49 protein-coding genes and 1 riboswitch (2 of these 50 running past the window's edge) are annotated in these 57,291 nt (G+C 69.6%); of the genes, 22 read left to right on the plus strand and 27 right to left on the minus strand.

The window, feature by feature from the left end:
* Together K8640_RS23310 and K8640_RS23315 are read left to right on the plus strand one after the other, a co-directional pair.
* Window positions 1–585 carry the end of a sigma 54-interacting transcriptional regulator gene (locus K8640_RS23310; RefSeq protein WP_223749046.1) on the plus strand. It extends 813 nt beyond the left edge of the window, so only the last 585 of its 1,398 coding nucleotides appear in the window; the start codon falls outside the window, past its left edge; the stop codon is at window positions 583–585.
* A 158-nt stretch (window positions 586–743) separates the two neighbouring features.
* Window positions 744–1,679: a DUF4382 domain-containing protein gene (locus K8640_RS23315; RefSeq protein ID WP_223749047.1), complete on the plus strand. Its 936-nt coding sequence runs from the start codon at window positions 744–746 to the stop codon at window positions 1,677–1,679.
* Window positions 1,680–1,920: 241 nt separating this feature from the next.
* Here K8640_RS23315 and K8640_RS23320 read toward each other — a convergent pair whose 3' ends face one another.
* The 3 genes from K8640_RS23320 to K8640_RS23330 all read right to left on the minus strand — a co-directional run bounded on the left by K8640_RS23320 (window position 1,921) and on the right by K8640_RS23330 (window position 3,849).
* Entirely contained in the window at window positions 1,921–2,874 is a 954-nt protein-coding gene (locus tag K8640_RS23320) for a hypothetical protein (RefSeq protein ID WP_223749048.1), read from the minus strand.
* An 11-nt stretch (window positions 2,875–2,885) separates the two neighbouring features.
* A complete protein-coding gene (locus K8640_RS23325) occupies window positions 2,886–3,566 on the minus strand; it encodes a hypothetical protein (RefSeq protein WP_223749140.1) in 681 nt (226 codons plus the stop codon).
* A 124-nt stretch (window positions 3,567–3,690) separates the two neighbouring features.
* Window positions 3,691–3,849: a hypothetical protein gene (locus K8640_RS23330; RefSeq protein ID WP_223749049.1), complete on the minus strand. Its 159-nt coding sequence runs from the start codon at window positions 3,847–3,849 to the stop codon at window positions 3,691–3,693.
* Window positions 3,850–4,250: 401 nt separating this feature from the next.
* Here K8640_RS23330 and K8640_RS23335 point away from each other — a divergent pair, with 401 nt between their 5' ends.
* On the plus strand, window positions 4,251–4,601 hold the full coding sequence (locus K8640_RS23335; protein WP_223749050.1) for a hypothetical protein: 351 nt from the start codon (window positions 4,251–4,253) through the stop codon (window positions 4,599–4,601).
* 72 nt (window positions 4,602–4,673) lie between these two features.
* The gene (locus K8640_RS23340; protein ID WP_223749051.1) at window positions 4,674–6,209 is read left to right on the plus strand and encodes an ankyrin repeat domain-containing protein; all 1,536 of its coding nucleotides are present in this window, start codon (window positions 4,674–4,676) and stop codon (window positions 6,207–6,209) included.
* Between the two features lie 16 nt (window positions 6,210–6,225).
* On the opposite strand, the gene K8640_RS23345 is transcribed toward K8640_RS23340, so the two are convergent.
* From K8640_RS23345 to K8640_RS23355, 3 genes are all read right to left on the minus strand, one after another.
* Entirely contained in the window at window positions 6,226–8,025 is a 1,800-nt protein-coding gene (locus tag K8640_RS23345; RefSeq protein ID WP_223749052.1) for a HAMP domain-containing sensor histidine kinase, read from the minus strand.
* Window positions 8,022–8,696: a response regulator transcription factor gene (locus K8640_RS23350; protein ID WP_223749053.1), complete on the minus strand. Its 675-nt coding sequence runs from the start codon at window positions 8,694–8,696 to the stop codon at window positions 8,022–8,024. The genes K8640_RS23345 and K8640_RS23350 overlap by 4 nt, the downstream gene beginning before the upstream one ends.
* A gap of 106 nt (window positions 8,697–8,802) precedes the next feature.
* Window positions 8,803–9,393 (minus strand): RNA polymerase sigma factor, encoded by a 591-nt coding sequence (locus tag K8640_RS23355; protein WP_223749054.1) that lies wholly within the window; start codon window positions 9,391–9,393, stop codon window positions 8,803–8,805.
* A gap of 220 nt (window positions 9,394–9,613) precedes the next feature.
* On the opposite strand from K8640_RS23355, the gene K8640_RS23360 reads away from it, so the two are divergent.
* From K8640_RS23360 to K8640_RS23390, 7 genes are all read left to right on the plus strand, one after another.
* A complete protein-coding gene (locus K8640_RS23360; RefSeq protein WP_223749055.1) occupies window positions 9,614–11,608 on the plus strand; it encodes an alpha-1,4-glucan--maltose-1-phosphate maltosyltransferase in 1,995 nt (664 codons plus the stop codon).
* A 15-nt stretch (window positions 11,609–11,623) separates the two neighbouring features.
* Complete coding sequence (gene treS / locus K8640_RS23365) at window positions 11,624–13,279, plus strand: maltose alpha-D-glucosyltransferase (protein WP_141331174.1); 1,656 nt, start codon at window positions 11,624–11,626, stop codon at window positions 13,277–13,279.
* A complete protein-coding gene (locus K8640_RS23370; RefSeq protein ID WP_223749056.1) occupies window positions 13,276–14,610 on the plus strand; it encodes a phosphotransferase in 1,335 nt (444 codons plus the stop codon). The genes treS and K8640_RS23370 overlap by 4 nt, the downstream gene beginning before the upstream one ends.
* Window positions 14,607–16,811, plus strand: a complete 2,205-nt coding sequence (gene glgB, locus K8640_RS23375; RefSeq protein WP_223749057.1) for a 1,4-alpha-glucan branching protein GlgB — start codon at window positions 14,607–14,609, stop codon at window positions 16,809–16,811. Before K8640_RS23370 ends, glgB begins: the two co-directional genes overlap by 4 nt.
* Window positions 16,812–17,414: 603 nt before the next feature.
* Entirely contained in the window at window positions 17,415–18,029 is a 615-nt protein-coding gene (locus K8640_RS23380) for an NAD(P)H-dependent oxidoreductase (protein ID WP_223749058.1), read from the plus strand.
* Between the two features lie 136 nt (window positions 18,030–18,165).
* A complete protein-coding gene (locus tag K8640_RS23385; RefSeq protein WP_223749059.1) occupies window positions 18,166–19,518 on the plus strand; it encodes a hypothetical protein in 1,353 nt (450 codons plus the stop codon).
* Window positions 19,518–19,868: a DUF2019 domain-containing protein gene (locus tag K8640_RS23390; protein WP_223749060.1), complete on the plus strand. Its 351-nt coding sequence runs from the start codon at window positions 19,518–19,520 to the stop codon at window positions 19,866–19,868. Before K8640_RS23385 ends, K8640_RS23390 begins: the two co-directional genes overlap by 1 nt.
* Before the next feature lie 91 nt (window positions 19,869–19,959).
* Here K8640_RS23390 and K8640_RS23395 read toward each other — a convergent pair whose 3' ends face one another.
* Window positions 19,960–21,156, minus strand: a complete 1,197-nt coding sequence (locus K8640_RS23395) for a lanthionine synthetase C family protein (protein ID WP_223749061.1) — start codon at window positions 21,154–21,156, stop codon at window positions 19,960–19,962.
* Between the two features lie 190 nt (window positions 21,157–21,346).
* Complete coding sequence (locus K8640_RS23400) at window positions 21,347–21,553, minus strand: hypothetical protein (protein ID WP_223749062.1); 207 nt, start codon at window positions 21,551–21,553, stop codon at window positions 21,347–21,349.
* Between the two features lie 225 nt (window positions 21,554–21,778).
* On the opposite strand from K8640_RS23400, the gene K8640_RS23405 reads away from it, so the two are divergent.
* The 4 genes from K8640_RS23405 to K8640_RS23420 are packed head-to-tail and all read left to right on the plus strand — an operon-like array spanning window position 21,779 to window position 29,579.
* Complete coding sequence (locus K8640_RS23405; RefSeq protein ID WP_223749063.1) at window positions 21,779–25,015, plus strand: lantibiotic dehydratase; 3,237 nt, start codon at window positions 21,779–21,781, stop codon at window positions 25,013–25,015.
* Entirely contained in the window at window positions 25,012–25,968 is a 957-nt protein-coding gene (locus K8640_RS23410; RefSeq protein ID WP_223749064.1) for an efflux RND transporter periplasmic adaptor subunit, read from the plus strand. Before K8640_RS23405 ends, K8640_RS23410 begins: the two co-directional genes overlap by 4 nt.
* A complete protein-coding gene (locus K8640_RS23415; RefSeq protein WP_223749065.1) occupies window positions 25,961–28,180 on the plus strand; it encodes a peptidase domain-containing ABC transporter in 2,220 nt (739 codons plus the stop codon). Before K8640_RS23410 ends, K8640_RS23415 begins: the two co-directional genes overlap by 8 nt.
* A 4-nt stretch (window positions 28,181–28,184) precedes the next feature.
* Entirely contained in the window at window positions 28,185–29,579 is a 1,395-nt protein-coding gene (locus K8640_RS23420) for an MBL fold metallo-hydrolase (protein ID WP_223749066.1), read from the plus strand.
* 9 nt (window positions 29,580–29,588) lie between these two features.
* Here K8640_RS23420 and K8640_RS23425 read toward each other — a convergent pair whose 3' ends face one another.
* The 3 genes from K8640_RS23425 to K8640_RS23435 form a co-directional block, all read right to left on the minus strand.
* A complete protein-coding gene (locus tag K8640_RS23425) occupies window positions 29,589–30,473 on the minus strand; it encodes an efflux RND transporter periplasmic adaptor subunit (protein ID WP_223749067.1) in 885 nt (294 codons plus the stop codon).
* A gap of 76 nt (window positions 30,474–30,549) precedes the next feature.
* Window positions 30,550–32,049 carry a methyl-accepting chemotaxis protein gene (locus tag K8640_RS23430; protein ID WP_223749068.1) on the minus strand — a complete coding sequence of 500 codons (1,500 nt, stop codon included), beginning with the start codon at window positions 32,047–32,049 and terminating at the stop codon, window positions 30,550–30,552.
* Window positions 32,046–32,705: a RedB protein gene (locus K8640_RS23435; RefSeq protein WP_223749069.1), complete on the minus strand. Its 660-nt coding sequence runs from the start codon at window positions 32,703–32,705 to the stop codon at window positions 32,046–32,048. The genes K8640_RS23430 and K8640_RS23435 overlap by 4 nt, the downstream gene beginning before the upstream one ends.
* A gap of 539 nt (window positions 32,706–33,244) precedes the next feature.
* On the opposite strand from K8640_RS23435, the gene K8640_RS23440 reads away from it, so the two are divergent.
* Window positions 33,245–33,904, plus strand: a complete 660-nt coding sequence (locus K8640_RS23440; protein WP_223749070.1) for a YopT-type cysteine protease domain-containing protein — start codon at window positions 33,245–33,247, stop codon at window positions 33,902–33,904.
* Window positions 33,905–34,088: 184 nt separating this feature from the next.
* Here the strand turns inward: K8640_RS23440 and K8640_RS23445 are convergent, their stop codons facing one another.
* Genes K8640_RS23445 through K8640_RS23455 form a run of 3 tightly spaced genes read right to left on the minus strand, consistent with a single transcriptional unit; the run spans window position 34,089 to window position 36,206 of the window.
* Complete coding sequence (locus K8640_RS23445; protein WP_223749071.1) at window positions 34,089–34,610, minus strand: gamma-glutamylcyclotransferase; 522 nt, start codon at window positions 34,608–34,610, stop codon at window positions 34,089–34,091.
* Window positions 34,611–34,620: 10 nt separating this feature from the next.
* Window positions 34,621–35,211, minus strand: a complete 591-nt coding sequence (locus tag K8640_RS23450; protein ID WP_141332387.1) for a GbsR/MarR family transcriptional regulator — start codon at window positions 35,209–35,211, stop codon at window positions 34,621–34,623.
* Window positions 35,208–36,206 (minus strand): polyprenyl synthetase family protein, encoded by a 999-nt coding sequence (locus K8640_RS23455; protein ID WP_223749072.1) that lies wholly within the window; start codon window positions 36,204–36,206, stop codon window positions 35,208–35,210. Before K8640_RS23455 ends, K8640_RS23450 begins: the two co-directional genes overlap by 4 nt.
* Before the next feature lie 208 nt (window positions 36,207–36,414).
* Between K8640_RS23455 and K8640_RS23460 the strand changes: the two genes are divergently transcribed.
* Window positions 36,415–37,917, plus strand: a complete 1,503-nt coding sequence (locus tag K8640_RS23460) for an MFS transporter (protein ID WP_223749073.1) — start codon at window positions 36,415–36,417, stop codon at window positions 37,915–37,917.
* Between the two features lie 24 nt (window positions 37,918–37,941).
* Here K8640_RS23460 and K8640_RS23465 read toward each other — a convergent pair whose 3' ends face one another.
* The 3 genes from K8640_RS23465 to K8640_RS23475 all read right to left on the minus strand — a co-directional run bounded on the left by K8640_RS23465 (window position 37,942) and on the right by K8640_RS23475 (window position 41,155).
* Window positions 37,942–38,295: a DUF2019 domain-containing protein gene (locus K8640_RS23465; RefSeq protein ID WP_223749074.1), complete on the minus strand. Its 354-nt coding sequence runs from the start codon at window positions 38,293–38,295 to the stop codon at window positions 37,942–37,944.
* 34 nt (window positions 38,296–38,329) lie between these two features.
* Window positions 38,330–39,085: a hypothetical protein gene (locus K8640_RS23470; protein ID WP_223749075.1), complete on the minus strand. Its 756-nt coding sequence runs from the start codon at window positions 39,083–39,085 to the stop codon at window positions 38,330–38,332.
* Window positions 39,086–39,622: 537 nt separating this feature from the next.
* The gene (locus tag K8640_RS23475) at window positions 39,623–41,155 is read right to left on the minus strand and encodes a methyl-accepting chemotaxis protein (RefSeq protein ID WP_223749076.1); all 1,533 of its coding nucleotides are present in this window, start codon (window positions 41,153–41,155) and stop codon (window positions 39,623–39,625) included.
* A 269-nt stretch (window positions 41,156–41,424) separates the two neighbouring features.
* Between K8640_RS23475 and K8640_RS23480 the strand changes: the two genes are divergently transcribed.
* A complete protein-coding gene (locus K8640_RS23480) occupies window positions 41,425–41,688 on the plus strand; it encodes a hypothetical protein (protein WP_141330881.1) in 264 nt (87 codons plus the stop codon).
* A 15-nt stretch (window positions 41,689–41,703) separates the two neighbouring features.
* On the opposite strand, the gene K8640_RS23485 is transcribed toward K8640_RS23480, so the two are convergent.
* The 3 genes from K8640_RS23485 to K8640_RS23495 form a co-directional block, all read right to left on the minus strand.
* Window positions 41,704–42,474: an ATP-binding protein gene (locus K8640_RS23485; RefSeq protein ID WP_223749077.1), complete on the minus strand. Its 771-nt coding sequence runs from the start codon at window positions 42,472–42,474 to the stop codon at window positions 41,704–41,706.
* A 51-nt stretch (window positions 42,475–42,525) separates the two neighbouring features.
* The gene (locus tag K8640_RS23490) at window positions 42,526–42,825 is read right to left on the minus strand and encodes a hypothetical protein (protein WP_223749078.1); all 300 of its coding nucleotides are present in this window, start codon (window positions 42,823–42,825) and stop codon (window positions 42,526–42,528) included.
* Between the two features lie 116 nt (window positions 42,826–42,941).
* Complete coding sequence (locus K8640_RS23495) at window positions 42,942–44,309, minus strand: amidohydrolase (protein ID WP_223749079.1); 1,368 nt, start codon at window positions 44,307–44,309, stop codon at window positions 42,942–42,944.
* A gap of 200 nt (window positions 44,310–44,509) precedes the next feature.
* Here K8640_RS23495 and K8640_RS23500 point away from each other — a divergent pair, with 200 nt between their 5' ends.
* Window positions 44,510–45,571, plus strand: a complete 1,062-nt coding sequence (locus tag K8640_RS23500; RefSeq protein ID WP_223749080.1) for a hypothetical protein — start codon at window positions 44,510–44,512, stop codon at window positions 45,569–45,571.
* 6 nt (window positions 45,572–45,577) lie between these two features.
* On the opposite strand, the gene sugE is transcribed toward K8640_RS23500, so the two are convergent.
* Together sugE and K8640_RS23510 are read right to left on the minus strand one after the other, a co-directional pair.
* Window positions 45,578–45,904 carry a quaternary ammonium compound efflux SMR transporter SugE gene (gene sugE / locus K8640_RS23505; protein ID WP_223749081.1) on the minus strand — a complete coding sequence of 109 codons (327 nt, stop codon included), beginning with the start codon at window positions 45,902–45,904 and terminating at the stop codon, window positions 45,578–45,580.
* Between the two features lie 18 nt (window positions 45,905–45,922).
* Window positions 45,923–45,992: riboswitch (guanidine-III (ykkC-III) riboswitch) on the minus strand.
* A gap of 94 nt (window positions 45,993–46,086) precedes the next feature.
* Window positions 46,087–47,793, minus strand: coding sequence for a SulP family inorganic anion transporter (locus K8640_RS23510; protein WP_370640383.1), 1,707 nt, complete (start codon window positions 47,791–47,793; stop codon window positions 46,087–46,089).
* A 179-nt stretch (window positions 47,794–47,972) separates the two neighbouring features.
* Between K8640_RS23510 and K8640_RS23515 the strand changes: the two genes are divergently transcribed.
* From K8640_RS23515 to K8640_RS23525, 3 genes are all read left to right on the plus strand, one after another.
* A complete protein-coding gene (locus tag K8640_RS23515; RefSeq protein WP_223749082.1) occupies window positions 47,973–48,692 on the plus strand; it encodes an outer membrane beta-barrel protein in 720 nt (239 codons plus the stop codon).
* A 108-nt stretch (window positions 48,693–48,800) separates the two neighbouring features.
* A complete protein-coding gene (locus tag K8640_RS23520; protein ID WP_223749083.1) occupies window positions 48,801–50,624 on the plus strand; it encodes an aspartate:alanine exchanger family transporter in 1,824 nt (607 codons plus the stop codon).
* Between the two features lie 358 nt (window positions 50,625–50,982).
* The gene (locus tag K8640_RS23525; RefSeq protein WP_223749084.1) at window positions 50,983–51,840 is read left to right on the plus strand and encodes an SMI1/KNR4 family protein; all 858 of its coding nucleotides are present in this window, start codon (window positions 50,983–50,985) and stop codon (window positions 51,838–51,840) included.
* 218 nt (window positions 51,841–52,058) lie between these two features.
* Here K8640_RS23525 and K8640_RS23530 read toward each other — a convergent pair whose 3' ends face one another.
* From K8640_RS23530 to aspD, 5 genes are all read right to left on the minus strand, one after another.
* The gene (locus K8640_RS23530; protein ID WP_223749085.1) at window positions 52,059–53,387 is read right to left on the minus strand and encodes a DUF1254 domain-containing protein; all 1,329 of its coding nucleotides are present in this window, start codon (window positions 53,385–53,387) and stop codon (window positions 52,059–52,061) included.
* Window positions 53,388–53,498: 111 nt separating this feature from the next.
* Window positions 53,499–54,389, minus strand: a complete 891-nt coding sequence (locus K8640_RS23535; RefSeq protein ID WP_223749086.1) for a hypothetical protein — start codon at window positions 54,387–54,389, stop codon at window positions 53,499–53,501.
* A gap of 110 nt (window positions 54,390–54,499) precedes the next feature.
* Window positions 54,500–55,639 (minus strand): hypothetical protein, encoded by a 1,140-nt coding sequence (locus K8640_RS23540; RefSeq protein WP_223749087.1) that lies wholly within the window; start codon window positions 55,637–55,639, stop codon window positions 54,500–54,502.
* Window positions 55,640–55,663: 24 nt separating this feature from the next.
* On the minus strand, window positions 55,664–56,830 hold the full coding sequence (locus tag K8640_RS23545) for a type II asparaginase (protein ID WP_223749088.1): 1,167 nt from the start codon (window positions 56,828–56,830) through the stop codon (window positions 55,664–55,666).
* Between the two features lie 36 nt (window positions 56,831–56,866).
* A protein-coding gene (aspD, locus tag K8640_RS23550; RefSeq protein WP_223749089.1) for an aspartate 4-decarboxylase crosses the window boundary here: on the minus strand, window positions 56,867–57,291 show its end. It continues 1,243 nt past the right edge of the window; the window shows 425 of its 1,668 coding nt (coding positions 1,244–1,668); its start codon lies off the right edge, out of view; it ends in the stop codon at window positions 56,867–56,869.

Here is a 57,291-nt window from a genome sequence, read left to right on the forward strand (position 1 = left end):
AACGACTACCGCACCTTCGACGTGCGCGTCGTCGCCGCCACGCACCAGGACCTCGAGGGCGCGGTGAAGCAGGGCCGCTTCCGGGGCGACTTGTTCCACCGCCTCGCGGTGCTGCGCGTCGTGCTGCCGCCCCTGCGCGAGCGCCCCGAGGACATCCCCCTGCTCATCGACACCGTCCTCTCGCGCCTGGGCAAGCCTCCCAGCGCCCTCTCCGAGGTCACGCGCGCCCTGCTGACGCAGTACCCGTGGCCGGGCAACGTGCGCGAGCTGCGCAACGTGGTGGACCGCGTGGTCAGCATGGGCGAGGAGGCGCTCCCGGAGATGCCCGACCTGCCCGAGGCGCCCCCTCGCGCGCCCTCCTCCCAGGACGAGGAGGACGACGAGTCCACGCTGTCGCTGGCGCTCGACCTGCCCTTCAAGGAAGCCAAGGAGCGCCTCATCGAGGGCTTCGAGCGCGACTACCTGCGCAACCTCGTCGAGCGCTGCGAGGGCAACGTGTCCCGCGCGGCGCGTGAAGCGGGCATCGACCGCGTGTACCTGCGCAAGCTCCTGCGCAAGCACGGACTGGACTCGGGCGGGCCCTGAGTCGGACGGCGACACACGCTACCGGACACGCCCACCTCCACGCGGGGTGAGGATGCGGACAGGTCCACCGCCTTTCTCGTGGCCGATGCGTCCGGTGGCGAGTCATTTCCGTCGAAACGGCCTCCACCCCGAGGCCCCTTCGCTGGAGAAAAGCCCTCATGTCGTTCATCGACTCGCTTCGCGCGAGCCTCGTCTCGAGGTTCGCCATGGTGTTGCTGTTGCCACTGCTCGGCTGTGGTGGTGGCGATGATGGAAAGGTCTCCATCCTGCTGACGGACGCGCCGGGTGACGGCATCGAGACGGCGGTGGTCACCATCTCGAGCATCTACCTGCAGGGCGGAGACTCCGAGGGCGGCCGCGTCGTCCTGCGCGACGAGCCCGTGACGGTGAGCCTGCTGGAGCTGGCCAACTCCACCTCGGAGCTCGTGTCCGAGGCCGTGGTGCCCAACGGCGACTACGACCAGCTGCGCTTCGTCATCACCGGCGGCTACCTGGAGGTGCGCAACGAGGACGGCACCACGTCCATCTTCGCCACCTCGGATGACTACGCGGGCCTGCCCGAGGGCGCCGAGGTGTCCGGTCGGCTGCACATGCCCAGCTACGGCTCCTCCGGCCTGAAGGTGAAGTTCACGGAGAAGCTCACCATCGAGGGTGAGCAGAAGATCCTCCTGGTCGACTTCGACGTGGCGCAGAGCTTCGGCAAGGAGGCCGGCAACTCCGGCCGCTGGGTGATGAGCCCCGTCATCAAGTCCGCGGAGCTGACCGCCTCCGCGAGCATCGACGTGGAGGTGACGCTCGGCGCCGGTGTCGTCCTGCCGACACTCGAGGGCCAGGTCCTCACGCTCGCGAACCTCAACGCGGTGCTCATCAACGCCGAGGGCAGCCGCGAGACACTGCCGCTGACGGACGCCAACGCGGACGGCACCTTCGAGGCCACCTTCCGGTTCCTCATCCCCGGCACCTTCCAGGTGCAGGTGGAGGCCCCGGTGGGCGTGAGCCTGGGCACCACGCCGGCCCAGCCGGTGTCCGTGCGGCTCGAGTCCGGACGCGACAGCACCCAGGCCTTCGTCATCACGAGCGCCCAGCTCCCGTAGCCCGCTTCCCCACTCCGCCTCACAGCGCGCGATGTGCGTGCGCCACGGCGAGAGGAAAAATCCACGCAGCTCGTGGCCGACCCCGAGCGCGAGGGGTCTCCTGGATGAGAGGCCGTTTTTTCCCGCGGAACTCTCGGAATCAGGTGGGGTTGGCGCGGGGCCAGCTCCCCAGACGAGGCGTCGGGACAGTCCCCGGCGCCTCGTTTTTTCTTGCGGGCCTGGGCCTCGCGACGGCGACGGCTCAGTAGACGACGAGCGCCTGCGGGGCGTGGTAGCTGACGATGGTCAGCACCGGGATGCGCGGCGCCTCGGCGTCATCGTCGTTGCCGCCCGACGTCAACCGCACCCCGTCGAAGCGCGCCAGGAAGACGTACTCGCGACGCGCCTCGAGGAAGGGGTCCGCGCCGGAGAGCCGCCCCAGCGCCTCCCGGCCCGTCTCGTCCGAGACATTGTCGAAGTGCTTGCGCGTGGTGGACGCGGTGCCGCGCTCGCGGGTGCTGAGGTTCCCACCCAGCCGCCCCGGCCCCGTGAGCTGCGTCTGCCCACCCAGGTCACCGTTCGTCGTCGTGGTGGTGTCGAACGTCTCCCCGTAGCCCACCGGGGCATCCGACTCCACCGAGGCCAGCGTGTGCTCCACCAGCCACACCGTGGGCTTCTCCCCTTCCGAGCGCTGGTCCGCCACGCGCGCGCGCAGCAGCACGTAGCGGCCCTTGTACGTGTCCGGCCGCTCCACCGCGGAGGCGAGGGAGAAGATGGGGATCTTGCGCTCCTGCAGGTACTGGAGCTCACCGGGCACGCTGCCCCCGCGCTGCGCCACCACGCGCGCGATGAGGTTCGCGGCCTCGGGACGCACCTTCAGGTCCTCCGCCCACGCGCCGCCGAGCAGCGCTCGAAGCTGGGTGAAGGGCGTCAGCTCGATGCAGGCCTTGAGGGCGGCCCAGCCCTCGTCGCGGGACTCGGCCTGGACCCGACGCGCGGCGGCCTCGCACAGGGCCGGATTCGGATAGCGCGCGACGAAGCCCTTGGGGTCCGCGGAGGCGCTGGGCGGCGGGGCCTCGCGGGCCTTCTCGACGACGGGCGCGTCCTCGCGGGGCGGCGACTCCGTCCAGGTGACATGGGAGTGCGACGCGCCGCAGCCGGCGGCGAGCGAGCCCAACAGGGCCCAGGTGGGGACAGTCCAGGGATGGTGGCGCATGGCGCAGACTCCTAGAGCGAAGCCGAACCGGAACGAGACGACCCCGCACGCTCGCGCGCGGTGGGCGCCGTGGACGTCGAGGGCAACACGACGGAGCACACGTCCTCGCAGCGCTCGCTCAGGCACGCGAGCGTCGCGGGGCTGGTCTGCTGCTGGGCGACGTCCGCGTAGCAGCGGTCGCCGGCGGCGGGACAGCCTCGGCGCGCGGCGCACTCACAGCAGGGCGCGGCCACGGTGGCCATCAACTGCGCCTCCTGGAGGACCGTGGACAGGCCGCGGTAGCACGTGCGCGCCGTCGCCGCGAAGCGGCCCTTCGAGTCCACGATGGACACGTTGCCCCCCAGCCCGCATTTGTCCACGGCGGCGAGATAGCGCTTCTCGCACATCGCCACGAGCGTCGCGTCGGAGACGCCCTCGCGCGCATTGCCCACCGTCTCCGTGCACAGCGCGCGGGAGATGTCCTTGAGCAGCTTGCGGTTGGCGGCGTCCTGCTCGGGGCTCGGTGTGCCTGGCGTGGCCTCGGACTCGAAGACACACTCCTTGCCCTCGCGAAGCGTGTCGACGGTACAGGCCCACGCCGTCGGGGAATCATCCGAGACGGGCGGCGCCGAGAGTGCTTCCGGTGCCAGCGCCGGAGTCGCGGCGGGAGGAGCCGAACCCAACAAGAACAGGGAGACGATGAGCGCCTTCATGGACACGGCAGGTTAGCCGCCTCGCGGCGCGCCACACAAACCAGGCCCGGTGTCACTGTTCACCCCACACCTGGGCCTCCAGGACGATTCGCCGTGCACTTCCCCACGGCGCGCGCTCCCGGCGTCATGGACGTGGAAGGTCGCCGCGGTCCGAGATGAAGAGGTAGCCGAAGACCACGACGCTGATGACCACGCAGGTCAGCGCGACGACGAGCATCAAGGACAGGCGTCGGCCCACCAGGACGCTCACATAGATTTCGCCGGCCACGAGGAGCAGCAGCATGGCGAGGATGGACAGGGAGCGTCGCCAGGCCTGTCGCGACGTCGGAGGCCACCCTCGCGAGGAGCGCCCCGACGGGCGAGGACCACGTGGGCTGGACGGTTCGGCTGGCATGACGCGGGCCCCCTCGTCTCGACTCGACCAGGTGTCTCGCGCCCCAACCCCTGGGCACGAGACCCGCCCCCTCCGGCGGCGCGGCGTCAGCCAGGGGAACCTGTCTGGAACGTGGAGCACCGCGCGGGGATGCGCAACGGGCCCGCACGTTGCCGGGCGCGAGCCCCGGGCCCACCGCGCGGCCTGCCTCGCGTCATCGAGGCGCTCCCCTGCCCCCATGTCGACGCCCGCGGGACACACGCGCGCACCAGCGCTTGCACCCTCACGGGGCTCGCTGGAATGGTGGGCCGATGCACGCCCCGCCGGTCGAATGGACCCCGTACGAAGCAGGAGCCTCGCTCGGCTGGGCGGGCTCGCAGGGGGGCACCATCGCTCGGGATGAGGAGCTCGCGGGGCAGTTGCGACTCACGTACGAGCGCGATGACAGCCGCTCGTTCCATGCCGTCACCTGCGCCGTGTCGGGCTGGTTGCTCCACCATCGCTTCTTCGACAACGCGGAGGCGGCGAGCGAGGCCTATGACGCGATGAAGCCGGCGCTCGAGGAGCTGCGCACCCGGCTGCGCGAGGGCGGGCCCGGCTCCCCCGAGGAGGCGCGACGAGGAGGCCCCCTGCTCGCGGCCTTCCTCGCGCGCTTCCCCTGAAACCGGTCGGGTCGCGACATTTCCGCCGAGGCGACGTTCAGGAGAACGACCGTCCCCGCCGGAGCCCCCCTCATGTCGCCCAAGAAGAAGTTGTCCCCCCTGGACGCCAGGCTGCTCGCAGCCATCGAAGCCTCGAACGCCAAGGACGTCGCGAAGCAGCTCGCGGCGGGCGCCAACCCGAACACCGTCGACGCCAAGGGCTACCCCGCCCTGCACTCCGCGGCCAGCGAGGGCAGCCTGGAGCTGGTCCGACTGCTGCTCGACGCCGGCGCGGACGTCCACGCCCAGGACTCGGATGGGGCCATCGCGCTCTCGTTCGCCACGGCGCAGTCGGGTGACGAGGGGGTGGCGCTGGTGAGGCTGCTCATCGACAAGGGCTCCAACGTCAACCAGCGCTGGAACGACGAAGCGGGCTCCACGGTGCTCACGGACCTGTTCGGCGAGGACAACGAGGCGCCGTCGGAGGACATCCTCGCGGTGCTCCTGAAGGCGGGGGTGGACGTCAACGCTCCCAACGGGCAGGAGGAGACGCCCTTGATGCTGGCCGCGACGTTCAAGGACCAGCCGAAGCTGACGGAGCTGCTGCTGGAGCACGGCGCCTCGGTGGAGACCGTCAACGACCGCGGGTGGACGGCCCTGATGTGGGCCATCCGCGCCGGGAACGAGGGTGCCGTCGAGCGGCTCATCGCGAAGGGCGCCAACGTCAATCACCTCGCGACGGATGACGAGGGCGACACCGCGCTCACCCTCACCGTCAACGAGGACGAGCTGTTCAGCACTCCGTCGCCGCGAATCGTGAGCGCGCTGCTGCGCGCGGGGGCCAATCCGAACCAGCCCAATGCCCGAGGCTGGACGCCGCTGCACCTGGCGGCCTGCATCGAGGACGTGGAGCCGCTGGAGGCGCTGCTCGCGGCGCGCGCGGACCCGCACCTCGCCAACACCGTGGGCTACTACCCCATCGACTTGGCGACGCGCCGTGGCCACACGAAGGTCATCGAGCGGCTGCTCGCGGCCGGAAGCCCCACGCGGGAACAGGCCGCGCGCAAGCGCATGGACGGCATCTGGAAGCAGATTGGCGACTGGGCCGACAAGCACCACCCGGACCATGCCTCGCGGCTGACGGTCAACCGCCCCGCCACGCCCGAGCGGATCGCCGCGCTGGAGAAGCAGGTCGGCAAGGCGCTGCCCTCGGACTTCCGCGCGTTCCTCCAGAAGTTCGGCGGCGGAACCCCGACGTCCCGAGGTCTGTCCATCTCCGAGTACGACGTGTTGACCACGGAGCAGATCCAGGAGCTGTGGAAGGGCCTGCGGGAGCACGTCGACAATGGCGTCTTCAAGAAGGCCCGGCCCCACGAGCTGTCCAAGGACCAGCGGTTCGTGAAGTGGACGTGGTGGCACCCGGGCTGGGTGCCCTTCGCCTCGGACAGTGGCGGCAACCTGTACTGCGTGGACCTGGAGCCCGAGGAGCACGGCAGCGTCGGGCAGGTGATTCGCTGGGAGATCCACGGCGGTCCGCTTGGCCCGTTCGCCGACTCGATGGAGGACTTCTTCGAGGAGTATCTGCGGAAGCTGGAGAGCGGACGCTACGACGCCAGCGAGCTCGAATGAGCTCGCGGCCCCGGCGTCACCCGCGAGACACCGGGGCATCATCGGCGAGCACCTCGCCGGAGAAGCACACCTCGAGCCCGCCGTACTCCGACGGGCTCAGGGTCAGGGTCCAGCCGTGGGCCTGGGCCACGTCGTGGGCGATGTGCAGCCCGAGCCCCTGCCCCTCCGGCGCGCGCGTGCGGGCCGCGTTGCCACGCGCACCCCGGGCGAGCAGCCGCGCGCGCTCGTCCTCGGGGATGCCGGGCCCGTCGTCGAGGACGCGCAGGTGGAAGCGACCTTCGCGGGTGCTCTCCAGCACCACCGCCACGTGGCCGTCCTCGCGGCCGTGGCGCACGCCATTGCCCACGACGTTGCTCACGGCCTGCTCGATGAGCGTCACGTCGCCGAGCACTCGCACGGGCACGGCGGGAACGCCGCTCTCCAGGGAGATGCGCTGCTGCCGGGCGATGGGCTGGTGACGACCGAGGACCCGGCCCACCACGTCATTGAGGTCCACGGGTACGCGCTGGACGTGGGGCGCGCCGGCCTCCAGCCGCGTCGCCGCGGCGAGGTTGTGGACGAGGGAGGTCAGATAGTGGGCCTCGCTCATCGCGGAGGCCACCTCTGTCGCGGACACGGGCTCGCCGCGCGACGCGCGCTGCTGCATCGCGGACAGGTTGCCCTGCAACACCGTGAGCGGCGTCATCACGTCATGCGTGGTGTTGGCCAGGAAGTCACGCAGGCCCTGCTCACGCGCCTCCTGGTGCGCCATCCGCGCTTGGATCTCCGCGCGAGCCTCCTGGAAGGCGCGCGCCAGGTCGGCGATCTCATCCTGTCCGCGCACGGCCACCGGCTGCGCGTAGCCGCTGCGGGCCGAGGCGCGCACGTCCTCGGTGAGCATGCGGATCCTGCGGACCACCGGGCCCAGCGCGAGCACCACCGAGGCCACGACGGTGGAGACCAGCAGGCTCCAGTCCTTGAGCGGCGGCAGGGAGAGCATCGAGGGAGGCGGCGGCTCCTCCCGGCGCGCGAGGATGAATGCACACGGTCCCCCTTCCCACGGCATGCGCAGCAGCACTTCGAGCATGCGCCGTCCGTCCTGCTCGAAGCGGCGCACCACCGTCCCGTCACTCGCCGCGACCCGCATGTCCTCCGACAACACGGGGGCCCTCGGATTGCGTGAGACGAACTGGGCGTCGTAGGGGAAGTGCTCGACTCGCGCGGGTGCACGCCCGCCATCACCGTCCGCCGGAGGTGGAGGACGCCCGTTGTCGAAGAGAGACGGACCGAGGCCATTCGCCGTGGCAGCACCGGAGCGCCCGCGGCCGGCTGGAGCATCCGCGAAGGCGGGAGGCCCCGCCCCATCGCCGCCACGAGCCCCGCCCTGACGCGGCGGGCGCAGCTCCGCGTCTTCATCCTGCGCGCGCGGTGAGGGTGGTCGGAAAGCCTCATCACCGGGCCCGCCCTGTCGCGGCGGGCGCCCCTCCGCGCCTTCATCCTGCGCGCGCGGTGAGGGTGGTCGGACAGCCTCGGCACCAAGCCCGCCCTGTCGCGGCGGGCGCCGCTCCGCCCCCTCATCAAGCGGACGCGGTGGTGGCGGCCGCCCATCCTCCCCACGCCGAGGCGGCGGCGCTCCTCGCTCCGAGGGACGCGGGCGCCACGTCTCCGGCGACGCCTCGCAGCGCGAGCGCTCCACCTGCACGCGCGCCAGCGTAGCGGCCTCGAGCACCTCCTCCTGCGAGCGCTCCCGCAGGGACTTCTGGAAGTACGCCATCGCCACCACGACCGGCAGCGCCGCCGCCATCGCCGTGAGCGCCAGGCGCAAGCGCAGCTTCACGAACCCTCTCCCTCGACCAGCCGGTACCCCACGCCCCACACCGTCTCCACGCACTGCGCCGGCGCCAGCTTCCTGCGCAGCCGCGACACGTGCACGTCCAGCGTCCGCTCCGTCCCCTCGCGCTCCGGATCCAACACGTGCTCCACCAGCCACTGCCGCGTCACCGCCTCACGAGGCCTGCGCGCCAGCGCCGCCAGCACGTCGAACTCCACCCGCGTCAACTCCACGACGCGCCCCTCCACGCGCACCTCGCGCCCCAGGAAGTCCACGCGCAGCGGCCCCAGCTCCAGCACCGACTCCGGCTTCTGCAACACCGGCCGGCGCAGCCGCGCGCGCACCCGCTCGATGAGCTCCTCCGGCCAGAACGGCTTCGTCAGGTAGTCATCCGCGCCCAGCTTCAGCGCCCGCACCTTGTCCAGCGTGTCGTTGCGCGCGCTCAGGATGAGCACCGGCACCTCCGAGAACCCCCGGAGCGCCTTGAGCATGTCCAGCCCGTACGTCCCCGGCAGCATCAGGTCCAGCACCACCAACCCCACGTCGGGGAGCTCGCCGGGCAGCAGCATCCGCCCCTCCGTCCACCACTCCGCCTCGAACCCAGCGCCCTTCAGGTGCTCGACGATCTGCGCGCCCAGCCGGGCGTCGTCCTCCACCAGCAGGATTCGCTCCCCCATCTCCCGCTCGCCTCCTCTCCCTCCCGGTCACCACGGTGCCGTCACGAATGGATGAATGAAGGCCGACAGTACCCGGAGGTTCTTAAGACTCCCTTAACGTGAGGCCTCAGCCGCCCCGCCCGAGCACGTCGGCGAGCTTCTCCAGCGCCAGCCGCGCCCGCGTCTTCACCGTGCCCAACGGATGCCCGGTGCGCTCGGCGATCTCTCGCTGCGACAGCCCCTCGAAGTAGGCCAGCTCCACCACCTCCCGCTGCTCGGGAGGCAGGGTCCGGATCGCCGCGCGCACCCTCACCCGGTCCTGCCCCATTCCCAACGCGTCGTCCGGGGCCAGCGGCGTGGCGCTCGTCGGAGGCGGATGGTGCACCACGCCCTCCGCCACGCGCGCCGCGGTGCCCAGCGAGCGCAGCCGATCGATGGCGCGCGTGCGAGCGATGGTCGTCACCCACGTCTCCAGCCCCCCGCGCTCCGGGTCGAAGTCGCGCGCGCGCCGCCACACCTCCAGGAACGCCTCCTGGAGCACCTCCTCCGCGTCCGCGCGGGAGGGCAGCAGGCGAAGACACGCCGCGAACGCCCGGGAGGCGCAGCGCGCATACACGTCCCGCATGGCGGAGGCGCTGCCCAGGGCCACCTGCTGGAGCAGGGCCCTGTCGGCCGCCGGGTCGCTCGCCCGCTGAGCAGTGGGTGAAGGAAGCGCCATGCCTTTCCCGGATACCGCAACCCGAGGTGCGGATCCCAGCTTCAAGTATGGGCAGCCGGGCACTCAGCCCCTTCGAGTCCACCGGGTGGGCGTCCTCGCCCCCCATCCCTAACGTTCACGAGCCAACGCGGCCGACGCGCCAGTCGTCCTTCATCAACGCACCCCGCGACACGCCGCCCGGCTTCACCCAACCTCAGACCTATAAGGGCCGCGAGCCGATATGAAAGAGCGAATCGGGAGCGTGTTCATCGAGGGAGTCCAGCCGCAGCTCGACGGAGGCCGTCACGCCGTCAAGCGCATCGCCGGGGACAGCCTCACCGTCCGCGCCGACATCTTCAAGGAGGGCCATGACGTCCTCGTCGCCGTCGTCCGCTGGCGCCAGGTCTCCCCTCAACAGGAGCAGACCGACTGGGGCGAGGTCCCCATGCGCCCCCTCGGCAACGACGCCTGGGAGGCCGAGTTCCCCCTGGCTCGCAATGGCCGCTACGAGTACACGATTGAAGCCTGGCCAGATCTCTTCCGGACGTGGACCTCCGAGCTGAAGCGCAAGGTGGACGCGGGCCGGGACGTGAAGAGCGAGCTCTTGGAGGGGGCCGCGCTGCTGGAGGGCGCCGCCGCGCGCGCGAAGCCGGTGGACGCGGACGACGCGCGGGTGCTCACCGAGGCCGCCGTGCGCCTGCGCCAGCCCGCGAGCCCGGACCTCATCGCGGTGGCGCTCGCGCCGGAGCTGGCCACGGTGGCGTCGACCTACCCGGACCGGACGCTGGCCAGGCGCCACGAGCCGATGCTCCAGGTCTTCGCGGACCGGGAGAAGGCGCGCTTCGGGGCCTGGTACGAGTTCTTCCCGCGCTCGGCGAAGCGCGACGGCCGCACGCACGCGACGTTCCAGGACGCGGAAGGCTGGCTGCCGTACATCCAGAAGCTGGGCTTCGACGTGGTGTACCTGCCGCCCATCCACCCCATCGGCCGCACCGCGCGCAAGGGGAAGAACAACAGCCTCAAGGCGGGCCCGGATGACGTGGGCAGCCCGTGGGCCATCGGCGCCGCGGAGGGCGGCCACAAGGCGGTGCACCCCAGCCTGGGCACGCTCGCGGACTTCCGTCACTTCCTGCAGGCCGCGCAGTCTCACGGCATCGAGGTGGCGCTGGACCTGGCCTACCAGTGCTCACCGGACCACCCGTACGTGAAGGAGCATCCGGAGTGGTTCCAGCGCCGCCCGGACGGCACCATCAAGACGGCGGAGAACCCGCCCAAGCGCTACGAGGACATCGTCAACTTCGACTGGATGGGCCCCGCGCGCGAGTCGCTCTGGGTGGAGCTGGAGTCCGTCGTCCTCCACTGGGTGCAGCAGGGCGTGCGGACCTTCCGCGTGGACAACCCCCACACCAAGCCCATCCAGTTCTGGGAGTGGCTCATCCGCCGCGTGCAGGACCGCCACCCCGACGTGCTCTTCCTGTCGGAGGCCTTCACCCGCCCCAAGGTGATGAAGGCCCTGGGCAAGGTGGGCTTCACCCAGTCGTACACGTACTTCACCTGGCGCAACTTCAAGGGCGAGCTTCAGGACTACCTGGAGGAGATCACCCGCCCGCCCGTGTCCGACTTCTTCCGCGGCAACCTGTGGCCCAACACGCCGGACATCCTGCCGGAGCTTCTGCAGAACGCGGGGCCCGGTGCGTTCCGCCTGCGCGCGGCGCTTGCCGCCACGCTCTCCTCGGTCTACGGGATGTATTGCGGCTTCGAGCTGTGCGAAGGCCGCCCGCTGCCCGGCAAGGAGGAGTATCTGGACTCGGAGAAGTACCAGCTCGTCGCGTGGGACCTGGACCGGCCCGGCAACATCCGGGACTGGATAACGAAGCTCAACTCGGCGCGGCGCACCCAGCCCGCGCTGCACACGTACGACACGCTGCGCTTCTTCGACTCCGACAACGAGCGGGTCCTCTTCTACGGCAAGCGCACGAAGGACGGCACCAGCACGGTGCTGTGCGCGGTGAGCCTGGACCCGTACGCCGCCCAGGAGGCGCTGCTGCGGCTCCCCCTGGACTGGCTGGGCGCGAAGCCCGACGAGACGTATCAGGTGCACGAACTGATGACGGACCAGCGCTCGTTGTGGCAGGGCTCCGACGTCCAGGTGCGCCTGACACCCGAGCAGCCCGCGGCCGTCTGGGCCGTGTACCGCTTCCGTCGCACCGAGCACGCGTTCGACTACTACGAGTGACACCCTGAGAGGCGTATGGAACTGGATCCCCTCTGGTACAAGAAGGCCCTCATCTACGAGCTGCATCTAAGAGCGTTCCACGACTCCAACGGCGACGGCCACGGGGACATCCCGGGCCTCATCGAGAAGCTGCCCTACCTCCAGGACCTGGGGGTCGACTGTCTGTGGATCCTCCCGCACTACCCCTCCCCCCTGCGCGATGACGGCTACGACATCGCGGACTTCTACGGCGTGCATCCGGACTACGGCACGCTCGCGGACTTCCAGCGCATGGTGGACGAGGCGCACAAGCGCGGCATCCGCATCATCACCGAGCTGGTCGTCAACCACACCAGCGACCAGCACCCCTGGTTCCAGGAGGCCCGGAGCGATCCGAAGAGCCCCAAGCGCGACTGGTACGTCTGGAGCGACACCGAGGACAAGTACAAGGGCGCGCGCATCATCTTCACCGACACGGAGCGCTCCAACTGGACGTGGGACCCGGTGGCCAAGCAGTACTTCTGGCACCGCTTCTTCAGCCACCAGCCGGACCTGAACTACGACAACCCCCAGGTGCAGGAAGCCATGCTGGACATCATGCGCTTCTGGCTGAACATGGGCGTGGACGGCTTCCGGTGCGACGCGGTGCCCTACCTCTTCGAGCGCGAGGGCACCAACTGCGAGAACCTCCCGGAGACGCACGCCTTCCTCAAGCGCCTGCGCAAGACGATTGATTCGGAGTACCCGGGGAAGATGCTGCTCGCGGAGGCCAACCAGTGGCCCGCCGACGTGCGCGTCTATTTCGGCGAGGGCGACGAGTTCAACATGGGCTTCCACTTCCCGGTGATGCCGCGCCTGTTCATGGGCGTGCGCCGGGAGGACCGCACCCCCATCGTCGAAATCATGCAGCAGACGCCGGACATCCCGGAGTCGTGTCAGTGGGCCATCTTCCTGCGCAACCACGACGAGCTGACGCTGGAGATGGTGACGGACGAGGACCGGGACTACATGTACCGGGAGTACGCCACCGACCCGCGCATGCGCATCAACCTGGGCATCCGCCGCAGGCTCGCGCCGCTGATGGACAACGGCCGCCGGCGCATCGAGCTGATGCACAGCCTGCTGTTCACCCTGCCCGGCACGCCGGTGATGTACTACGGCGACGAGATCGGCATGGGGGACAACATCTACCTGGGCGACCGCAACGGCGTGCGCACGCCCATGCAGTGGACGGGAGACCGCAACGCGGGCTTCAGCCGGGCGGACTACGCCCGCCTCTACGCGCCCGTCATCGCGGACCCCGTCTACGGCTATCAGTCCATCAACGTCGAATCGCAGGAGCGCGTGAAGTCCAGCCTCCTGCATTGGGTGAAGCGGATGATTCGCATCCGCCAGCGCTACCCGGTGTTCTCGCTGGGGAAGCTGCGGTTCATCTCCCTGGAGAACCGCAAGGTGCTGGCGTTCGTGCGGGAATGGGAGGGCCAGACGGTGCTCGTGGTGTGCAACCTGTCGCGCTTCTCGCAGCCAGCGGTGCTGGACCTGCGCGAGTGGCAGGGCATGGTGCCCGTGGAGTTGATTGGCGACACACCGTTCCCGCGTATCAGTGACCTGCCCTATCAGCTGTCGATGGGGCCCTTCATGTTCCTGTGGTTTCGGCTGGACCAGCCGGTGCCCGGAGGGAGCCGAGCATGACGACCTTGGACCTGACGAAACTGCCCGAACACCTCAAGAGCCAGCGCTGGTTCTCCGGCAAGGCGTGGCCCATCAAGCAGGTCAGCGTGGTGGACCACGCCAACCTGGACGCCACCCCGTGCAACCTGTCGCTCGCCGTGGTGGAGGTCGTCTACGAGCTGGGGCAGCCGGAGCGCTATCTGCTGCCGGTGAAGCCCTCGACGGACGGCATCAAGGACGCGCTCGAGGACGACGGGTGCCTGCGCGCGCTGTTCGACCTCATCCGCGACGGCGCGCAGATTCCCTCCGCCTCCGGCCGCGTGGTGGGCGAGTGGATTGGCGGCCCCGAGGGCCTGCTGGGCCTGCCCTCCCCCCTCCCCGTGCGGCGGCTGCTCGTGGAGCAGAGCAACACGTCGGTGGTGCTCGGTGAGAAGGTCATCGTGAAGGTCATCCGCAAGCTCGAGGCGGGCGTGAATCCCGAGTACGAGGTGGGGCGCTTCCTCGCCACGCGCACCTCGTTCCGCGCCACGCCCGTGCTCCTGGGCGCGCTGCGGCTGGAGGGCGCCGCCGGGGCCACGCTCGCGCTGGTGCACCGGTTCGTGCCCGACTCGGTGGACGGCTGGAAGTACACGCTGGAGCGGATGCGCCAGTCGCGGCCGGTGGGCGACCGGTTCCTGAGCGAGATGGAGGAGCTGGGGGCGCGGCTGGGAGACCTGCACCAGGCCTTCGGCTCGGCGCCGCTGGACGACACGGCGTTCGCGCCGGAGCCGCTGCTCCAGGAGGACCTGCAGCGCTGGAGCGCGTCCATCGTGGGCGAGCTGGGCGTGACGCTGGCGGAGGCCGGTCGGCTGCATGCGGACCTGGAGAAGCGGCGGGAGCGGCTCATCGAGTACGCGAAGCGGCTCGCGCAGGTGACGCCGTCCGGGCAGAAGATCCGCATCCATGGAGATCTGCACCTGGGTCAGGTGCTGCGGGCCAATGACCAGTGGCTCATCTTCGACTTCGAGGGGGAGCCGGCGCGCAGCTTCACGTCCAGGCGGGAGAAGTACAGCCCGTTGCGCGACGTGGCGGGGATGATCCGCTCGTTCGACTACGCGGAGGCCACGGTGGCGCTCGAGGGCGGGACGCCTCGGGGACGGGTGGGCCCCAGCCGCGATGCCTTCCTGTCGGGCTATCGCAAGGCGACCCAGGGAGCGGCCTTCCTGCCCTCGGACGACGCGGCATTCGACACGATGCTGCGCGCGTTCGAGCTGGAGAAGCTCCTGTACGAAGTGAGGTATGAGATGGCGAACCGGCCCGACTGGGTGCGCATCCCCGTCGAGGCCCTCATGCGGATGGAGGAAGGCCAGTGAGGAAGCCCGCGGACAAGGCGCAGGTCGACGCGGAGTTGCAGCGCGTGGTGGAGCTGCGGCACCCGGAGCCCCACTCCGTGCTCGGCATCCATCCGGACGGTGACGGCGTGGTGATTCGCGCCTTCCGTCCGGAGGCCGTGGCCATCCACGTGCTCCCGGAGTTCGGCGGGCGCGTGCCGATGAGCCACCGGCTGGGTGGCGTCTTCGAGGCGCGCGTGAACGGCCGCGACAAGACCTTCGGCTACCTGTTGGAGGTGGAGTACCCCGGCAAGCGTGTCTTCACGCTGAGAGACCCCTACAGCTTCCTGCCCACGCTCGGGGAGATGGACCTGTACTACGCGGGCGAGGGGCGCCACGAGCGGCTCTGGGAGCGGATGGGCGCGCACCTGAGCCACCACAACGGCACGCGGGGCGTGGCCTTCGCGGTGTGGGCGCCCACGGCGGCGGGCGTGTCCGTGGTGGGCGACTTCAACAGCTGGGACGGGCGGCTGCACGCCATGCGGCGCATGGGGGCCTCCGGCATCTGGGAGCTGTTCGTCCCCGAGGTGGGCGAAGGCGCGCGCTACAAGTTCGAGATCCGTCCGGGCCAGGGTGGGCCCCGGGTGTTGAAGTCGGACCCGTTCGCGTTCCGCACGGAGGTGCCCCCGGCGACGGCGTCGGTGGTGCACGACCTGGGGCGGTACGCCTGGGGGGACACGCCGTGGTTGGAGACGCGCGCGAAGCACGAGGACGTCGCGCACCAGCCGTGGAGCGTCTACGAGGTGCACCTGGGGAGCTGGCGCCGCGTGGTCGAGGATGGCGACCGGCCGATGACGTACCGGGAGCTGGCGCCCGCGCTGGCGGAGTACGTGAAGTACATGGGCTTCACCCACGTGGAGCTGTTGCCCGTGTCGGAGCATCCGTACGGCGGCTCGTGGGGGTATCAGGTCAGCGGCTACTACGCGCCCACGGCGCGCTTCGGACATCCGGATGACTTCAGGTTCCTGGTGGACCACCTGCACCAGGAGGGCATCGGCGTCATCGTGGACTGGGTGCCGGGGCACTTCCCCCGGGACGCGCATGCGCTGGGCGAGTTCGACGGCACCGCGCTGTACGAGCACGCGGACCCTCGCAAGGGGGCGCAGCCGGATTGGGGGACGCTGGTCTTCAACTTCGGCCGCAACGAGGTGCGCAACTTCCTCATCGCGAACGCGCTGTTCTGGATCGAGGAGTACCACATCGACGGACTGCGCGTGGACGCGGTGGCGTCGATGCTCTACCTCGACTACAGCCGCAAGCAGGGCGAGTGGATCCCCAACCGTTGGGGTGGCCGGGAGAACGAGGAGGCCATCCAGTTCCTGCGCGAGCTCAACGACACCGTGCGCCGCAAGCACCCGGGCGTGGTGGTCATCGCCGAGGAGTCCACGGCATGGCCCAAGGTCTCCGCGCCGACGAGCGAGGGCGGCCTGGGCTTCCACTTCAAGTGGAACATGGGGTGGATGCACGACACGCTGTCGTACTTCTCGAAGGACCCCATCTACCGGCAGTACCACCACAACCAGCTGACGTTCGGGCTGCTGTATGCGTTCAGCGAGCACTTCATGTTGCCGCTGAGCCATGACGAGGTGGTGCACGGCAAGGGCAGCCTGTACGGGCGCATGCCGGGAGACCCTTGGCAGAAGCGGGCGAACCTGCGCGCGCTGTTCGCGTGGATGTGGGCGCACCCCGGCAAGAAGCTGCTCTTCATGGGCGGAGAGTTCGGCCAGCCGGCGGAGTGGAACCACGACAAGAGCCTGGACTGGCACCTGACGCAGGACCCGGGGCACGGCGGCATCATGCGTCTGGTGGCGACGCTGAACCGCGTGTACCGGGAGCTGCCGGCGCTGCACGACGCGGACAGCGAGCCGGTGGGGTTCCAGTGGCTGCAGCCGGACTCGGCGGCGTCGAACGTGCTGGCGTTCGTGAGGCGATCACGGCAGCCAGGGCGTCATGTGGTGTGCGTGGCGAATCTGTCGCCCGCGGTGCGTGAGAACTACCGCGTGGGCTTCCCGCTGCACACGAGCTACGCGGAGATCGTCAACTCCGACGCGGGCGAGTTCGGCGGCTCCAACGTGGGGAACCTGGGACAGCTCCACACGGAGCCCACGCCCTGGGATGGGCAGCCGGCGTCCGCGCTGATCACCCTGCCCCCGTTGTCCGTGCTGTGGTTCACGCCGGGCTGAGACTTCCGCGGGCGGCGTGAAGTCCGCGCCGCCCATGAGATGTCTGTGTACTCAATGAATCAATCACAGATATCTATATTTGTGTTTGTGATTGATTTGTCGCGGCCGGAAAACCACTGAACATCGGACCATGTAGGTATTGCCCTCTCTCCGGGCGGCCTGGGGCCCTCGAAAACCACTAAACATCAGAGCATGTAGGCATTGCCCTTGAAATGGCGTGATTTTCAGGCCACGCCAGGGCACTGATAAAGCGTGCATGTAGGCCTGGCGATCAGGATCGCAGGTGATCGCGATCGCAGCCGCACGAGAGCCAGGGACAGGGGTGGAAGACCCACCTGCACTGAGACTCAGTGGGTCGGGATCTTGAGTGATTTCAGGCGGATGTCATTCAACACATGAGAATTGCTGAACAAATCGAGCAGCCCCTGTTACCGCAAGAGCCTGCATGTTTGTTCATGTAGGTACGGCAATTCTGATCCGCGAGTGATCGTGCTCCATCCGCCTTCGCGATCCTCGAACTTCGAGTTGAAAACGAACCTACCAAACGTAAGTTACCAAGGGTACGCAGCGGTCCACAGGTGGCCGCCGTCTGGAGCTTCCGCCATGCATGCCCTCATCGTCGTCGCGCATCCTGAAGAGAAGTCGCTCACCCACGGCATCGCCGCCCGGATAGGGGCTGGGGTGGTGGGTGCGGGGCATACGTTCGAGCTCGCGGACCTGTCGGCGGAGGGGTTCGATCCGCGGTTCAGCGAGGCGGACCTGGCGGTGCATCGCAGACAGGAGACGCCGCCGCGAGATGTCCTGGTCGAGCAGGCGCGGATCGATCGCTCGGACACGTTGGTGTTGGTCTATCCGGTGTATTGGTGGTCGATGCCGGCGTTGTTGAAGGGGTGGATCGACCGGGTGTTCTCGAACGGGTGGGCGTTCGACTTCGGGTTGGAGACGGGGTTGGAGAAGAAGCTGCGACACCTGAAGGTGCACCTGGTCGCCATCGCCGGCGCGGACCTGCGGACCTATGCGCGGCACGGGTACTTCGGGGCGATGAAGACGCAGATCGACCACGGCATCTTCGACTACTGCGGAGCGAAGGTCGTCACCTCGGAGCTGCTGGTCGACTCGGAGACCCAGGACCCCAAGGTCCACCTGAAGACCGCGCATGCACTGGGGACGAAGCTCTTCGGCGCCACGGAGCAGGCACGCGGCGCGGATGCCGCCTGAATGAGCGTGGGTCGACAGCGCCCTTCGACCCAGCAACAAGTCCAGTGGGAGACAATTTCATGACTAGCTAGTATTTCACGATCCCTGGCGACGACGCACGCTCTCGAATGGGGAGCCTTCGCCAAGAGGACTTTGGATGCTGCCACGATGGTCGATCCCCCTACTCCTCGTGCTGTTGTCTGCATGCAGCGGCACCACGAGGTCCGTTCGACTCCAGACGGGCCGTGATGCCCCCATCCTCCTGACGCCACGCGGCGCCGGGGCCGCGCCGGTTGAAGTGGATGAGGACGACTTCGTTGACGCCATGAAGAGGCTGTCGCGCGGCGTGCGGCTGCCAAGTCATCCCCAGGAAGCAGCTCGGCGATTGTTCGAGATGGATGCGCGCAGCGGCACGTACCTGTACGAGCCACGTGGGCACCGCGTCATCCCGCTGGGACCAAGCGAGCATCTGGAGAGCGAACAACCCGCCCCAGAAGTCGCGCTGACACGCGCCTACCTGCGCTGGTGCGAACGTACGAACAAACCCAGCGATTGCCTGAGCATCCTGACAGAGAACCCCACCGTCACTGGAGATGGTCGTTACGCCCTTGCCCTGGCGCAGGCCCAGGGGGCCGTGTGGGACGAGATGATGGACGCCTTCGAGGACATGGCCGATCCCCAGGCCGTGATGTCGGCGGTCCTTTGGACATGGACCACGTACTGCATCCTGCTCACGGTTCCCGAGCCCTTCTCGAAGGGTGTGGCCGCGGTGATGACTGCCTCGCTCATTGCCTACGTAGGGCTCGACACGTTCTGGAGTCTCATCGTCGGTTTCAAGCAATTGATGGCGGAGGCGGAGCGAGCGACCACGTTCGACGAACTCCGCGAGGCGGGAATGCGATACGGCCAGGTCATGGGCCGCAACGCGGCGCGCGCGTTCGCCATGCTGGCCATGGCGGCCATCGGAAACACGGCGGCGGGTCTGGGCTCGAAGGTGTCAGGGCTCCCAGCCGCCGCGCAGGCAGCGGTGCAGGCCGAAGCACAGGTGGGAATCCGGCTCGCTGCGGTCGCTGAAGTCAGCGCGGTGGCGGTGAGCGCCGAAACCGTCACCATCGCCCTCGCCCCCGGCGCCGTGGCCATGGCGGTGAGTGGCACTAGCGGAGGCACGGCCACCAAGGTCCAGCCGGCGGGCTACAGGGCCTGGGGGTCGTACAGTGGCTTCAAGAAGGCCATGGGCCCGGCGGGAAAAGACAAGGAGTGGCACCACATCGTCGAGCAGACCCCAGGAAACGTGAATCGCTTCGGGCCCCAGGCGCTTCACAACACCGAGAACGTCATCCCGATGGACAAGCTCCTGCACACGGACGTCAGCGCGTTCTTCTCTTCGATTCGACGCGATATTACGGGCTCGCCATTGACCGTACGGCAATGGTTGAGCACACAGTCGTACGGGGCCCAGCGTGATTTTGGACTGCTGGCCATCGAGAACGTGGCGAAGGGGCTCTGGTGATGGACCTGGAAAAGCTCGTCGAGGAATTCGCGCTGAACGTGGCGGCGCAGAACGAAGCCATCTTCCGGGGGGACGCCAAGACGGGGAACAAGCACGCCAGGAAGTACGGTGCTGCCGTCGATACGTTGCTGTCTCACGGAGATAAAGGGCGCGATGCGCTTCTCGTCCTGCTCAAGCACGAACGAATGGATGTGCGAGTGATGGCTGCTGCCCATTTGCTCCGCTATCGAACGGCCGAGGCCAAAGCGGTCTTGGAAGAGGCCGCCAAGGGAAAGGGGCTTGTCCCCTTCGGAGCGCAGCAGGCCTTGAAGCGATGGGAAGAAGGAACCTGGGCGCTCGACCCGGGGTAGCCACCTACCGTCATGAACGGTGAGGCGAGGGCCCTGTAGCCCCCGCCCCCATGCCCCGAGGTGCGATGCCTCCGACGGCTCTCGTTCAGACTCACGCCGATTCACGAAGCGACATCAGCAGCACCCGATCCCAACTCGGCTCCACGCTCGAAGCCGCCGCGAGCAGCGCGAGCGCGATGCCCGCCGTTCCCTCCAACAGCCCAGGGCGATCCACCCACGAGGGCACACCCCGCGCATCCTGCCCCCAGAAGGCAAAGCCCCCGACTCCCCTCCCCGGCTGCCCGAAGCGCAGCGCATGCTCCAGCCACCGCCGCGCCGTGCTCGCGAAGAGCTCCTCCCCCGTGGCCTGATGAAACCGGTTGTAGATGTGGAGAAGCCCCGCCGCGCCATGGCACAACGGCGCATCCTTCACCCCGGAGTCCTCCAGCGGGCGCCTCGCGGCCTCACGCGCCATGTCCAGCGCCTCGGCCGCCCAGCCAGGCTCCCCCACGGCACGCGCCGCCGTGAACAGCACCAGCGACACGCCCGGATCTCCGTAGCACCACGCGGCGCGAGTGGGTTGCGGCGTCTTGCCAGCAACAACCCCGTGCGGAAATCGTCGCCCCACGAGTGGCAGTCGCTGCGCCATCACCCAGGACCACACACCGTCCAACAATCCCCGGGCCTCTGACTCCGCCACCCCAGCCCTCACGGCCCCCGCCAACACCGCGATGACGCCCGGCACACCATGCGCCACGCCCAGGTCGTGCCCCCCCTCGGGCGACTCGCGCCGCCAGGTCTCTCCCAGTCGAGCGACCACACCCTCCAGGCAACGCCGTGCATCCGCCCGGGGCAAACGTTCCAACGCATACACCCCCAACCCCACCAACCCCGAGAGCAGCTCCACGGGCCCCGTCCAGGGAGCCACGGCCAGCCGCTGGGCCAGCGCCGCGTCCACCTCCTCCAACGCGTCACCGCCCTCCCCCAGGTGCTCCAACGCCCACGCCACCCCGCTCACACCTGAGTGCAGCGACATCCCCATGGGACGTGACGCCACCGCCTCCATCGCGTCATCCAGCAGCCCCCGCGCCAACCCCGCGTGATGCGCGGACGCATCCACCTTGTCCATCCAGGCGAACAGCAGCGCCAGACCCGAGTCCCCAGACGCCAGCGATGCATCCGGAACACGCTGCGGGAGGGACTCCTCGATCGCCCGAGCCAACCCCTGAACGACCTGGAGCACCTCTTCCTGAAGCGCCCCTGCCACCAGGGACCGCCACTTCGCGGAGCAGTCCATGTCTCCGTTCATGTTTCATGTCTCAAGACGTCACGCGCCACAAAACCCATCACAGACAGGCGCGCCGAGTCTGAAACACCCCAGACCTGATACATTCTCGACCCAGCTCGCGCGACAGGGCGCCCAGCCAACCACGGGCTGACCGGGCACCCCAGGCCTTCGACTCCCGCGTCACGGTGTGCACCGCGACACGGAAAGACGACTACGGATCGACCTGACCGGCCACCTCGGGAGAGGTCTCGATCACACCGCACTTGCCCGAGGGGAAGTTGGTGTAGGGGTTGGTGGTGCCGGTGCCACCGACAACGCCATCCAGCATCTGGAGCGCACCCTCGTCCATGGAGCGCAGCGTCTCGCGGTGAAGGGTGAGCTTGCGCTTCGCGACGACCGTCTTCTTCGGCTCGTTCACAAGAACTCCTGATCAGTGAGGGGGATGACGACACGGGTTTCACGTCACGAAACATGACGCGGTGCAGAATCCGTCACGACAACCTTCCGTGGCGGACAGCTTGACTCCTAACTCAAACAATCAAGTCAAGAAAAGGTGGGTCATAAAGAAATGGGCGGATTGACGGATGACGCGCACATCCATTATCCGGAGACTCGCGACACAGTCCGTCACCTTGAGACATCCTTGACCGCCGCCGATGCTCGCTCCCCCTCCGTGCGGAGGGCTCCCTTCCGACACGACGGCTTCCTGGCCATCCGCACGCCCCTGCTTCCGCTGGACGTGCTGGTGGAGTGGGCGCGCGGACTCGAGGCGCCGGGAGCCCGACCCGAGGACCTCGAAGCGGCGCTGGCACGGGATCGCGTGCTGCTGCGCCAACGCCTGCGCGCGCACGTGGAGGATCCGCTGGTGCGCGAGGCGCTGTTCATCGCCTCGCCCTCGTTGATGGACAGCCTGTCGACATGGCTGGAGTCACCCGGGTCCGAAGCGGGCCAGAAGGTGGAGCACACCCTGGTGCGCTACCTGGCGCGCATGGCCGGTCGCGCCACCCCGTTCGGCCTGTTCGCGGGCCACGCCGTGGGCGACCTGGGTGAGACCGCGTCGCTGCGCATCCAGGGGCGCACCGGTGTGCGCCGTCACACGCGGCTGGACATGGACTACGTGAGCGCCCTGGTGTCTCACGTATCGCGGGAGCCGGAGGTTCGACGCGCGCTCCGCTACGTCCCCAACTCCAGCCTGTATCGTGCCGGTGGCCAGCTCCGCTACATGGAGTCCCGGCTGAACGGCCGCGAGCGCTCGTATCACCTGGTCGCGGTGGAGCCCGAACCCCACCTGGAGACCACCTTGGAGAAGGCCCGCGGCGGCGCGCCACTCGCGACGTTGGCCCACGCGCTGGTCTCGACCGAGGGTGTCTCCGAGGAGGAGGCCCTCGAGTATCTGGAGAGCCTGGTGCAGGCGCAGCTGCTGGTGAGCACGTGGGCGCCCGTCGTCACCGGCCCCGAGCCCCTGCCCTCGCTGCTGGAGTCCGCGAGGGACCTCCCCGCGCTGTCGACCGTGTGCGAGCGACTCACGCAGGTCACCACCACGCTGACCGACCTGGACTCGAGGCCTCCGGGCCTGCCGCCGGAGACCTACCGCGAAGTCGCCAGGACGCTCGAGGCATTGCCGGTCCCCGTGGAGCTGTCGCGCCTGTTCCAGGTGGACATGTTCCGCCCCGCGCACGAGGTGCGTCTGCCGCGTCGCGTGTTGGACGAGGTGGTGCGAGGCGTGACGCTGCTCCAGCGCATCTCTCCCGCGGCGGGAGAAGGAACCGCCCTGGGCCGTTTCCGCCAGCGCCTGCTGGAACGCTACGAGGGACGTCCAGTGCCGCTGCTGGAGGCCCTGGATGAAGAGAGCGGCGTCGGCTTCATGACGTCACGAGGTCCGGGCGCGGGCACCGGCCCGCTGCTCGCGGGCTTCTTCTTCCCCGGCAAGGGTGGACAGGAGGGCCCCCGGTGGGAGCCGCGCTGGACACACCTGCTCCACCGGCTGGAGTCCGTACGCCGCTCGGGTGCGGTGGAGCTGGTGCTGGACGAGTCGGACCTCCAGGCCCTGGAAGCCCGCCGCCCCGCGCGGCTGCCGGAGTCCTTCGGCGTGGTGGGCACGGTGCTGGCGGATTCACCGGAGGCCGTGGAGGCGGGGCGCTTCCGCTTCCTGCTGGAGAACGTGCATGGCCCCTCGGGAGCGCTCTACCTGGGGCGCTTCTGCCATGGGGACAGGGAGCTGGAAGCCGCGGTGCGGCGCTACCTGCAGGCCGAGGAGGCCCTGCGACCCGACGCCCTGTTCGCGGAGGTGGTGCACATGCCCGAGGGCCGCGTGGGCAACATCCTCTGCCGCCCCGCGCTGCGAGAGCACGACCTGGTCTTCCTCGGCCGCTCCGGTCTGCCGGAGTCGTCGCAGCTCCCGATGACGGACCTGTGGGTGTCGGTGGAGGGCCACCGCATCGTGCTGCGCTCGGGCCGAGAGGGCCGCGAGGTCGTGCCGCGCTTGACGAACGCGCACAACTTCGGTGCTCGCGGCCTGGGGGCCTACCGCTTCCTGGGCGCGCTGCAATCCCAGGACGTCGACGCGCTCCGATTCGAGTGGGGGCCCTTGTCGGATGCGCCCTTCCTTCCGCGAGTGGCGCACGGACGACTGGTGCTGTCGCCCGCCACGTGGCGCGTGCGCGGCGACACGCTGAAGGCCTGGGGCGCGGCGCGAGGCGTGGCGCGCTTCGAGGCCGTGCAGCGCCATCGCGACGAGGCGCGCCTGCCGCGCTGGGTCTGCTTGAGTGACGCGGACAACCAGCTCCCCGTGGACCTGGACAACGTGCTGAGCGTCGAGTCCCTGGTGCAGGTGGTGAAGGCCCGCCCGTACGCGACGCTGGAAGAGCTGCTGCCCGGCCCCGGAGACGTGTGCATCGAGGGCGAGACCGGACGCTATTCACACGAGGTGGTCATCCCCTTCCTCCGTCACGCGGCGGAGCCCCCTCGGCCCGCCACGAGGAGCACCGTCGAGTCGTCCGGGGTGCGCACCTTCCCGCCCGGCTCGGAGTGGCTGTACGTGAAGCTGTACGGCGGCACCGGCACGCTGGACCGACTGCTGCGCACCACGTTGGGCGAGGCGATCCGCGCGGCGGTGGCCAGCGGCGCGTCGGACCGGTGGTTCTTCATCCGCTATCACGACCCCGAGCCCCACGTGCGGCTGCGCTTCCACGGCGCACCGCGGCGACTGGACACCGAGGTGTGGCCCCTGCTGCGCGACGCCTGTGCGCGGGCGCTCGCCTCGGGTGAAGCGTGGCGGCTGCAAATCGACACCTATGAGCGCGAGGTGGAGCGCTACGGAGGCCCGGCCGGAATGGAGGCTTGCGAGGCGGCATTCCAGGCGGACAGCGAGGCGGTCCTCGCCATGCTGGAGGCATACCCCGGCGACGCGGGCGCGGAGACGCGGTGGCGTCTGGGCGTGAAGGGCCTGGATGCGCTGCTCGAGGACCTGGGGATGGACCTCGACGCGAAGCTGGAGGTGATGCAGCGACTTCGCCGGAGCTTCGGCGCCGAGTTCAAGGTGGAGCGACACTTCGAGGCGCAGCTGAGCACCCGGTTCCGCAAGGAGGCTCGCGCGTTGGAGGCGCTGCTCCAGACGCCCCACGATACGGAGGGCCCCTGGCGGCCAGGGCTGCGCGCCCTCCAGCGCCGGAGCGAAGCGATGCGTCCCGTGGTCGAGCACCTGCGACACGCCCAATCGGAAGGCCGGCTCTCCGGGAAGGTGGAGGCGCTGGCGGAGAGCCTCCTGCACATGCACGTCAACCGGCTGTTGCCCGCGGACCAGCGCGCGCAGGAGCTCATCCTTTATGACTTCCTGACGCGCCTGTATCGTTCGCGCCGGGCACGGACGATGAAGACATGAGCGACGTACAGCCGCCCCCGCAGAAGCTCTTCCGACAAGAGGCGCTGGAGCATCACGCCCGGCCCGAGGCCCGAGGCGCGCTCCTGCGCATCACGCCAGGGTGGACCCACGCCGTCTGGTGGCTGGTGGTCGCGCTCGTCGTGGTGGGCGGCGTGGGCCTCGCGTTGGTGGACATCAACGACTACGCGCGGGGTCCGGTGCTGGTACGCATCAAGGGCATGGAGGAGGTCACCTCCACCGCCGGTGGCCGCGTCAGTCGGGTCCTGGTGCGCCGGGGCGAACAAGTGCGCGCGGGCCAGCCCCTGGTGGAGCTGTACGCGGGGGGCGAGACGGCGGACCGGGAGCGGATGAAGGAGGAGTTCCGCTCGCGTCTCGCCATGTGGCTGCTGGAGCCACTCAATGTCGACTCCAGGCAGGCCCTGACCACGCTCCGGGCCCAGCTCGAGCTGACCGAGGCCCGGATGGGTGAGCGCGTGCTGAAGGCCCCTTGTGATGGACAGGTGGGCGAGGTGCGCGTGCGCGAGCAGCAGTTCCTCACCGCGGGCGAGATCGTCGTGTCGCTGGTGCGCGGCGGCGCGGAGGCCTGGGCCGTGGCCCTGGTGCCCGGACAGTACCGTCCCATGCTGCGCCCCGGACAGCCGCTGCGCATGGAGCTCACCGGCTTTCCGTACGCGTGGCAGTCGCTCCAGGTCGCCTCCGTCAGCGACGAACTGGTGGGCCCCGCCGAGGTGCGCCGCTACCTGGGGCCCGGCGTCGGGGACGCCATCACCGTGGACGACGGCCCCGTGGTGCTGGTGGAGGCCCGGCTGCCCCGGGAGACCTTCGAGTCGGATGGCGAGACCTACGCGTACCACCCCGGCATGGCCGGAGAAGCCTGGGTGAAGGTGCGCGCGCGCAATGGTTGGCTGACGCTGCTGCCGGTGCTGGAGCTGCTCGGGAAGCAACGTGACTGAGCCCACCCCACCCCCCTCGTTCCTCGAGCGCTTCCCCGCGCTGCAGCGGCTGGGCGCGCGCTTCAGCCGGCGCCGCATCCCCGTCGTCACGCAGATGGCGTCCACGGACTGCGGCGCGGCGTGCCTCGCCATGGTGCTGGGCTACTGGGGCCGCCACGTGAAGCTGGATGAGGTGCACGCGGCCGCGGGCCTCTCCATCCGGGGCATCTCCGCCCGCGCCATCCTGGAGGCCGGCCGGCGCTTCGACCTGGTGGGCCGCGCGGCCCAGGTCGACATGGACCAGCTCGACCTGCTGGAGCCGGGCGCGGTGCTGCACTGGGAGTTCCGTCACTTCATCGTCTTCGAGCGCCTGACGCGCGCGGGCGTGGAGGTGGTGGACCCGGCCTTCGGTCGGCGCCGTGTTCCGCTGGAGCAGTTCCGCAAGTCCTTCACCGGCGTGGCGCTGCTCTTCGAGCCCTCGGAGACCTTCGAGACGGCGGCGCCGCGTCGAGGACCCAATCGATACCTGCACCTGCTGCTGGAGGAGCGCCCCGCGTTGCTGCGCGTGGCGGTGATGTCGCTGCTGCTCCAGCTGTTCGCCCTGGCGCTGCCGTCGCTGACGGGCGCGGTGGTGGACCGGGTGGTGCCGGCCGGAGACGTGCCGCTGCTCGCCACGCTGGGCGCGGGGATGGCCGCGCTGGTGGGCTTCCAGTTCCTCTCGTCGCTCGTGCGCGCGCACCTGCTCCTGCAACTGCGCACGCACCTGGATGCGCGGCTGACGCTGGGCTTCCTGGACCACCTGGTGCACCTGCCGTTCTCGTTCTTCCAGCTGCGCTCTGCGGGCGACCTGATGAACCGCCTGAACAGCAACACCACGGTGCGCGAGCTGCTCACCGCGGGCACGCTGTCCGGGCTGTTGGATGGCAGCCTGGTGCTGCTCTACCTGGGGCTCCTGTTCGCCGGCAGCGCGAAGATGGGCGCGCTGGTGACGGTGCTCGCCCTGTTGCAAGGCGCGGTGTTCCTCTTCTCCAGCCGACGTCAGCGCGAGCTGATGGCGCAGAACCTGGAGGTGAGCGCGTCGGCGCAGAACTACGAGGTGGAGCTGTTCACGGGCGTGCAGACGCTGAAGGCGATGGGGCTGGAGGACCGCGCGGTGCAGCACTGGTCCAACCTCTACGTGGACGTGCTCAATGTGTCGCTGGAGCGCGGCCGGGTGTCGGCGCTCACGGACTCGCTGACCGCGACGCTGCGGATGGCGTCGCCGCTGATGGTGATGGGGTTGGGGGCGCTGCTGGTGATGGAGGGGCAGCTCACGCTCGGACAGATGCTGGCGCTCAACGCCCTGGCGGCGGGCTTCCTGCTGCCCGTCTCGAACCTGGTGACGACGGCGTTCCAGCTCCAGCTCGTGGGCAGCTATCTGGCACGCGTGGACGACGTGCTGGAGTCACCCGCCGAGCAGCTCCCGGGAGAGCGTCGCCGCAGCCACGAGGTGGCGGGGCGCATCCAGGTGGAGGGCGTGTCGTTCCGCTACGGGCCGCACTCGCCGCTGGTGGTGCGGGACGTGTCGGTCACCATCGAGCCGGGACAGTTCGTGGCCATCGTCGGCGCGTCGGGCGCGGGCAAGTCCAGCCTCGCGCACCTGCTGCTGGGGTTGTACCTGCCCAGCTCGGGCACCATCCGCTACGACGGCGTGCCCCTCCAGGACCTGGACCTCAAGGAGCTGCGGCGGCAGATGGGAGTGGTGCTGCAGAACCCCTCGCTGTTCCGAGGCGACGTGCGTCGCAACATCGCCTATTCGGACCCGCAGCTGCCAATGGAGACCGTGCAGGAGGCGGCGCGCCGCGCGCAGGTGCATGCCGACATCGTGGCCATGCCCATGGGCTACGAGACGGTACTGAGCGAGATGGGCTCCTCGCTGTCCGGAGGCCAGCGGCAGCGACTGGCGCTGGCGCGCGCGCTGGCGGCCAACCCCTCCATCCTCCTGCTGGACGAGGCGACGAATGCCCTGGATGCCCGGACGGAGCGGGCGGTACAGGACGCGCTGGCCGAGCTGCGCTGCACGCGGGTGGTCATCGCCCATCGGCTGAGCACCGTGCGCGAGGCGGACCTCATCCTGGTGATGAAGAACGGCCAGCTGGTGGAACAGGGAACGCATGCCGCGCTGATGGAGAAGCGCGGAGATTACTTCGAGCTGGTGTCCTCGCAGGACCGTCCCCACCAGGCCGCGGGGTAGCCGCATGCGCTTCGCGCCGGACGTCATCCTGGACCTCACGCCGCTGCCGGACAGGGTGGGCGCAGTGCCGTTCACCGAGCTGTTGGACGGGCTGCTGCGTGAGGGCTTCGACCCCGAGGGCTCGCGGCGGGTGCTGGAAGCGGCGCAAGCGAGACTGGGGCCGGGGCTGCTGCGTCCCCAGGGCGTGGACGACGGTGGCTTCCTGGTGGAGTCATCGGTGCTCTTCCCCGAGCAGGGTGCATGGTGGTGGGTGCTCCAGCAGGGCGAGGAGCGCTGGCGCACGCGGCTGGCCGTGGAGGACGTGCCGGCGGTGGCCGGGTTCCTGCGCGCCACGGCGCTCGCCTCGACCTTGGAGGAGGTGCGCGAGGCGTGGCCCTTCGATGAGGCGGGCTGGCGTGACTCGCTCTTCGCCGCGGGGCCGCACCCCGCGCCCTGGGTGGAGCCCTCCGGTCCGGGCATCTATCGACGCGAGCACGCCAGTGTGCTCATCCGCTCGCGGACGACGTCGGTGCTGGTGGACCCGATTCCGCTCCAGCGGCGGATGAATCACATCGGACTGGCACCGGGAAACCTGGCCCACGGGCCCCCCGACGCGTTGGCCATCACCCATGGGCATGTGGACCACTGGCACGTGCCGTCGATGCTGTCGCACCTGACGGACGCGAGCGTGCCGGTGCTGGTGCCGCGCGTGCCTCGCCCCAACCTGCTGACGATGCAGGACTTCGCCCAGGTGCTGGGCACGTGTGGCCAGCGCGCCCTGGCGCCCCAGTGGGGTGAGACGGTGCACGTGGGGGACATCCGCGTGGACGTGCTGCCCTTCTACGGCGAGCAGCCGTCGCCGGACGGTCCGCCGCTCGCCGAGGGGTTGCGGAGCTGGGGCAACTGCTACCGCTTCACCACCGAGGACTTCAGCTGCCTGTTGCTGGTGGACAGCGGGACGGACCCGGAGGGACGGATGGAGGCGGTGGTCGAGCGCTCGCGCCGGGAGCTGGGGCCGGTCGACGCGGTGCTCTCGTGCCAGCGTGAGTTCCTCTCGCCTTTCTTCGGAGGACTGAGTCACTACTGGGCCGCGCTGCCCTGGACGAGGCTGCGCGAGCTGTACGCGGACCACCTGGCCGGACGGCTGCGCAGTGCCACGGCCGGGCCCGCGGGAGTGGCCGAGGTGTGCGCCGCCGCCGGAGCACGTTGGTTCCTGCCCTACGCGAACGGCTTCGAGGGCGTGGGCCGCGCCATCCAGGACGTCGGCTGGGGACTGGGCGAGCCGTCCGAGGCCGCCTGCGGCGCGGCGGTGCGCGACCACCTGAAGGCCTTGGGCGTCTTCACGAAGGTGTTGGACTGGAGCCCCGGGGACGTGGCGCGCTTCGAGCGCGGCGAGCTGCGGTTGGACGCCGCGCGCTGACGCCCTGGCTCAAGGCGTGGTCACGACACGGCCTCGCGCACGGGGGCCGGGCTGGAGGTACACCTCCGCGACCAGTCCACTGGCCAGCTGGCTGCGCAGCGCCTCGGACACCTGGAGCAAGGCCTCGGCCTTCTGATGGCGCGAGGAGAGGTCCACCTCGGGCGACAACCGGTCAACGACGGCGGTCAGCTCCAGATTCACCGCGGGCAGGCGCACCCGCACGGTGTCACCGGGACGCACGCTTGGAGCCAGCTGCTCCGGGATGGCGAAGCGCAATCGCATCTGTTCGCTCACCAGCCTGAGCACGGGCATGCCCATGCTCACGCGCATGCCCGGTGTGAGGTACTGCTCGGTGACCGTCCCGGTGAAGGGGGCCTTCAACCGGGCCACGTTCACGTCGCGCTCGGCCTGCGCCGCGCGGGCCGTGGTCGAGGCCAGCTGGGCCTGCGCCAGTTGGAGGTCCGCCTCCGCCAGCGCCACGTCGTTCTGCGCCGTCTCCTCGGCCTGAGCGGCGGAGAAGTCCCGGATGCGCTGCTCGCGCGCGAGTCGTTGCTTGGCCTGGGCAACGACCAGCACGGCCCGGTGCACGACGGCCTCCGACGCGCGCATGTTGGCCTGACGCGTGCCCAGCTCCAGCCGGAGGGGCTCCGCGTCCAGCGCGGCGACGACCTCGCCCGCTTGCACGCGCTGCCCCAGGTGGGCCTTGACCTCGCTCAGCTGGCCTTCCACCGCGAACACCAGGTCCAGCACCTGACTGGCCACCACGACGCCCAGCAGCGGACGCGGCGCGGAGAGCACCTGCTCCTTGGGGCCCGGCTCCGATGTCTGCGCCAGGGCACTCGCGCAGGACAGCCACAACAGTCCCGCCAGCGCCCTTCCCTGTCCGAACCTCATCGAATGCCTGGAGCCCATGCCGTTCGCCCAGTGTAGTCCATGCGGCGGGCTTGGGCAGTGGGGCAGGCGTGACGCCTCAGCTCTTGGCCTGATACAGCGCGATGATGTCGTGGATCTGGTCCGTGACGTGCCGCAGCCCGTCCGCGGCCGCGTGCGTGGTCTCCAGGCGGGCCATCGAGGTCCGCATCAGCTCCGTCTGGTCCGACACCGCGTTGAAGATCTGCGCGACGCCCGCGGACTGCTGACTCACCACCGCGGAGATCTGCCGGACCGAGTCCGCGTTGTTCTTCACCAGCGCGGACAACGTCTTCAGCTGCTCGCCGGAGTCACGGATGCTCTCGATGCCTCGACTCATGCGCTCGCCGCCCTGTCGGGTGATCTCCACCACGCCCTGGATGCGCGTGCGCGTCTCCCCGAGCACCACCCTCACCTGCTGCGTCGCCGCCACCGACTGCCCGGCCAGCCCGCGAATCTCCCGCGCCACCACCGAGAACCCCCGCCCGGCTTCGCCCGAGCGGGCCGCCTCGATGGCCGCGTTGATGGCCAGCACATTCGACTGGTCCGCCAGGTCCTGCACCGAGCGGGTGATGCCCGCGATGCGGTCCGTGTGCGCCCCCAGCGACCGGACGCGCTCGGTGAGGTCCTCGGTCTGCTCGCGCAGCGCGGCCAGCCCCTCCACGCTCTTGCCGATGGCGGCCTCCACCGCCTCGCCCATGTCCCCGGCCTCCGCCGTGGTCTCCATCATCCGCGTCGCCTGCTGCGAGGCCACCAGCGACGTCTGGCGGATCTCCTCCGCCGTCACCCGCGTCTCCTCAAGCGCCCCCGCCTGTCGGGCCAGCTCCCGGCGCTGCTCCGCCGTCGCCTGCGTCAGGGTCCGCATGGAGTCCCGCAGCGCATCCGCCGACTCCATCAGCGGCCGCACCACCCGCTCCTCCACCGCGCGCCGCGACAACTCCAGCAGCGCCTCCCGCCGCGCCGCGTCCCGCATCTCCCGCTGCCCCTGCACACAGGACGCGATGAGGAAGAGGTCCTCGAACACCACCCACGCCGTGTGCTCCAGCCAGCGCCAGGACTCCAGCGCGTGGATCCCGAAGAGCGACTCCGGCCAGAACGCTCCGCGCAGGAAGTGGTCCGCCGCCACCACTCCGCTGAACGTCAGCAGCACCCGCCAGTCGCGGTAGATGGCCAGCAGCGCCAGGGAGCCGAAGATGTGGAAGTGGGTCTCGATGCGGCCGCCCATCAGGTGGATGAGCAAGCCGGACATCAACGCCTGTCCCACCGCGATGACATGACGCGTGGAGGCCCGCCCCGACCGCGTCAGCGCCAGGGTGACGGGCAGTGCGCCGAAGAGCAGGCCCAGCCAGACGGCGGCCTCGACATGGAAGTGGACCGAGCTCTCGAGCCCCGCCCAGGCCCTGGGGGAGATGGTCAGCGCCGCGACGATACTGCCCAGCCACTGCAAGACCATCAACGCCGCGAACGTCCGGTCCGTGCGGCGGCTCAATGCCAGACTTTGTTTCGCGTGGAGCTGTTGAGACAGCGTGGCGAGCTCCGCCTCGGAAACCTGGATCCTCATCGTGGCGAAGCCCCCGTGACCTGTGAAGGTGTTCTCAACGCACAGCCGAAGACCGGCGACTCGGAGCGCTCGGCCTCTCCCGATGACACCAACGCGCGCAGGGCCAGTCCCCCAGGACTGTCCCCCTCATGTCCGCGCGCGGAGGTGATGCCACCGCTGAAGCGCTCCGTGCCATCCGGCGCGTAGAGCACCACGTGGCCGGAGGTCACCGCGCCCAGCTCCCGCGCCACCTGCCCGTCCACGTCCGCCAGCACCTCCACGCCCGGCAAGGCCCGCGAGCGCTCCCACAGCTCCGACTGGACGAAGCCCTCGGGCGCCTCGCGGGGCGCCCAGATGTAGACCCGCGTCACCAGCCGCGCCCCCGCGAAGTGCACCAGCTTCCCCAGCTCCGTCAGCGTCGCGCGCGAGCACGCGCACTGCGGGTGGAGGAAGACGAGCAGCGCCCAGTCGCCTGGGCCACGCGCGAGCCCCAGCGACTCCGGCAGCCTCGCGGGCGGCAGGGAACGCTCACCCGCGGCGTTCGCGTAGCGCCACAGCAGGCCCATTCCCGCGATACAGGCCACGAGCCACGCGCCCACCAGACATGCCAGGACACCCGGCCGCCCCACACGATGTCTCAACCCGACCTGGGTGGAGTCCCGGGCTGATACAGCCACGGCGGGGGGTGGGTCATCCTGGACGGCCATTCTTGGCCATGCTGGAGAAATCCCGTGGATGTGGCAACCGTATTTCAGAGGAAGCAGGCATTGAGCCGCAAGGCCTGCGCATTCTCATTAATACATGTAAATCTGTATCAACCCGCCAGTGTCGTCGCCCGCCGCGACGCCTCGCTCGGCCATCGCGGGACACCGACACCCGCGCACATCCAGGGCCGCCCTACTTCACGCGTGGTATGGGGACGCAGCCGCGTCTGGACGAAACGCACGCCTCGGAGCCGCCCTGGGTTCGCCTTCGGGTCCCCGTACTGGCCACGCGCTTGCAGCCATTCACTGCCTGTGTCGCCAGGCACTGCGCGGCGGGGGCGCACGCGACCCGTCATCTCCCCTGGGATCAGGACCGTGAACCCATGCGAAATGAACCGTCCATCTCGGACATGATTCAGCAGAACGCCATCAGTCATCGACTGATGAACCAAAGCCGCTACGGAGGCGGCAGGATATGTTTTGCCTTCTCGTGTCGCTGGGCCCGGGAAATCATGGCATCGGCCGTCTGGATGAACTGGTCGCTCAAGCAGACCCCGGATCAACGCATCACAGCCATCCTCCTCGACCTCGCCGAGATTACAAAACAACACAAGCTGTACGGCGAGCAGCTGGACCGGGACCAGGCCACCGTCGACGAGTTGAAGTTGACGCGGCTCTTCGCGCAACAGAGCCGCCGCATCGATGACGAGGAGGTCCCCCCCGACCAGGACCCCACCACCCTCGAAATCAGGAGGCTCACCCGAGGCCAGGAGTACGGCAATGGCGCCTATCTGACCTCCACGGAGTCAGGGCTCGCCCTCGCCTTCGGCCTCCATCTCGCCGGGCTGGGCCACTGGGCCCTGGCTCCCGGCAACATGGACAGCCTCCAGACCTCGTTCGACGCCCTCATGGCGCTGGTTCCCAAGCAGTCCACCTGCCTGCTCTTCTTCAACAAGCAGGGGACCTCCAGGGCGCACGCCATCGGCGTCTACCGCTCCCATGGGATGACCTGGCAGGACTGGTACGTCTTCGACCCGAACTTCGGCGAGTTCAAGTTCAACGCCTACAGGTACGCCCGGTTCGCGCTGATGGCCATCGCCACCTCGCTGGGAATGGACTCCGTCCGCCTGATGGGGGTGACCTTGAGCACCGGGCGCGCCATCGAGGTCTGAGCCCCCGCGCTCACGCGCGCATGAACAGGAAGTACAGCAGCAGGCTCAGCGCCACCGAGACGAGGATGCTGCCCGCGCAGCCCAGCTTGTTGGAGAAGAAGAGGAACATGGCCGTGGAGGCAACCTAGGCATCGCCGCGCGCATCCGCACGGCGCCCCCGAAGGTTGCCTCCACCGCGAGCCCGTTAGGCCCCGCGCTTGAGCCGCTCCACGTACTCGGCCGGCAGGCCCGCCGCCTGGGCGCCTCGCACCAGGGCCTCCACGAAGCGAGGGCTCACCGAGCCGTCCTGCGACGCGCGCCGGGGATTGGTGACGAACGCGGTGGCCTCCACCTCCTGCCCGTCCACGCGCACCTTCACCGCGCGCTCCACGCACATCCCCGTCACGAAGCCTTCCTTGTGCTGGACGATGGGCCAGTCCTGCCCGCGAATCTCGAACAGCCGCCCGAAGATGCGGCCCCCCGGTGCATCCGCCAGCCCCGCCACCCGTCCACCCCACCAGCGCGACGGGAAGTCGTAGACCAGGTCCACGTCCACCGCCTCCGCCAGCCGCCCCTCCGGCAGATCGAAGAAGCCGTATGAGTGCTGCTGCCGCCACTCCTCGAACGCCGCCCGGTCCAGGATGGTGGAGTACGCGAAGTACAGCCGCGTCGCCTTCGGGTCCGCGCCCTCGCGCGCCTTCATCACCATGTCGTAGTGCGAATCCATCAGCCCTCCCCTACCGGTCCCCGCGCCGCGAGGCCCCGTCCCGAAACACCGCCAGCACCCCGGACACGTCCAGGCGCGACGTCTTGATGAACAGCCGCAGCGCCCGCTCCACGTGCTCGGCCAGCGTGGCCATCTTCTCCAGCCGCTCCAGCCGCTCCAGCGGCACCCCGCCCGTCGTCTCCGCCAGCCTGCGCGCCTCCGCCAGGTCCGCGCGGATGCGCGCCACGAAGCCCGCCTCGCGCTCCTCGATGACGTGGCGGACCATCCGCACCAGGTCCGTCTCCGCGCCATAGCGCCAGACGGTGTCCTGCGGCAGCCGCACCCGCTGGATGACGCCCCAGCGCTCCAGGTCCCGGAGCAGCATGGAGACCCCGCCCTTCGACAGGTCCAGCTCGCGCTCGATCTCCCCCGCCGTCAGCGGCTCGCCGCGCAGGTACAGGAGCGCCCACACCCGGCCCTGGTTGCGTTTGAAGCCCCAGAACTCGATGACGTTGCCCACCGCGTCCACCGCGATGGCTTCCCATGGCGCGAGCCGGCCCTCGACGACCGGCGGCTCACCGCCCGCGCTCCCGTGTCCCCCCGTCCACAGGTAGCCTTTCATGCGGCGCGTCCTTGCACTTGCTCGGCGATCCCCGCCGACAGCTTGCGAGCCCAGCCCACCAGCTCCGCCCCCGCCGGGTCCGTCGCGAAGTGCCCCAGCTTGTCCAGCGCCGCTTCGATCTCCACGTTCATCCGCGCCATGGACGCATCCACCGCGCCCGTGGCCTCGATGGCCGCGCCAATCTCCTTCGTGCGCTCGGGCGTGATGGTGGAGAAGGCCCACGCGTCCTTCAGCTTGCGGCGCAGGCTCTCATCCTTGGCCACCGCCAGCAGGATGGGCATCGACGGGGTGCGCGAGTGCACGTCCGCGTACCGCGGCTTGCCCACGTCCGTGCCCAGGATGTCCCGGATGTCGTCGGCGATCTGGAACGCCACGCCCAGGTGACGGCCAAACCCGTCGAAGCGCTCCACCGCGTCGGGCTGGTTCGCCAGCGTCGCCGCCGCGTGTCCGCACCAGCCGAACAGCGAGCCCGTCTTGCCCTCGGCGATGAAGCGCAGCCGGTTGAGCGGCAGGTCCAGGTCTCCGCGCGCCTCCACCTCCGCGATGGCCGCGCGGGTCATCTCGGAGACCACCGACAGCGCCGACAGCGTCAGCCGCGAGTCGAGCAGCGCCAGCTGGTGCAGGCCCGTCGACAGGATGAGGTCTCCGCTCATCACCGCCACGATGTTGCCCCAGCGCGCGTTCACCGTGGGCCGGCCCCGGCGGAACATGCCCGCGTCCACCACGTCGTCGTGCAGCAGGCTGGCCGAGTGGATGAACTCCGACGCCACCGCCACGTCCACCAGCCGCTCCGGAGCCACCCCCACCGCGCCGCCGAACAGCCGCACCAGCATGGGCCGGGCCCGCTTGCCGCCCGTCCCCAGGCACAGGTGCCGGGCCGCCTCCATCAGCGTGTCGCCCTTCACGTCCGGACCGGCGTTGCCATCCACCAGCATGCCGCTGAGCCGCTCTTCCACCGCCGCCAGAAAGTCCGTGAGCTCCCGAGCCAGTTCCATGTGCGCCGTTCTCCTCGAACGTTCATATAGTTCAAGACCGCTTGAACTGCACCTGATTCCAGCGTCCCCCTCCGGACGGGGGAACAGGCGGCCTGGGGAGGCAGGGCTCCAGGCGGGCGGCCGAGGGGGGTGGGAGGTCGGATTGAGGCCCCTGCCGCGGGCGTGAGACAGACGTGGGACGCCCCGCTTCCTCGTCGCAAGGACCGCGTTGAGCCCCGCCGCCTTCCGTCGTTACGTCCTGAGCAGCTTCGCCTCGCTCGCCTCCGCCGTCCCCCTCTTCCGTCCGGGCTCGTCGCTGCCCGGCTCGTCCGCGCCGCTGCTCGGGGCGCCTCCGGTGGACGGGCCGGACGCGCACCTGACGCCCACCCGGCGCCTGCGCGCGACCCTGGGCCTGTCCGTGGCGGAGGGCATGTTCGCGGAGGTGTTCACCGCGTGCGCCGGGGCCACGGTGCTCACCGCGTGGGCGATGGCGCTGGGGCTGGGACCGCTGCTGGTGGGGGTGATGACGGCGCTGCCGTTCTGCGCGCAGTTCATCCAGTTCCCCGCGGCGTGGTTGACGTCGACGTTCGGACACCGGCGCGTCGCGCTGACGGCCATCTGCCTGTCGCGACTGGTGATGTTCCCGTTGGCGGTGTTGCCGTGGTGGGAGTTGGACCTGACGGCGCGCCAGCACGTGCTGCTGGGGGTGGCGGGGGCGTCGGCGGTGTTGGGGGTGGTGGGCAACAACGCGTGGGTGGCGTGGATGGGGGAATTGGTGCCGCGCGCGGTGCGAGGCCGGTTCTTCGGGCGGCGCACCGCGCTCACCACGCTGGCGGGCACGCTGGCGTCGCTGGCGGCGGGGCTGTTGTTGGACCGGCTGCGTCCGGCGGACGGGGTGGGACTGGCGCTGCCGCTGCTGGCGCTCGGGGCCTGCGTGATGGGCGTGGTGACGACGCTGCTCATGGCCAGTCAGCATGACCCGGCGCCGCCGGGGACCACGCCTCGGCTGGAGCTCAAGGGCGCGCTGGGGCCGCTGAAGGACCCGCTCGCGCGGCGGGTGCTCACGTATCAGGTGGCCTGGAACGCGGCGGTGGGGGTGTCCGCGCCGTTCTTCGCGCTGCACAGCATCCAGAACCTGAAGATGACGTTCGTCATCCTGGCGCTGCATGCCGCGGCCGTGGCGGGGGTGCGCATCCTGACCGCGCCCCTGTGGGGGAAGATGATCGACCGCGTGGGGGCGCAGCCGGTGTTGATGGCGTGCTCACTGGGAATCGGCGTCATCCCGGCGCTGTGGCTCCTGCCTTCCGCGGGGACGCTCTGGCCGTTGCTGTTCGACGTGGTGCTCGCGGGGGCGCTGTGGAGCGGGCACGGCCTGGCCATCTTCGCGCTGCCGCTCACGGTGGCGCCGCGCAAGGGGCGGCCGTTCTATCTGGCCGCGTTCGCGACGGCGGGTGGATTGGCGTACGCGCTCGCCGCGGCGCTCGGGGGCGCCATCGCCTCCGCGCTGCCGGAGAACTTCGTGCTCGGAGGACAGCCCTGGGTGAACCTGCACGTGCTGTTCGTGCTGTCGTCGGTGGCGAGGCTCTGCGCGGCCCTGCTCGCGGCGCGGCTCCCGGAGCCCGGGGCACACCCGGTGACGTCGGTGAGCGCGCTCGTGTCGCGGCTCATGCCCCGGCCGCACGCGGCGAGGATGCTGGCGCGGGAGAGCACCGGGAGTCACCGCCCGAGCTGAAGCGCCGACATGGGCGGGGGCCGGCTACTCCAGGGGGTCCAACGCCCAGGTGCCGTTCTCCCAGTTCTTGAGCGTCTGCTGAGCCCCGAGCGCGGAGATCCCCTCGCCTCGTGCCGCCTCTTCGAGCACCCCCCTGGCCTCCTTGGGTTTGTGCCTCAACAGGAAGGCCGCGGTGGTGACTCGCACGTCGACCCGAGGCGACGAGAACAGTGATGCGAGGGCATCGCGGCCTGCATCGCCGAGGGAACGCAACTTCGTGAACGCGGCATAGGCCTTGTCCGCATGCTTGTTTCCGCGCTTCGCATCCCCACTCCGGATGCAATCCGTCTGCGCCGCGATATTCTCAGCGAACTGCGCGACGAGCGACTCCAGGTCCATCACCAACTCCCCTTGCGGACGTTCTCGACAGCCCTCAGCCCGAAGTCTCGCTGCGCCCACCGCCCAGCACCGCAGCCGCACGCCCCACAGGCGCCGCCACCAAACGCAGCGCCACCGTGCCGTCTGCGGCCAATGTGAGGGCTGGAATTCTCGCAGTGGCGAGGGCTGTCCCCTCCAAGGTGCGTGTCGCGGCGGATACTGTTCCCCACGTGGCGATGAGACTCGTCACCAGTTTGGAGACAGCCTGCACCTGCTCGCCCCGGGGCATGTATCGGAAGCGTTCCAGGTATTCCGGAGAGGACTCCATCAACGCCACAACGGAGGCAGGCATCTGCCGAAGGGCTGCGAAGTTGTCTGCTGGTGACGTCGAGAAGAACTTCCCCACAGCCAGCGCGAGCCCGATGAACGCCTCTTCGGCCCCGTCCAGGGTGCGACTGATGACATCGGCATCGTCATGGACGTCAGCCAGGGGGAAGCCGGTTTCCTCCCGCAGCTCATCGTTGAGGAGTCGGAAGACGCCCGTTCGCCCATCGTAGAAGCGGCCCAGTTCGAAGCCGTGCGCGCGAAAGGCTCCGCCCTTCCATTCAACGGGCGACACCCGTTGCTGAGTCCTTCCGGTGAGCACCCACGCAAGGCATCCGTCAGGTCGGAGTACCGCCAGATGATTGAAGCGCCCGACCCGGCGCACCAACTCGACCCGCGACACTTCGCCCGTGACCAAGATCTCCCGCAGCAAGAAGCCCACCGCAACCCGCGCTGGGAACTGCCCCAGCGTGACCTCCCTCTTCAACAACGTTTCGAGGAGTCTCGCTGCGTGAATCGGGGTGAGAGCGCTTCCCCCGACTGGCTGCGCGTCGCGATCTTCGAGTCCCGCCTTCTGAAGCAGGGCAACAAACGAATCCTGAGGTCTCCTGCCCGTACCAAGGGACACGGAGTCCCGGAACAAATGGCGTCGGTGGAGCCGTTGACCGGAGGGAGCGTCGACCGCGTCGCCATCCACTTCGCGTTCGGGAGTCTCGCTCGAAGAATCCCATCGCTCTCCTGGTGTCGCCGCTCGCTGCTGGAACATGTCCCCGCGTGTCGCGGAGTCCACTCCAGCGCAGCCCATGAAAAGAAGGGCGACACTCACCACCCAAAGACCAGCACGCATTCGTCACCCGACGCCTTCCTTATGTGAAGGCCCATGGCAAAATGCTGGCATTGACGTCTGACAAACCTTCGGGAGACAGGGCATTCGGCGGATGCCTACACACATCCCGCCGACTCGCCCGAGGCTCACGCTGAAAACAAGCCCATCATGGAATTCGCTGTTCGAGGTGGCGTGACTTCAAACCCGATACGCCCGGACCACCTCCGCCACCCGCTCGGAGAGCATCTTCAACGACACGGCCGACTCGTTCGTGGTGGAGATGCGCTTCACCGTGTCGCCCATCAGCGCGTTCAGCTCGTTGACGGCGGTGAAGATCTGCTCGATGCCGGTGGCCTGCTGGTTCACCGTCTGCGCAATCTGCCGCGCGGACGCCGTGCTGTCCTGGACGATGGTCGTCAGCTCGCGCAGCGTGTCCCCGGACGCGCGGGCCTGCGCGAGCCCCGCCTCCATCCGCTGGGTCCCCTCCGCGGTGATCTGCACCGTCCCCGCAATCGCCTCGCCGATGTCGTTGAGGATCTTCCGCACCTGATTGGTCGCGCGGATGGACTGGTCCGCCAGCGCGCGAATCTCCCGCGCCACCACCGCGAACCCCTTGCCGTGCTCGCCCGAGCGGGCCGCCTCGATGGCCGCGTTCACCGCGAGCAGATGCGACTGGTCCGCCAGGTCCTTCACCGTCTCCGTGATTCCACCAATCTGCTGCGTCCTCTCCCCCAGCGACATGATGCGCTCGGTGATCTGCTCCACCTGGGAGCGCAGGTCCACCAGCCCATCGATGCTGGCGGCCACCGCCTCCTCCCCCGTCCTGCCCAGCGCCTCGGCGCGCTCGGCCACCTCGATGACCGACTGCGCGGAGCTGGACGCGAGCAGCGCCGTCTGGCGGATCTCCTGCGCCGTCACCTGCGTCTCCTGCACGGCGGCGGCCTGCCGGGAGACCATCTGGTTCTGCTCGCTGGCGGACTCGTTGAGCCCCTGCACGGAGTCACTCAAGAGCTCCGTGGACGAGTGGAGCTGGTGCAAAAGGTCCTTCAGCTTCCCCACCAGGATGCCCACCGCGAGCGCCAGCTCCCCCACCTCGTCCTGCGTCGAGATGTGCACCGGCTCACGCAAGTCCCCGTGCTCGGCGATGCGGCGCACGGCCCCCGTGAGCGAGACGAGCGGCGCCACCATCCGGCGGCTCAGCGTCCACGCCGCGCCCATCAACACCACGAGCACGGCGATCAGGATGAGCTGCATGTTGCCGAGGACGCTCTCGATACGGCCCCGAGCCTCCGTGCGGTTGAAGCCCACGTGCACGGCCCCCAGTCCACCCGGGACCGGAGCGGCCATGTCGAGCAGCTCCATGCCCTGCGCCTCGAGCGGCGTGCCCTCCTTCGAGATGGCCAGCCCCTCCACGTGCTCGCGGAGGACCGACGCGTGGGTCCCGGACACGGCGACCAGCGAGCCCCGCGCGTCCACCAGCGCGACGTAGGCGAGCGCGCCCTCCCGAGCCACGGCGTCCAGCGTGGGCTGGACCTCCTGCTGCTCGCGGTTGCGCAGCAGGTCCGCCATCGCGGAGGCGAGCGCCGTCGGCACCGCCATGCTCATCTCGTGGCCCTGCTCCTCGAAGGCCTGGCGCAGACGCGGAATGGTGTAGCCCATGGACAGCAGGGCGAAGAACAGCGCCACGACCACGGGCGCCACGGTGATTTTATGGACGAGGGAGAGTCGCATCCGAGCACGAGGGTATGCAGAGCGAACGCGACGAATTGTGGACGCGTGACTGCCAATAGCGCAACCCCACCCCGCCGAGCGATTCCTCTCATCCTCGCGAGGGTCCGTCGGCACCCCAATCCCAGCACACCCCTGCGAGAGCGAGGACGTCTGGCTTTCGCATCCCCAGGAGAAAATTGCACCCGGAGGCGCCGCATGTGAGTCCCCTGGCCTCGACATGCGCCACGAAGGCCGCGCTACGCTCGCGAGTCTTCACCCCTGGAGGTCGCATGCGAGAGCTTCTCGGAGTCGCGCTGACGACGTGCTTGCTGCTGGGCTGTGGTGGCGTGGAGGAGCCCTCCCAGGAGCCACCACCGTTGGCTGAACAGGAGCAGAAGGCGGAGGTCTGCATCGACGGATTCCGCCACGTCTTCACCTATTGGACCTGTCAGGACGGCTGCAACGTCGAGGTGCAGGAGTGCTGTTCCAACGTCGTCTTCAACCTCTGCTACGACTCCGTCTCCCAGCAGTCGTGCGATCCCGGCTGCACCTGAGCGCCTCGCCCGGGCTCACGGCTTCCCGCCCTGACGCAGGTCCCTGTTCCCACAGTCCGCCAGGTGGAACGTCCCCTGGCGGCTCATGCGCTGGACCACACGGGCGCCCACGGACTCGGCGAAGCGCGAGGGCCCACCCTCGCGCCGCTGCACCGACAGACGCGTCGTATACGCCGTCACCAGGTCCGGCCTGTCCCGCTGCTCCACGAGCGACTCCAACAGCTCCCGCCGCCGCGGGCCCGACGCCTCCCCCCCGATATCGTCCAGCACCAGGACCCGCACCTGGGCCGCCCGCTGGAGCAACCGCCGCCGCGCCTCGGAGTCCTCCTCGCGCGACAGGCGCGCCCAGTCGATGAAGAGCCCCGCCGACGAATCCCACGCCGACAGCCCCCGGTCGCCGCGCACGGCGGCCCGGAAGAGGTAGCACGCCCCCGTCGTCTTCCCCGTGCCAGGGCCTCCCGACAACAGCAGGCTGCGCAGCCGCTCCCTCAGGACATGCCGAGCCGCGCGGAGCGCCGCCGTCTCGAGCGGCGTCTCTCCTCGAAGGCCCGCCACGGCCTCGGCCGGCGCGCCGCACTGCTCCAGGTGCGAGGGCCACGCGTGCACCTGGGCGGACGCATGCCGGGCCTTCGCCTCCTCCGCGGCCCGCTGCCGCTCCAGCTCCCGCTGCTTCCAGTCCGCCTCCAGCTGGGCCAGGCCCGCCGAGGGCTGCTGCTTCGCCTGGGACATGCCCCGACGCAGCAGGTCCGCCAGCCGCCGAGACTCCCGCTTGTCGTCCTGGCTCATGCCCCGTCCACCACCCGTGTCATGCCCCCGGGCGTAGCACACCGCCCCGACTCAGAGGCCCGGGGCCTTGGGCGCCGTGGACCGCCCCGCCGCCTTCATCACCCCCGCCTTGTCCCGGGTGATGTCCACCAGCGTCACCAGCCGGCGCCGCGCATCCACCGCGTAGTGGACGTGCAGCTCGTCCACCTGGAACGTCGCCGAGACCTCCGTCTGCGCGCCGAGCGAGGCCACGCGCTCCAGGTGGGCCTGGATGGCGCGATAGCGCTCCTGGGAGAGCCGGGCGACCTGGCTCCAGGCTCCCGCCGAAATCTCGACGGTGTACGGGCGGTGCGTGTTCCTGTGTGACTTCATGACGGTCGCTGCACAAAGCAGTCCGCGTGCCATCCGCCCTTTGAAGAAAATCGGACGGTTGGCGCACGGACCGCTTGAATCCCTGTAGAAATGTCAGCGCCGGCTGCCGACGCTTTTCAGTGCAGCCGCTTGCCTGCCTCCGGCGCCTGCTCCGCCTTGGGCTCCTCATCCAGACACGCCAGCGCGGCCATCAGCATCGACTCGCAGCCGAAGCGCAGACATTCCGGTGACGGGTTGAAGTACGGTGAGTGGTTCGACGGCAGGCTCTGCAGCTTCTCCCAGAGCGTCTTGCCTGGAGCACGCTTCCATACGTCGTGGGACGTGCCGCCGAAGTACCAGTAGACGAGCGGGACCTTCGCCTTCGACGCGTCGTTGGACGTGCGCCCGTCGAAGTACGGGAAGTCCTCGCTGCCGCTCACCATGCCCGTGTCGACCAGGTGGTCCTCGCCGAACCACGCGGCGTGCGCGGCGCGCACCCGGCGGGAGTACGAGTCGTCGTTCACCATCACCGGCGTGCGGCTTATCACCTCGATGTCCGGAGGCCGGGGCGTGCGCCCCGCCTCGCACTCCGCGCGGGCCATCCGGGAGATGGCCTCGATGAGCTGGTCCTGGAGCGCGTCGGTCGGCGTGCGCACCGACATCTCCAGCACCGCCTCGTCCGGGATGACGTTCGCGCGACTGCCCGCGTGCAGGCTCCCCACCGAGATCACCGCGCCGCCCTGGGTGAGGTCCAGCTCGCGCGAGACGATGGTCTGCAGCCGCGTCACCAGGTAGGCCGCGATGACCACCGGGTCCACCGTGGACTGCGGCCGCGAGGCATGCCCGCCCTTGCCGTGGATGCGCACCCGCACGCTCGCGGACGCCATCATCGAAGCGCCCTGGTGGTACCCCACCAGTCCCACGGGCATCGGCCCCACGTGCTGCGCGAGCGCCACGGTCGGCGTGCCGAAGCGCGCATACAGCCCGTCGTCCATCATCGCCCGAGCGCCCTGGAGCGTCTCCTCCGCGGGCTGGGCCACCATCATCAGCGTGCCCCGCCAGTGGTTGCGAGACGACGCGAGCAGCTCCGCCACGCCCACCAGACACGTCAGGTGCACGTCATGCCCGCAGGCATGCATCACCGGCACCGTGTGCCCCTGTGCGTCCTTCACCGTGACATGGCTCGCGTCGGGCCGTCCCGTCTTCTCCTCCACGGGGAGCCCATCCATGTCCGCGCGCAGGAGCACCGTGGGCCCCGGCCCGTTGCGCAAGATGCCGACGACGCCGGTACGCCCCACGCCCGAGGTCACCTCGTAGCCGATGTCCTCCAACCACTTCGCCACCTTCGCGGCCGTCCGATGCTCCTGCATGGACAACTCCGGGTGCTCATGCAGGTCCCGATAGAACGCCTCCAACCTGGGCGCGAGCTGCTCGTGCGCCGTCGTCAGCTGAGGGCGCCAGGCATGCGCGGGCTCGGTGCGTTGCAAGGTCTCCGTCACTTCCATTCCACGTCTCCTCCCCGAAAAGCGCGCGCAAGATGCCCCTCCCCGGGCCCACGCAGAGCACCGAGCTCCAACTCCCCGCCCACCAATGTCCGTGGAACGACGGCGCTCGCGTCGTCCACCCGTGGGCTGTCTTCGTCGCGACGCTGACCGCGCGCGCGGGGCAATGGTCCGCAGTGGCCACGTTCCCCACGTTGCCCGAGATGAAGACCCTTCTTCGAAGCCTCGGCGTGGGCCTGTTGCTCGGTGCGGGAGTCGCGGCGGGTGCGCCCTCGGGCGCGGAGTCCTGCCAGGAGCCCTGCGGCGCGCGCACCCGCCAACTCGCGGGACACACCTACGTGTTCCCCATCCTCCAGCAGAGCGCGTTCGTCACCTCGCACGTCGGCATCCGCGAGGGCCTGGCGCTCTATGACATCCCCGATGTGCCGGTGAATGACCTGCAGCCCCTGGACGTGACGCTCACCGGTGTCCAGCAGACGCTGGACTTGAGCCTGAGCATCACCGACTGGCTGGGCATCGCGGGCTTCGGCCGGGCCACCATCATCACCGGCACCAACGCGGACGGCCTGCTGTCCTCCGGCGCCACGGTGGACCTGCTGGGCCAGGTGGGCGGCGTGGTGCGGCTGTTTCGCAGCGAGCACAGCGGGACGCAGGTCTCCGTCCGGGCGAACTTCGGCTATGACAAGGGGCGCGAAATCACCCTGCTGCCCCTCATCAACGCCATCGTCGAGACGCCCCAGGTCACGGTGGAGCAGATCATCAACGGCAGCCTGGGACAGTTCCTGTTCGTCCCCAGCGAGGAGACGACGGCGAACGGCGGCGTCTACGCGGCGCAGACGCTGGGGCGGATGTTCTCGCTGCAGGGCTCGGCGCTGGCGGAGTACGCCTGGCAGAAGCGCAGGCCGTTCGACCGCATCCTCGGGGACCGCCTGGAGCAGAAGACCCACGCGGTGCGCTTCTTCTTCTCGCTCGCGGCGGCCCTGGACCTCTACCCCACCACGTCGGTGCCGGTGGCGGTGATGGGCGAATACCTGTTCCGCACCGGCCGCCAGGAGGAGCTCGGGCGCTCGGACCGGACGTTGAAGAACAGCTCGCTGGGGCTCGGCGTCTACTACTCGGGCCGAGCCAACCTCCAGCTCGGCCTGGGCGCGGTGGTGATGCTGAATGGCGAGCCCCAGCGGGGCTACGGCGACGAGGGCTCGCAGCAGAGCTCCGGAGACCCGACGCTGTCCTATGGACAGCTCATCCTGCGCTACGTCTGGTGAGCCCCGTCAGGGGTCCGCGCCGCTCGTCGCCTTCAGACCGATGATGGCGACCAGCAGCATCGACAGGAACACGATGCGCATCGGGGTGAGCGGCTCATGGAAGAGCACCACGCCCAGCACCGCGGCGCCGAGCGCCCCGATGCCCACCCACACCGCGTAGGCCGTGCCGATGGGCAGCGTCTTCGCCGCCGTGGACAGCAGGAACATGCTGGCCACGATGGCCGTGCCCGTGAGGATGCTGGGAACAAGACGGGTGAAGCCCTCGGTGTACTTGAGGCCGATGGCCCAGCACACCTCGAGCAGACCCGCGATGACGAGAATGATCCACGCCATGACGTACGACTCCAGAGATGAGCGTCGTCTTGTCGTGACCGGGTACGGCGCACCTCGTCCGGGCCCGCCGAACCCACCCTGGGAACGACGGACGGCGAGGTCTATAGCGCCTCGCCCCTCTGTCTTCAACGTCCTCGAATCCCCCTTCATTCCCCAGGCGGGCGGCCGGCCGGGGCCCCACGTCAATGCAAGGCCTGGAACCGCGCCACGGCGGCCTCCACGGTGAGGTAGACGTTCTGTTCCCCCAGTCGCTCCATCATCCCCGTGCGCCGCAGCATGCCTCGCAGCGGCGCGTTCGCGTCCGCGATGACCAGGACGATGCCCTCGTCCTCCAGCTCCTGGCGCAGCTTCTCCAGCCCCTCCGCCGCCGTGACGTCCAGGTCGAACACGGCGCTCGCGTCCAGCACCACCTCGCGCACGGGAGGGGACGCCTGGGCCACCAGGACGCGCACCTGCTCGCGCAGGTGCCGCGCGTTGGCGAAGAACATCGGCGCATCGAAGCGATACACCAGGAGCCCCGGAACGGTGCGCGTGCCCTCGTGCCGTGTCACGTCGTGCCACCCGGACACGCCCTCGCGCTCGCCGAGCACCGCGTCGTGGGGATGCGCGGCACGTCGGATGAGGTCCCCCAGCGCGAGCGCGACGGCGACGAGGATGCCCTGGAGGATGCCGAGCACCAGCACCGCCACCGTCGTCACCACCGCCAGCACCGCCTCCACGCGCCGCATCCGCCACAGGGCCACGAGCGAGGACACGTCCACCAGGTACACCGCCGCGACGATGACGATGGCCCCCAGCGTCACCAGCGGCAGGCTCTGGAGCAGCGGCGTGAAGAAGAGCGCGAACACGGCGACCAGCACCGCGGCCACCACGCCCACCAGCTGCGACCTCCCGCCCATCGCGTCGTTGACCGCCGTGCGCGAGTCACTTCCCGTCACCGGGAACCCTTGCGTGAAGGCACACGCCACGTTCGCCGCGGCCTGCCCGAGCAGCTCCTGGTTCCCGTCCAGCCGGTAGTGGTGCTTGTCGGCATACAGCCGCCCCGCGAGCACCGAGCTCGCGTAGTTCACCAGCGCCAGGCTGAGCGCCGCGGGCAGCAAGGCCCGCACATCCGAGAAGCCCACCCGGGGCAACCCGAACGACGGCGGCGCCGAGGCGATGGGCCCCACCACCTTCACCCCCGCGTGGTGGAGCTGGAACACGCTCGCCGCCACGGTGGTGAGCACCACCAGGATGAGCGGCCCGGGCAGCCTCGGGAGCCACTGCCTCAGCAGGACCAGACACCCGATGATGCCCACCCCCAACAGCACCGTGGGCAGGTGCATGCCGTGCAGGTTGCGGCCGACCTCCAGCACCTGTCCCGGAAAGTCCTCCGCCCGCCGCTCCAGGCCGAACATCCGCGCCAGCTGGCTGCCGATGATGATGAGCGCGGCCCCGTTCGTGTAGCCGATGAGGATGGGCTTGGAGAGGAAGTCCGCCAGCGCTCCCGTCTTGAGAAGGCCCGCCGCCAGGCTCAACAGCCCCACCATCAGCGCCAGCAGCGCCGCGAGCGACGCATACCGCGCGGGGTCGTCTCCCGGCACGACGCCGCCCAGGGCGCTCGCGGCGATGATGGCCGCGCCCGCCTCCGGCCCCAGCATCAGGTGACGCGAGGGACCGAAGAGCGCGTAGGCCAGCATGGCCGCCACGCCCGCGTACAGGCCGGTGACCGGGCGCACGCCGACAATCTGCGCGTACGCCAGTCCCTGCGGCACCAGCATCGCGCCAATCGTCAGCGCGGAGAGCAGGTCCGGGCGCAGCCAGGCCCGCGAGTAGGTGGACATCCACCCCAGCCCCGGCACGTACCGTCGGGCCCGTCGCCAGCCTGCTGTCGCCGTGAGCCTCGTCACGCCTCGACGATGTGTCCTCGGGCCCGCCGCGGCACGGGCCCCGGGGGAGGGGCAGCCGGGCGACGCTGTCCAACACGCCACGACGACCCGGCGCGAGAGGGAGCCACGAGCCCGCGCCGCGCGCGGCCCCCAGGGCACCACGTCCCCAGCTTCAGCGAGCCATGTCGTGAGGAGGTCGCATGCCTCGGTGCATCGCCAGGCTCGTGCTGTTGTCCTCGCTGCTCGTCCCCTGGGTCGCGCGAGGAGGTCCGCTGAGACAAGTCGCGGAGGACCCCGCCGCGGGCTTCGTGGAGGACTCGCCGCCGATGGCCGGGCGCTTCACCTTCAACCTGGGGGTCGGCCTCGTCTTCCCCGTCGGCGAATCACACAGTCGCTTCAAGGCGGGCTGGGGCTTCCTGCTCGGCGGCGGCTACCACTTCACCGAGCACTTCGGCCTCCGCGCCGAATACCAGTACAGCGACTACAACCTGAAGAGCGACGTCCTGCCCGACGAGCGCGTCTCCGGCGATCACATCATGCAGTACGGAGACCTCAACCTCTTCCTCGGCCTGCTGTCGGGCAGGCGTCTCGGGCTCTACGTGACGGCGGGACCGGGCCTCTACTACCGCAAGGTGGAGCTCACCCAGTTCGCCGGCACGGGGCTCGTCCCCGTGTGTGATCCCTATTTCTTCACCTGCTACACGGAGGTCGTCCCGGTGGACGTCATCCTCGACTCGCGCAGCTCCACGGACATCGGCGTGAATGGCGGCGTGGGCCTCACGTACCGGCTCTACGGCACGGTGCGCGTGTATCTGGAGGCGCGCTACCACCACATCTTCGGCCCCGAGTACCAGACGGCCACGGGCGCGCGCCGAGCGAACGGCCAGTACCTGCCCATCAACCTGGGGCTGCGCTTCTGACGACGGGCCGGCGCGTCGGCCGCCTCTCCCCGTGGGGCACGTCCGGCGAGGAGCCTGGCGCCCTACCCTGACCGGAAACGCTGGAGGGATGCACGCATGAGAAGCCAGATGCGCCATACCGCCCTGCTCGCGGGCGCCGCCGTCGTGGGCCTCGCGGTCATCGCCTTCGCACAGGGTCAGCCGGCGCCCGCCGTGCAACCCCACCCCCACGGCGTCTTCGGCGTGGTGCTGGACTACATGCGCCGGCAGCCCTTCATCCTGCTCTTCCTCGTGGTGGCCGTCGGCTACGCGCTCGGCGAGCTGAAGGTGAAGGGCGTGGGCATGGGCTCCACGGCGGCCACGCTGCTGCTGGCCCTCATCGTCAGCTTCTGGGCCTTCGACGCCTACCAGATCGAATACGCCCTGCCGGAGTTCACCAGCACGGTGTTCTTCAACCTCTTCATCTTCGCCATCGGCATGAAGGTGGGTCCCCAGTTCCTCGGCGGCATCCATCGCGAGGGCAAGCACCTCATCCTCCTGTCCCTGCTGGTGCCGCTGCTGTCGGCCGCGCTGGTCTACGCCTCGCGGTACTTCACGCACCTGGCGCCCGGTCTGCTCGCGGGCATCCTCTCCGGCGCGAACACGGCGACGCCAGGCTTCGGCGCGGCGCAGGCGGCGCTGGCGAGCGGCTCGGCGGCGCTGACGGGGGACGCCGCGCGGCAGGCGCCCGGGAACCTGACGACGTCCTACGCGTTCCTCTACTGCATCAGCATGGTGCTCTTCACCGTGATGATGTCGGTGATGCCGAAGATGTTCGGCCGCGACGCGGTGGCGGACGGCAAGAAGATGGAGAAGGAGCTGGCGGGCGAGGACTCCGCGCCGCTGCCGGGCACGGCGGACTCGTTCATCCGGGGCTACATGCCGTTGGACCTGCGGGTGTTCCGCGTGGAGAACCCCGCGCTCGAGGGTCGCACCGTGGCGGACCTGGACCATGCGCACCCTCGCGTGGCCATCGAGCGCGTCTACCACGACGGCCGCGTCTACAACCCGCCGCCGGACCTGGTGCTGAGCCGGGGCGACGAGGTGGCGATGCTCGGCCCCGTGTCGCTGCTGCTGGCGGGTGGGCCGCACATCGGCCCGGAGGTGGACGACTCCAAGCTGCGCAACGTGAAGTTCGACACGGTGGAGTTCATCGTCCACGACAAGCAGGTCGTCGGAAAGACGCTGGGAGAGCTCGCGCTGCGCATGGGCCACGGCATCTACCTCAACGCCCTGTTCCGCGCGGGTGACCAGCTGCCGGTCAGCCGTGAGCAGGTGGTGAACAAGGGCGACGTGTTGCGCATCACCGGCAGCCCCAAGCGGGTGGCGGACCTGCGCAAGGTGCTCGGTCCGCCCGTGAAGCCGAGCCTCTCCACGGACATCATCACCCTGGGCCTGGGGCTCGCGGCGGGCGCGCTGCTCGGCGCGATCACGGTTCCGCTCTACGGCATCAAGTTCAGCCTGGGCTCGGCGGTGGGCCTGCTCATCGTCAGCATCGGCCTGAGCATCCTGCGCACGCACAACCCCGCGCTCGGCGGCCCGTTCCCGGAGTCCGCGCGTCAGCTGCTCGAGGATGTGGGGCTGAATGTCTTCATCGCCATCCTCGGACTGAACTCCGGCGCGGGCGTGGCGCACGCCATCGAGGGCGGCCTCCTGGGGCCCACGCTCATCATCGGCTCCATCGCCGCCTTCATCCCGCCCATCATCGGTTGGGTGGTGGGCCAGTACATCTTCAAGATGAACAGCGCGGTGCTGATGGGCGCCATCGCGGGAGCCCGGTGCAACAGCGCCGGCATGCGGGCGGCGCAGGAGGCGTCGAAGAGCATCGTCCCCGCCATCGGCTACCCGGTGACGTTCGCCATCTCCAACCTGCTGCTGACCCTCATCTGCTACCTGTTCGCCCTGATGGGCTGAGTGAGGACGCCATGAGCAAGCCCCTTCCCTCGTGGAACGACGGCGCCACCCGACAGGCGCTGCTGGACTTCGCTGGACGAGTTGCTGCCGCACCGCTGGCAGCCGTCCTCCTCCTTCGCGCCGGACTCCTCCTGAAGTCAGGCAAGCATCGGCGCCCCTGACCTCCACGCGCGGCTTCCAGGCGGTGCGAGTGGACGAGTGCATCCGTCGGACGTCTCCCATCGGTCGGTTACCGACCCCGAGCGCTGAGCCGCCTGCACACCCGACGGCCCGCGGTGATCGAGAGGTCGCCGCGGGCTCTCGCGTCTGATTCGCGGAGATCTTTGACGCAGCATCCCTCCGGTGGTGATGTCGTTCGATGCCGCAGCCTCCCAAGGAGCTCGTCCGCGCTCTCGAACGTCTCGATGTGGCCATCCGCCGCGCCGACCCCGGGGGGCACGCCTCGTTCCTACCGCCGGCTGCGCCCGAGCAGCTGGCCGGGCTCGAGGCCGAGCTCGGGACGGCACTGCCAGGCGACCTTCGCGCCCTGTTCAGCTGGCACGATGGGACCGCGCTGGTGTCGTTCGATGGCTCGAGCGTTTACTCGATGATGGGCTGCGTCGAGGCGATCTCGACTCGTCGGTTTCTCCTCGGGTTCGACAGTGACGGTGCGCGGTTCTCCGAACATTGGGTTCCCGTGCTCACAAAGGGCAACGGCGACCACGTCGCGTATGTGCTGTCGGGAACCGAGGCCGGCCAGCTGGTCGAGTACCGACACGACGACGCCTCGCGCCCCATTTGGGCGCCCTCGCTCGCGGCACTCGTGGCCAGCGCACTGCGTACCTGGGAGAGCAAGCCCGTTCGAGAGCAGGGGGCGCTGATGCGGATCGGCGGGTGGAGCAGGGAGAGCGCGGTCCATGTGGGGGCGCTGGGGATCGGCGACGCCATCGTCGTGTGCACCCTCGGCGCGGCGATGCGCCCATTCTGGAACCTCTATGTTCAGGTCGACGCCAATCGGTGGGTGTGGGGATTCTCAGGAGCAGAAGATTGGGAGCCGGAGGCGCTCGCGGTGGCCTCGCGGGCCATCGGCGGCCCGCTGAAAGACACGAGCACCGTCGCATCCAGCGTGGACGGCCTCTTGCTCGACAACGCATGGACGTTCGAGGACCGCCCGCCGCGCGCCCCCGACGACTTGAGCATGCTGGGCGTGTACCGAGGCCGCGTCGTTCGCGCCTGACGTCGGCGGCTCGAGGTCAACCACCACGGCTCACGGGTAGCCTCGGTCCATGGGCCTTCGCACCTGTGCTGGTTGCCAACGTCACATCACGCCCCGTCGCTGACCGGACGGATACGAGGGCCGACAATCCGCCCCACCCCGCGGGGCGGACATCCCGGCCGCCAGGGACGGCGCGAGCGTCAACGGACGACACTCGCGTCGTCCCGCGGAGCCGGGGCTCAGTCGTTCAGCGCCTCGACGGCTGGAGGCACATAACGCCCCCGGAGCGCGGCCTCGGTGGGACCATAGAGCCGCAGCAGGAGATAGAACGGCCCTGTGGGCACCGGCAGCCAGTTGGACTGACGCGCGGCCTCCGGGGGCGTGCTCTGGAGGAAGAACGAGATGGAGCCATCCTCGGACCGCCTCAACGTGCGCGAGCGATCTCCCAGCGAGTACCGGTGGATGTCGTTCTCCACCAGCATGTGGCTCTTCGCGTCGTACGCGGTGAGGGACCAGAAGAAGCGCACCGGAGGAATCGCCTCCTTCGGGAAGCGCAGCACGTAGCGGGCACGCGCCCCATCGAGCGGACGGCCGGCGCCATCCAGGTGGGTGATGGGATAGACGGCCTCGGCCGCTGAGTTCGCGTAGAGGTAGTTCCACGCCACGCGGGCGCGCAGCGCGTAGTCGTCGCCGAAGTCACCCACCTTCGGGTCCGGCAGCTCCCACCCCTGATGCAGCATCGGCCGCTGCTGGATGGACTCGCGGGCCTCGCGGACTCCCGCCAGCATCGCGTCACGGAGGTCCGGTGGCAGCGACTTCGCGTCGAAGGACTCCCCGGGGCGCACCCCGACGCGCGCGAGCCTTGCCAGCAGCGGTCGCTCCGCATCGGAGAAGCGGTGCCACCGCATCATGAAGTTGATGTACTCGAACGCCTTCAGCGACGCGTCCGCCTTGTCATCGAAGTACGGAGGCCACGACACCTCGGGGAGCTTCGGCGCCGACTGCCCGGAGAACACGTGGAGCGGCGTCGCCTTGAACTCCCGCTGCAGCGGGACCGCGGCCGCCAGGTCCTTCGGACCGTCCACGCCGACGCGCAGCAGCGCCGCCACGAACCAGGAGTCGGAGCGGATGATGCTCGCGTCCTTCAGCGGCTCGGGCAGCGGCCCCGTCCAGTCAGGCCCCGAGACGACGAACCGCCCGGGGGCCGTGCCCGTGGCCCGCGTGCCGATGTACGGCAGGTTGTTCGTCGTGATGTCGACCAGCTGGATGCAGAAGTAGCGCCCGTTCAGCTCCGGCGTCTCCACCACCACGGGCCCGCCTCGCAGGTCCAACACCGCCACCGAGTAGAGCGTGTCGTTGTTCGGGGAGACGACCTCCCGGTCCTCGGAGGTGAACAGCCGGGAGAAGTGCAGGAACTGGTTGGCGGGCCGGAGCTGTGGCGACTCCGGACGGAAGTTCAGCGCGAACAGCCGGTAGTGCTCCACCAGGGGCAGGCCGAAGACATACGCCTCACGCGCGATGTCTCGCGCCTCCTGGGGCGACAGCCCCGTGGTCGATTGCTCCAACATGACTCACCTCGATGGCGTGGGTGCCGGGTCCGAAGCCCGGCTCATGCCCGCAAGCTGAGCCGCCACTTCCACCCGGGCAACACCGTCGCCGGACGACAGGAGGTGAGCCCGCTACGCCGGCACGCCACCCGGAGGAACCCGCTTCGAGCCCTCGGACTCTCCATGGCGCTTCACCCACAGCTTGTACGGGGTCAACGCCAGGACGCGGATGACGACGTACGCGCCCACCACGCCCGCCACCTCGAGCGCCCGGTAGTTCGGATAGCTCTGGGTGATGATGGTCATCGACAACACCGGGTGCGCGAAGGCCGCGGCCAGCACCACCGCCTTGCGGTCCTCCATTCGCGGCGCCCCCGCCCAGTGTCCCAGCACGGCCGAGATCGTCACCAGCAACACCAACGCCACCACCGCGAGCCACGCGGTGTGGATGAGCTTCGGACCGACGATGAAGAGCACGCCCACCGACACGGCGATGAGCAGCACGTTGAACACCCGACCACACCAGCGCGCGAGCGTCCGGGCCAGGCTCGGGAAGTAGTGCCCCACCGCGACTCCCACCATGAGCGGAGGGACGATCTTCACCAGCAGCAGCCGGAAGACCAGGCTCGGCGCCGCCCTGAACTCGACGCCCAGGAGCCGGTCCACGCCCCGCACCCAGAGCGGCACCGTCACCAGCGCGCAGAGGCTGAGCAGCAACAACAGGTTGAGGGACGTGGTGCTGCTGGCGCCCAGGGAGCGGGCCTGGTTCACCTGGAGCGGCGCGCCCGGACAGACGGCCATGAGCAGCACGGCGCTGGCCACCACCGTCGGCAGCCGGAAGACATGGACCAACGCGATGGCCACCAACGGCACCAGCAGGAGCACCACCAGCAGCGAGCGCGCATACAGCGCCGGGCGCTCCAGGACGTGCCGGATGTCACCGGGCCTTCGCTCCAGGCCCTGGGTGAACATGAACAGGGTGACGATGTTGCCCAGCACGAACACGGCCAGGGTCCTGAGCATGCTCGCCTCCTTCCAAGCGGCATGCACACCGGCCGCCGTCGTTGGATATCCTCACGTCCGCCCCCTGCCGACAGTCCTCGGCGGACAGGCACCCGAGCGCAGGCCGCCGCTCAGCTCATGCTCTGGCGCAGCTGGTTCACCACCGCCAGGAACTGCCGGTCCACCATCAGCAGGATGACGAGCGGCGCCAGCCCGGCCCCTCCCACCGCCAGCAGCCCGCGCTGGTCCCACGGGAACAGCTTCATCTTGCGAGCCACCATGAAGGACGAGCCCAGGTCCGCCAGCGACGAGAAGTCCGGCGCGCCGAGCGCGGGGAGCTCGGGCTTCTTCTGGAACCATCGGTCCTCGAACTCGCGCGAGTGGTGCGCCGCGACGGCGGAGAACCACGGGTCCCCTCGCCGCTTCGCCGCCACCAGCGGCCGGAAGAAGCACGCCAGTGGCGCGAAGACGGCCAGGCAGGCCAGCACGGCGTAGAGGACCTGGGGCATGATGTAGACCAGCGGGGACTCGGTGATGGCGGCGGCGTTCGTCCGGAACGAGTATGACGCCACCGGCACGGACACCGCGAACACCACCGGCGCGAAGCTGGCCTGACAGACGGCCAGGAACCCCAGGCCGCCCGACTGGTCCGGGTGCGTGAAGGCCAGGCGAAGCGGAAGCCGCGAGACGCGCAGCAGGAAGACCGCCCACACGATTCCGCGCCACAGCCACCGCAGCACCAGGAAGCGCACCAGCGGCTGGGCCACGCAGAGGTACCAGCCGCCCGCGAGCGACGGCTGGCCCCAGGACGACACCTGCCACGCCCGCGACGGGTCCGGCGAGGTGAGCCACGCGAACGCGATGACCAGCCCCAGCAGCAGCAGCTCCACGCCCGCCGAGTCACACCACCGCGTGCACCTCCGGGCCAGCGCCTCCAGCGCGCCCCGTCCCCCCTCGCCCACCAGGTCCGCCCGGAGGAACTGACGCGCCGCCGCGACCAGGCGGCTGTCGATGTAGGGGCCCGACGCCACGAGCACCGGCAGCGACAGCAGCAGCTCGCCATGGACCTGGAGATCCCGAAGCAGCAGGCGCGGGGCGTCGCCCCCCTGCATCCACGTCATCAGGACGAGCGGCCCCCAGCACCCCAACGCGAGCACGAGCGCGAAGAAGCCGGAGCGGCGCGGCTCGACACCGCGCAGCCGCCGTCCCAGCGTCTGGAATGGACCGCCCCTCACCAGCGAGAAGTCCGACAGCGTCTGCGAGCCCACCATGGGAGCACCGCGAGGCGGAGGGCCTCAGTACTCCTCGAACATCCGCTGGACGCGCGTGGGGTCCTTCGTCTCCAGCAGCGCCAGTTGGAGCAGCACGCGCGACTTCGCGGGGTTCAGCTCGCCCGAGGCCACGAAGCCCTTCTGGTCGTCGTTGATTTCGTTGTTGCGCAGCACCAGGCCGCTCGGCAGGCGCGTGCTGCGCACCACCACCACGCCCTTCTTCACGTGCTTCGCCAGCGTGTCGAGCGCGGGCTGGGTCATGTTCCCATCCCCCACCCCCGCGATGACCAGCCCCTTGGCGCCGTTCTTCACCGCCGAGTCGATGAGGTCCGGGCTCATGTTCGCGTGTGCGTAGAGGATGTCCACGCGCGGCAGCGCGCTCTCGCCCGCGATGGAGAACTCGGAGTCCACCGTGTGCCGCTTGTCCATCTTCTCGAACCAGTGGATGTCACCCGTGTTGACCACGCCCGCGGGCCCGCGGTTCAGGCTGCGAAAGGTCTCCACGTTGGTGGTGTTCGTCTTCGTCACGTTCCGGGCCGCGTGGATTTCGTCGTTGATGACGATGAGCACGCCCCGCCCCTTCGCCTCCGGCGACGCCGCCACGGCCACCGCGTTGTAGAGGTTGCCCGGCCCGTCCGCGCTGGTGGCGGTGGCGGGCCGCATGGAGCCCACCAGGACCACCGGCTTGTCGCTCTTGACCACCAGGTCCAGGAAGTACGCCGTCTCCTCCAGCGTGTCCGTGCCGTGCGTGACGACGACGGCGTCCACGTCCGGCGAGGCCAGCAGCTCGTTGGTCCGCTTCGCCAGCTTCAGCCACACCGCGTCGTTCATGTCCTGGCTGCCGATGTTCACCACCTGCTCACCGGATAGCCGCGCCAGCTTGTCCAGGTTCGGCACGCTCTTGATGAGGTCCGCCACCTTGAAGGCCCCCGCCTTGTAGCCATACCCCTGGGGGTTGCCCTGCGAGCCGGCGATGGTGCCGCCCGTCGCCAGGATGCGCACCGACTGCAGCGGCGCCGCGTCCTTGCCGTCCTTCGCCTTCGTGTCCGCCGGGGCCCCGCGGGTCGACGACGCCTCCGCGCCTGGGGACGTGGGCCGCGCCGAGCCCTCCTGCGCGGCGATGCCCGCGCCCGTCAGCAGCAGGCCGACCGCGCACAACAGTCCTCGCATCGAGTTCTTCGAGCCATTCATGATGGGCCTCCGTCGAAGGTGGGCATCTTCGCGCGCTCACGAGTCCAGCTCGCGCCCCTTCCACTCCTGGATGGCGCGGATGACGATGTCCTTCAGGCCCTGGCCGATGCGCGGGTAGGCCTCGTCGTCCAGGTTCGCCAGCGACACGCGGGCCGACCACTCCGGCCCCTCGAAGCCGCTGCCGTTGAGCAGCACCACGCCATGCCTGCGCGCCAGCGCGAGCACGATGTCGAGCGGGTCATGCCGCGCCTCCTCGTACTCCACGAAGTCCTTCCCCACGTGCTTGCGCCCCCACGCCTCCAGGTCGAGCGTCTGGTAGTACGCCGAGCGCAGCGGGTCCTCCGGCAGGTCCACGCCCAGGCCCTGGTACAGCGCGGCCAGCCGCTCGCGGCAGATGCGCCGGCAGCGCTTCTTGTACGCGTCGTCCTTGTCCAGGAGCGCGAACAGCGAGAACAGCGACA

Origin of the sequence: Myxococcus sp. XM-1-1-1, assembly GCF_020037095.1 — a bacterium.
Classification (GTDB): Bacteria; Myxococcota; Myxococcia; order Myxococcales; family Myxococcaceae; genus Myxococcus; species Myxococcus fulvus.

Coding starts and splice junctions, on each gene's coding strand:
- treS (WP_141331174.1), top strand. CDS start 11,624: ATGGAACTGGATCCCCTCTGGTACAAGAAGGCCCTCATCTACGAGCTG.
- K8640_RS23530 (WP_223749085.1), bottom strand. CDS start 53,387: ATGTTGGAGCAATCGACCACGGGGCTGTCGCCCCAGGAGGCGCGAGAC.
- K8640_RS23525 (WP_223749084.1), top strand. CDS start 50,983: ATGCCGCAGCCTCCCAAGGAGCTCGTCCGCGCTCTCGAACGTCTCGAT.
- K8640_RS23355 (WP_223749054.1), bottom strand. CDS start 9,393: ATGGCGCTTCCTTCACCCACTGCTCAGCGGGCGAGCGACCCGGCGGCC.
- K8640_RS23475 (WP_223749076.1), bottom strand. CDS start 41,155: ATGCGACTCTCCCTCGTCCATAAAATCACCGTGGCGCCCGTGGTCGTG.
- K8640_RS23410 (WP_223749064.1), top strand. CDS start 25,012: ATGAGCGACGTACAGCCGCCCCCGCAGAAGCTCTTCCGACAAGAGGCG.
- K8640_RS23390 (WP_223749060.1), top strand. CDS start 19,518: ATGGACCTGGAAAAGCTCGTCGAGGAATTCGCGCTGAACGTGGCGGCG.
- K8640_RS23380 (WP_223749058.1), top strand. CDS start 17,415: ATGCATGCCCTCATCGTCGTCGCGCATCCTGAAGAGAAGTCGCTCACC.
- K8640_RS23385 (WP_223749059.1), top strand. CDS start 18,166: ATGCTGCCACGATGGTCGATCCCCCTACTCCTCGTGCTGTTGTCTGCA.
- K8640_RS23440 (WP_223749070.1), top strand. CDS start 33,245: ATGGCATCGGCCGTCTGGATGAACTGGTCGCTCAAGCAGACCCCGGAT.
- K8640_RS23490 (WP_223749078.1), bottom strand. CDS start 42,825: ATGAAGTCACACAGGAACACGCACCGCCCGTACACCGTCGAGATTTCG.
- K8640_RS23465 (WP_223749074.1), bottom strand. CDS start 38,295: ATGGACCTGGAGTCGCTCGTCGCGCAGTTCGCTGAGAATATCGCGGCG.
- K8640_RS23370 (WP_223749056.1), top strand. CDS start 13,276: ATGACGACCTTGGACCTGACGAAACTGCCCGAACACCTCAAGAGCCAG.
- K8640_RS23425 (WP_223749067.1), bottom strand. CDS start 30,473: ATGAGGTTCGGACAGGGAAGGGCGCTGGCGGGACTGTTGTGGCTGTCC.
- K8640_RS23325 (WP_223749140.1), bottom strand. CDS start 3,566: ATGAAGGCGCTCATCGTCTCCCTGTTCTTGTTGGGTTCGGCTCCTCCC.
- K8640_RS23430 (WP_223749068.1), bottom strand. CDS start 32,049: ATGAGGATCCAGGTTTCCGAGGCGGAGCTCGCCACGCTGTCTCAACAG.
- K8640_RS23495 (WP_223749079.1), bottom strand. CDS start 44,309: ATGGAAGTGACGGAGACCTTGCAACGCACCGAGCCCGCGCATGCCTGG.
- K8640_RS23395 (WP_223749061.1), bottom strand. CDS start 21,156: ATGAACGGAGACATGGACTGCTCCGCGAAGTGGCGGTCCCTGGTGGCA.
- K8640_RS23335 (WP_223749050.1), top strand. CDS start 4,251: ATGCACGCCCCGCCGGTCGAATGGACCCCGTACGAAGCAGGAGCCTCG.
- K8640_RS23360 (WP_223749055.1), top strand. CDS start 9,614: ATGAAAGAGCGAATCGGGAGCGTGTTCATCGAGGGAGTCCAGCCGCAG.
- K8640_RS23500 (WP_223749080.1), top strand. CDS start 44,510: ATGAAGACCCTTCTTCGAAGCCTCGGCGTGGGCCTGTTGCTCGGTGCG.
- K8640_RS23540 (WP_223749087.1), bottom strand. CDS start 55,639: ATGGTGGGCTCGCAGACGCTGTCGGACTTCTCGCTGGTGAGGGGCGGT.
- K8640_RS23450 (WP_141332387.1), bottom strand. CDS start 35,211: ATGAAAGGCTACCTGTGGACGGGGGGACACGGGAGCGCGGGCGGTGAG.
- K8640_RS23315 (WP_223749047.1), top strand. CDS start 744: ATGTCGTTCATCGACTCGCTTCGCGCGAGCCTCGTCTCGAGGTTCGCC.
- K8640_RS23545 (WP_223749088.1), bottom strand. CDS start 56,830: ATGAATGGCTCGAAGAACTCGATGCGAGGACTGTTGTGCGCGGTCGGC.
- K8640_RS23330 (WP_223749049.1), bottom strand. CDS start 3,849: ATGCTGCTGCTCCTCGTGGCCGGCGAAATCTATGTGAGCGTCCTGGTG.
- K8640_RS23455 (WP_223749072.1), bottom strand. CDS start 36,206: ATGGAACTGGCTCGGGAGCTCACGGACTTTCTGGCGGCGGTGGAAGAG.
- K8640_RS23485 (WP_223749077.1), bottom strand. CDS start 42,474: ATGAGCCAGGACGACAAGCGGGAGTCTCGGCGGCTGGCGGACCTGCTG.
- K8640_RS23420 (WP_223749066.1), top strand. CDS start 28,185: ATGCGCTTCGCGCCGGACGTCATCCTGGACCTCACGCCGCTGCCGGAC.
- K8640_RS23520 (WP_223749083.1), top strand. CDS start 48,801: ATGCGCCATACCGCCCTGCTCGCGGGCGCCGCCGTCGTGGGCCTCGCG.
- K8640_RS23350 (WP_223749053.1), bottom strand. CDS start 8,696: ATGGGGGAGCGAATCCTGCTGGTGGAGGACGACGCCCGGCTGGGCGCG.
- K8640_RS23320 (WP_223749048.1), bottom strand. CDS start 2,874: ATGCGCCACCATCCCTGGACTGTCCCCACCTGGGCCCTGTTGGGCTCG.
- K8640_RS23515 (WP_223749082.1), top strand. CDS start 47,973: ATGCCTCGGTGCATCGCCAGGCTCGTGCTGTTGTCCTCGCTGCTCGTC.
- K8640_RS23480 (WP_141330881.1), top strand. CDS start 41,425: ATGCGAGAGCTTCTCGGAGTCGCGCTGACGACGTGCTTGCTGCTGGGC.
- K8640_RS23445 (WP_223749071.1), bottom strand. CDS start 34,610: ATGGATTCGCACTACGACATGGTGATGAAGGCGCGCGAGGGCGCGGAC.
- K8640_RS23535 (WP_223749086.1), bottom strand. CDS start 54,389: ATGCTCAGGACCCTGGCCGTGTTCGTGCTGGGCAACATCGTCACCCTG.
- sugE (WP_223749081.1), bottom strand. CDS start 45,904: ATGGCGTGGATCATTCTCGTCATCGCGGGTCTGCTCGAGGTGTGCTGG.
- K8640_RS23340 (WP_223749051.1), top strand. CDS start 4,674: ATGTCGCCCAAGAAGAAGTTGTCCCCCCTGGACGCCAGGCTGCTCGCA.